Source organism: Vibrio ordalii ATCC 33509 (assembly GCA_000257205.1).
Classification (GTDB): Bacteria; Pseudomonadota; Gammaproteobacteria; order Enterobacterales; family Vibrionaceae; genus Vibrio; species Vibrio ordalii.
In genome coordinates, this window is record AEZC01000025.1 from 1 (window position 1) to 53,704 (window position 53,704).

49 protein-coding genes and 2 pseudogenes are annotated in these 53,704 nt (G+C 46.0%); 34 read left to right on the forward strand and 17 right to left on the reverse strand.

Features of this window, described 5'->3' with window-relative positions; genetic code table 11:
- The first annotated feature begins 90 nt into the window (after positions 1-90).
- From hslV to rraA, 4 genes are all read left to right on the forward strand, one after another.
- Positions 91-657, forward strand: coding sequence for an ATP-dependent protease subunit HslV (gene hslV / locus VOR_RS0101815; protein WP_010317615.1), 567 nt, complete (start codon positions 91-93; stop codon positions 655-657).
- Positions 658-692: 35 nt separating this feature from the next.
- Positions 693-2,024 carry an ATP-dependent protease ATPase subunit HslU gene (gene hslU / locus VOR_RS0101820; protein ID WP_010317616.1) on the forward strand — a complete coding sequence of 444 codons (1,332 nt, stop codon included), beginning with the start codon at positions 693-695 and terminating at the stop codon, positions 2,022-2,024.
- 122 nt (positions 2,025-2,146) lie between these two features.
- On the forward strand, positions 2,147-3,064 hold the full coding sequence (locus tag VOR_RS0101825) for a 1,4-dihydroxy-2-naphthoate polyprenyltransferase (RefSeq protein ID WP_010317617.1): 918 nt from the start codon (positions 2,147-2,149) through the stop codon (positions 3,062-3,064).
- Between the two features lie 76 nt (positions 3,065-3,140).
- On the forward strand, positions 3,141-3,662 hold the full coding sequence (rraA, locus tag VOR_RS0101830) for a ribonuclease E activity regulator RraA (RefSeq protein WP_010317620.1): 522 nt from the start codon (positions 3,141-3,143) through the stop codon (positions 3,660-3,662).
- Between the two features lie 121 nt (positions 3,663-3,783).
- On the opposite strand, the gene VOR_RS0101835 is transcribed toward rraA, so the two are convergent.
- Both VOR_RS0101835 and tpiA read right to left on the reverse strand, forming a co-directional pair.
- Complete coding sequence (locus tag VOR_RS0101835; RefSeq protein WP_010317622.1) at positions 3,784-5,121, reverse strand: MATE family efflux transporter; 1,338 nt, start codon at positions 5,119-5,121, stop codon at positions 3,784-3,786.
- A gap of 147 nt (positions 5,122-5,268) precedes the next feature.
- Positions 5,269-6,042 (reverse strand): triose-phosphate isomerase, encoded by a 774-nt coding sequence (gene tpiA / locus VOR_RS0101840; protein ID WP_010317624.1) that lies wholly within the window; start codon positions 6,040-6,042, stop codon positions 5,269-5,271.
- Positions 6,043-6,334: 292 nt separating this feature from the next.
- On the opposite strand from tpiA, the gene VOR_RS0101845 reads away from it, so the two are divergent.
- Complete coding sequence (locus VOR_RS0101845) at positions 6,335-6,682, forward strand: 5-carboxymethyl-2-hydroxymuconate Delta-isomerase (protein WP_010317625.1); 348 nt, start codon at positions 6,335-6,337, stop codon at positions 6,680-6,682.
- 17 nt (positions 6,683-6,699) lie between these two features.
- Positions 6,700-7,131, forward strand: coding sequence for a DUF805 domain-containing protein (locus VOR_RS0101850; RefSeq protein ID WP_010317627.1), 432 nt, complete (start codon positions 6,700-6,702; stop codon positions 7,129-7,131).
- Positions 7,132-7,204: 73 nt separating this feature from the next.
- On the opposite strand, the gene VOR_RS0101855 is transcribed toward VOR_RS0101850, so the two are convergent.
- Positions 7,205-7,543: a DUF3135 domain-containing protein gene (locus VOR_RS0101855; RefSeq protein WP_010317630.1), complete on the reverse strand. Its 339-nt coding sequence runs from the start codon at positions 7,541-7,543 to the stop codon at positions 7,205-7,207.
- 111 nt (positions 7,544-7,654) lie between these two features.
- A complete protein-coding gene (locus tag VOR_RS0101860; RefSeq protein WP_010317632.1) occupies positions 7,655-8,284 on the reverse strand; it encodes a helix-turn-helix transcriptional regulator in 630 nt (209 codons plus the stop codon).
- Positions 8,285-8,536: 252 nt separating this feature from the next.
- Here VOR_RS0101860 and VOR_RS0101865 point away from each other — a divergent pair, with 252 nt between their 5' ends.
- From VOR_RS0101865 to VOR_RS0101875, 3 genes are all read left to right on the forward strand, one after another.
- On the forward strand, positions 8,537-8,827 hold the full coding sequence (locus VOR_RS0101865; protein WP_010317634.1) for a co-chaperone GroES: 291 nt from the start codon (positions 8,537-8,539) through the stop codon (positions 8,825-8,827).
- Between the two features lie 69 nt (positions 8,828-8,896).
- Positions 8,897-10,531 carry a chaperonin GroEL gene (groL, locus tag VOR_RS0101870; protein ID WP_010317635.1) on the forward strand — a complete coding sequence of 545 codons (1,635 nt, stop codon included), beginning with the start codon at positions 8,897-8,899 and terminating at the stop codon, positions 10,529-10,531.
- Positions 10,532-10,721: 190 nt separating this feature from the next.
- A complete protein-coding gene (locus VOR_RS0101875; protein WP_010317636.1) occupies positions 10,722-11,279 on the forward strand; it encodes a VC2662 family protein in 558 nt (185 codons plus the stop codon).
- A 46-nt stretch (positions 11,280-11,325) separates the two neighbouring features.
- Here VOR_RS0101875 and VOR_RS0101880 read toward each other — a convergent pair whose 3' ends face one another.
- Both VOR_RS0101880 and epmB read right to left on the reverse strand, forming a co-directional pair.
- Positions 11,326-11,799: an MgtC/SapB family protein gene (locus VOR_RS0101880; protein WP_010317637.1), complete on the reverse strand. Its 474-nt coding sequence runs from the start codon at positions 11,797-11,799 to the stop codon at positions 11,326-11,328.
- Positions 11,800-11,872: 73 nt separating this feature from the next.
- Positions 11,873-12,895: an EF-P beta-lysylation protein EpmB gene (epmB, locus tag VOR_RS0101885; protein WP_010317638.1), complete on the reverse strand. Its 1,023-nt coding sequence runs from the start codon at positions 12,893-12,895 to the stop codon at positions 11,873-11,875.
- A gap of 33 nt (positions 12,896-12,928) precedes the next feature.
- On the opposite strand from epmB, the gene efp reads away from it, so the two are divergent.
- Complete coding sequence (gene efp, locus VOR_RS0101890; protein WP_010317639.1) at positions 12,929-13,495, forward strand: elongation factor P; 567 nt, start codon at positions 12,929-12,931, stop codon at positions 13,493-13,495.
- 139 nt (positions 13,496-13,634) lie between these two features.
- Here the strand turns inward: efp and frdD are convergent, their stop codons facing one another.
- The 4 genes from frdD to frdA are packed head-to-tail and all read right to left on the reverse strand — an operon-like array spanning position 13,635 to position 16,983.
- Complete coding sequence (gene frdD / locus VOR_RS0101895; protein WP_010317640.1) at positions 13,635-14,012, reverse strand: fumarate reductase subunit FrdD; 378 nt, start codon at positions 14,010-14,012, stop codon at positions 13,635-13,637.
- 12 nt (positions 14,013-14,024) lie between these two features.
- On the reverse strand, positions 14,025-14,408 hold the full coding sequence (gene frdC, locus VOR_RS0101900; protein ID WP_010317641.1) for a fumarate reductase subunit FrdC: 384 nt from the start codon (positions 14,406-14,408) through the stop codon (positions 14,025-14,027).
- Positions 14,409-14,410: 2 nt separating this feature from the next.
- The gene (locus tag VOR_RS0101905) at positions 14,411-15,169 is read right to left on the reverse strand and encodes a succinate dehydrogenase/fumarate reductase iron-sulfur subunit (protein WP_010317642.1); all 759 of its coding nucleotides are present in this window, start codon (positions 15,167-15,169) and stop codon (positions 14,411-14,413) included.
- Positions 15,169-16,983, reverse strand: coding sequence for a fumarate reductase (quinol) flavoprotein subunit (gene frdA, locus VOR_RS0101910; RefSeq protein ID WP_010317644.1), 1,815 nt, complete (start codon positions 16,981-16,983; stop codon positions 15,169-15,171). The genes VOR_RS0101905 and frdA overlap by 1 nt, the downstream gene beginning before the upstream one ends.
- A gap of 244 nt (positions 16,984-17,227) precedes the next feature.
- On the opposite strand from frdA, the gene epmA reads away from it, so the two are divergent.
- The 5 genes from epmA (at position 17,228) to cysE (ending at position 21,576) form a co-directional block, all read left to right on the forward strand.
- Positions 17,228-18,202 carry an elongation factor P--(R)-beta-lysine ligase gene (epmA, locus tag VOR_RS0101915; RefSeq protein WP_029626814.1) on the forward strand — a complete coding sequence of 325 codons (975 nt, stop codon included), beginning with the start codon at positions 17,228-17,230 and terminating at the stop codon, positions 18,200-18,202.
- A 156-nt stretch (positions 18,203-18,358) separates the two neighbouring features.
- Positions 18,359-18,793: a rhodanese-like domain-containing protein gene (locus VOR_RS0101920; RefSeq protein ID WP_010317649.1), complete on the forward strand. Its 435-nt coding sequence runs from the start codon at positions 18,359-18,361 to the stop codon at positions 18,791-18,793.
- Positions 18,794-18,960: 167 nt separating this feature from the next.
- Positions 18,961-19,428, forward strand: a complete 468-nt coding sequence (secB, locus tag VOR_RS0101925; protein WP_010317650.1) for a protein-export chaperone SecB — start codon at positions 18,961-18,963, stop codon at positions 19,426-19,428.
- A 181-nt stretch (positions 19,429-19,609) separates the two neighbouring features.
- Positions 19,610-20,668 carry an NAD(P)H-dependent glycerol-3-phosphate dehydrogenase gene (gene gpsA / locus VOR_RS0101930; protein WP_162097684.1) on the forward strand — a complete coding sequence of 353 codons (1,059 nt, stop codon included), beginning with the start codon at positions 19,610-19,612 and terminating at the stop codon, positions 20,666-20,668.
- A gap of 86 nt (positions 20,669-20,754) precedes the next feature.
- Positions 20,755-21,576, forward strand: coding sequence for a serine O-acetyltransferase (gene cysE / locus VOR_RS0101935; RefSeq protein WP_010317654.1), 822 nt, complete (start codon positions 20,755-20,757; stop codon positions 21,574-21,576).
- 64 nt (positions 21,577-21,640) lie between these two features.
- Here cysE and VOR_RS0101940 read toward each other — a convergent pair whose 3' ends face one another.
- The 3 genes from VOR_RS0101940 to argE form a co-directional block, all read right to left on the reverse strand.
- Positions 21,641-22,180, reverse strand: a complete 540-nt coding sequence (locus VOR_RS0101940; protein WP_010317655.1) for a PadR family transcriptional regulator — start codon at positions 22,178-22,180, stop codon at positions 21,641-21,643.
- Positions 22,181-22,546: 366 nt separating this feature from the next.
- Entirely contained in the window at positions 22,547-25,180 is a 2,634-nt protein-coding gene (gene ppc / locus VOR_RS0101945; RefSeq protein WP_010317657.1) for a phosphoenolpyruvate carboxylase, read from the reverse strand.
- Positions 25,181-25,412: 232 nt separating this feature from the next.
- The gene (argE, locus tag VOR_RS0101950; protein ID WP_010317659.1) at positions 25,413-26,549 is read right to left on the reverse strand and encodes an acetylornithine deacetylase; all 1,137 of its coding nucleotides are present in this window, start codon (positions 26,547-26,549) and stop codon (positions 25,413-25,415) included.
- Positions 26,550-26,704: 155 nt separating this feature from the next.
- On the opposite strand from argE, the gene argC reads away from it, so the two are divergent.
- The 4 genes from argC (at position 26,705) to argH (ending at position 31,842) form a co-directional block, all read left to right on the forward strand.
- A complete protein-coding gene (argC, locus tag VOR_RS0101955; RefSeq protein WP_010317661.1) occupies positions 26,705-27,706 on the forward strand; it encodes an N-acetyl-gamma-glutamyl-phosphate reductase in 1,002 nt (333 codons plus the stop codon).
- Positions 27,707-27,729: 23 nt separating this feature from the next.
- The gene (gene argB, locus VOR_RS0101960) at positions 27,730-28,521 is read left to right on the forward strand and encodes an acetylglutamate kinase (protein WP_010317663.1); all 792 of its coding nucleotides are present in this window, start codon (positions 27,730-27,732) and stop codon (positions 28,519-28,521) included.
- Between the two features lie 93 nt (positions 28,522-28,614).
- The gene (locus VOR_RS0101965) at positions 28,615-29,838 is read left to right on the forward strand and encodes an argininosuccinate synthase (RefSeq protein ID WP_010317665.1); all 1,224 of its coding nucleotides are present in this window, start codon (positions 28,615-28,617) and stop codon (positions 29,836-29,838) included.
- Between the two features lie 129 nt (positions 29,839-29,967).
- The gene (gene argH, locus VOR_RS0101970; RefSeq protein ID WP_010317667.1) at positions 29,968-31,842 is read left to right on the forward strand and encodes an argininosuccinate lyase; all 1,875 of its coding nucleotides are present in this window, start codon (positions 29,968-29,970) and stop codon (positions 31,840-31,842) included.
- Positions 31,843-32,036: 194 nt separating this feature from the next.
- Here the strand turns inward: argH and VOR_RS0101975 are convergent, their stop codons facing one another.
- From VOR_RS0101975 to VOR_RS0101985, 3 genes are all read right to left on the reverse strand, one after another.
- A complete protein-coding gene (locus tag VOR_RS0101975; RefSeq protein ID WP_010317669.1) occupies positions 32,037-32,291 on the reverse strand; it encodes a DUF3624 domain-containing protein in 255 nt (84 codons plus the stop codon).
- Positions 32,292-32,420: 129 nt separating this feature from the next.
- On the reverse strand, positions 32,421-33,890 hold the full coding sequence (locus tag VOR_RS0101980) for a dihydrolipoyl dehydrogenase (RefSeq protein ID WP_010317671.1): 1,470 nt from the start codon (positions 33,888-33,890) through the stop codon (positions 32,421-32,423).
- 113 nt (positions 33,891-34,003) lie between these two features.
- Positions 34,004-34,732 carry a redoxin family protein gene (locus VOR_RS0101985; RefSeq protein WP_010317674.1) on the reverse strand — a complete coding sequence of 243 codons (729 nt, stop codon included), beginning with the start codon at positions 34,730-34,732 and terminating at the stop codon, positions 34,004-34,006.
- 147 nt (positions 34,733-34,879) lie between these two features.
- Here VOR_RS0101985 and oxyR point away from each other — a divergent pair, with 147 nt between their 5' ends.
- Complete coding sequence (gene oxyR, locus VOR_RS0101990; protein WP_010317675.1) at positions 34,880-35,770, forward strand: DNA-binding transcriptional regulator OxyR; 891 nt, start codon at positions 34,880-34,882, stop codon at positions 35,768-35,770.
- 36 nt (positions 35,771-35,806) lie between these two features.
- Here the strand turns inward: oxyR and VOR_RS0101995 are convergent, their stop codons facing one another.
- The gene (locus VOR_RS0101995) at positions 35,807-38,305 is read right to left on the reverse strand and encodes a penicillin-binding protein 1A (RefSeq protein WP_010317677.1); all 2,499 of its coding nucleotides are present in this window, start codon (positions 38,303-38,305) and stop codon (positions 35,807-35,809) included.
- A gap of 149 nt (positions 38,306-38,454) precedes the next feature.
- Between VOR_RS0101995 and pilM the strand changes: the two genes are divergently transcribed.
- The 14 genes and pseudogenes from pilM to VOR_RS0102065 all read left to right on the forward strand — a co-directional run.
- On the forward strand, positions 38,455-39,465 hold the full coding sequence (gene pilM, locus VOR_RS0102000) for a type IV pilus assembly protein PilM (protein WP_010317679.1): 1,011 nt from the start codon (positions 38,455-38,457) through the stop codon (positions 39,463-39,465).
- Positions 39,455-40,057: pseudogene (locus tag VOR_RS17620) on the forward strand (PilN domain-containing protein). The gene pilM and the pseudogene VOR_RS17620 overlap by 11 nt, the downstream one beginning before the upstream one ends.
- A complete protein-coding gene (locus VOR_RS0102010) occupies positions 40,050-40,643 on the forward strand; it encodes a type IV pilus inner membrane component PilO (RefSeq protein WP_010317685.1) in 594 nt (197 codons plus the stop codon). The pseudogene VOR_RS17620 and the gene VOR_RS0102010 overlap by 8 nt, the downstream one beginning before the upstream one ends.
- On the forward strand, positions 40,630-41,151 hold the full coding sequence (locus VOR_RS0102015) for a pilus assembly protein PilP (RefSeq protein ID WP_010317687.1): 522 nt from the start codon (positions 40,630-40,632) through the stop codon (positions 41,149-41,151). Before VOR_RS0102010 ends, VOR_RS0102015 begins: the two co-directional genes overlap by 14 nt.
- 152 nt (positions 41,152-41,303) lie before the next feature.
- Positions 41,304-42,905 (forward strand): annotated as a pseudogene (locus tag VOR_RS0102020) (type IV pilus secretin PilQ); the annotation flags it as partial.
- Positions 42,906-43,091: 186 nt separating this feature from the next.
- Complete coding sequence (gene aroK, locus VOR_RS0102025; RefSeq protein ID WP_010317691.1) at positions 43,092-43,613, forward strand: shikimate kinase AroK; 522 nt, start codon at positions 43,092-43,094, stop codon at positions 43,611-43,613.
- Between the two features lie 24 nt (positions 43,614-43,637).
- The gene (gene aroB / locus VOR_RS0102030) at positions 43,638-44,726 is read left to right on the forward strand and encodes a 3-dehydroquinate synthase (RefSeq protein WP_010317693.1); all 1,089 of its coding nucleotides are present in this window, start codon (positions 43,638-43,640) and stop codon (positions 44,724-44,726) included.
- 48 nt (positions 44,727-44,774) lie between these two features.
- The gene (locus VOR_RS0102035; protein WP_010317695.1) at positions 44,775-46,271 is read left to right on the forward strand and encodes an AAA family ATPase; all 1,497 of its coding nucleotides are present in this window, start codon (positions 44,775-44,777) and stop codon (positions 46,269-46,271) included.
- Between the two features lie 69 nt (positions 46,272-46,340).
- Positions 46,341-47,171, forward strand: coding sequence for a Dam family site-specific DNA-(adenine-N6)-methyltransferase (locus VOR_RS0102040; RefSeq protein ID WP_010317696.1), 831 nt, complete (start codon positions 46,341-46,343; stop codon positions 47,169-47,171).
- Between the two features lie 112 nt (positions 47,172-47,283).
- Positions 47,284-47,958, forward strand: coding sequence for a ribulose-phosphate 3-epimerase (gene rpe, locus VOR_RS0102045; RefSeq protein WP_010317698.1), 675 nt, complete (start codon positions 47,284-47,286; stop codon positions 47,956-47,958).
- 99 nt (positions 47,959-48,057) lie between these two features.
- Positions 48,058-48,744 (forward strand): phosphoglycolate phosphatase, encoded by a 687-nt coding sequence (locus VOR_RS0102050; RefSeq protein ID WP_010317700.1) that lies wholly within the window; start codon positions 48,058-48,060, stop codon positions 48,742-48,744.
- A gap of 154 nt (positions 48,745-48,898) precedes the next feature.
- A complete protein-coding gene (gene trpS / locus VOR_RS0102055) occupies positions 48,899-49,915 on the forward strand; it encodes a tryptophan--tRNA ligase (protein ID WP_010317701.1) in 1,017 nt (338 codons plus the stop codon).
- 155 nt (positions 49,916-50,070) lie between these two features.
- Positions 50,071-50,835, forward strand: a complete 765-nt coding sequence (locus VOR_RS0102060; protein WP_193386218.1) for a substrate-binding periplasmic protein — start codon at positions 50,071-50,073, stop codon at positions 50,833-50,835.
- A gap of 306 nt (positions 50,836-51,141) precedes the next feature.
- The coding region (locus VOR_RS0102065) for an ExeM/NucH family extracellular endonuclease (protein WP_010317704.1) at positions 51,142-53,704 on the forward strand (2,563 nt) is incomplete at its 3' end.

Genomic DNA, 53,704 nt, shown 5'->3' on the forward strand with positions numbered 1-53,704 from the left:
GCGGTGAGTGTTTTTTGTGACTTGAAATCTTCCCCAACCATCCTCATATATTTGCTAACTCCATCGTGAAAACAAATAAGAGGTCCTGTCGTGACTACCATCGTCTCTGTACGTCGTAATAATAAAGTTGTCATCGCCGGTGACGGACAAGTATCGCTCGGTAATACCGTAATGAAAGGCAACGCGCGCAAGGTTCGCCGTCTGTACAATAATCAAGTCTTGGCAGGGTTTGCCGGTGGCACAGCCGATGCATTTACCTTGTTTGAGCGCTTTGAAAGTAAGCTGCAAATGCATCAAGGTCATCTTACTAAGGCCGCGGTTGAGCTGGCAAAAGATTGGCGTAGTGACCGAGCACTGCGTAAGCTAGAAGCGATTTTAGCGGTGGCTGATGAAACGGCATCGCTCATTATTACGGGAAATGGTGACGTCGTTCAACCAGAAAACGATCTGATTGCTATCGGTTCGGGCGGTAATTTTGCCCAAGCTGCAGCGACCGCATTATTAGAAAATACCGATTTAGATGCACGTGAAATCGCTGAAAAAGCACTGAAAATTGCCGGCGACATTTGCGTGTTTACCAACCATTTCCACACTATCGAAGAACTAGAAATACCGGCGGAATTGCTACTGCAACAAACAGTGACCACCGAAAAATAAAGACAGTGTTAGGGTAAAGAATTAAGGAAAATCTGATGTCTGAAATGACTCCACGTGAAATTGTTCACGAATTAAATCGCCATATTATTGGTCAAGATAAAGCCAAACGTTCGGTGGCGATTGCGCTGCGTAACCGCTGGCGTCGCATGCAGCTCGAAGAGAGCTTGCGCGCCGAAGTAACGCCGAAAAACATTTTGATGATTGGTCCAACAGGGGTGGGAAAAACGGAAATTGCTCGTCGTCTCGCCAAGCTTGCCAACGCACCATTCATTAAAGTGGAAGCGACCAAATTTACCGAAGTGGGTTATGTTGGTAAAGAAGTGGAAACCATCATTCGCGATTTAACCGATGTCGCGGTAAAAATGACTCACCAGCAAGCGATGGAAAAAGTGCAATTTCGCGCGCAAGAGCAAGCAGAAGAGCGCATTTTAGATGCTTTATTGCCGCCAGCTCGTGATGCTTGGGGAGAGAATGAAAAGGGCGAAGAGAGTTCTAACACTCGCCAAATCTTCCGTAAAAAGTTGCGTGAAGGAAAGCTCGACGACAAAGAGATTGAAATCAATGTCGCTGTCCCTCAAATGGGGGTTGAAATTATGGCGCCTCCGGGCATGGAAGAAATGACCAATCAGCTGCAAGGTTTGTTTCAGAACCTTGCGGGAGATACCAAGAAAAAACGCAAACTCAAAATCAAGGATGCATTTAAAGCCTTGAGCGAGGAAGAAGCAGCAAAATTGGTCAATCAGGAAGAGCTGAAAGATCAAGCTATTTTTAATGTTGAAAATAACGGCATTGTCTTTATCGATGAGATTGACAAAATCTGTAAACGCGGCGAAAGCTCAGGCCCTGATGTGTCACGTGAAGGGGTACAACGTGATTTGCTACCTTTGATTGAGGGCAGTACCGTCTCGACTAAGCACGGCATGGTTAAAACTGATCATATCCTCTTTATTACGTCGGGTGCATTTCAAGTGGCGAAGCCCTCTGATCTGATCCCCGAGTTGCAAGGTCGTTTGCCGATTCGCGTTGAGCTTGAAGCATTATCGAGCCATGACTTTAAACGTATTTTGACTGAGCCGAAAGCCTCTTTGACTGAGCAGTATATTGCGCTGATGAAGACGGAAGAGGTGAACATTGAATTCACTGAAGATGGCATCACTCAAATTGCGGAAGCCGCGTGGAAAGTGAATGAAACCACGGAAAATATCGGCGCACGTCGCCTGCATACCGTGATGGAGCGTTTGATGGATGAAATCTCATTTGATGCAACAGAAAAACCGGGCTCCTCAATGATTATCGATGCCGCCTACGTCAAGCAGCGCCTAGGTGAGTTAGTCGAGAATGAAGATTTGAGCCGCTTTATTCTTTAGCGGGTCGAATGGTCAGTACACTGTTTGTAGCCCGTCCAAAGTGACGGGCTTTTTATTGCCGTGTTATACTCGCCAACAGAACAGTATATACTGACCCCTTTTTTGAACGGCAGTGACCTTGCATGAAGAACTCGCTCCATATCTGGCTTGATGCCTCCAGGCCTAAAACGCTCCCTCTCGCGCTAGTTTCTATTTTAACGGGCAGCGCGTTAGCTTTCTCATCGGGCCATTTTTTGCTGCCAGTGGCGCTGCTTGCTCTGCTTACCGCCACTTTATTACAAATCTTATCTAACCTTGCAAATGATTATGGTGATGCGGTCAAGGGCACGGATAATGAGGCTCGCTTAGGGCCAATCAGAGCGATTCAATCCGGTGCGGTGACGCTCAATGATATGAAGCAAGCGATACTGATTAACGTCACATTGACGGTTATCTCGGGTTTGGTGTTGATCTTTTATGCACTGGATAGCGTGCAAAGTATTCTGGCTTTTGTCGGGCTGGGCGTGCTCGCTATCGTGGCCGCGATTGCTTACACGGTCGGTAACAAACCCTACGGCTATGTCGGCTTAGGTGATTTATCCGTATTCATTTTCTTTGGTTTACTTGGGGTGTCTGGAACCTATTTCTTGCATACCGGCCATGTGGAACCGAGCCTGTTCTTACCCGCGTTAGGCTGTGGCTTATTGGCGGTCGCTGTGCTCAATGTCAACAATATGCGTGATATTGAAAATGATGCAGTTTGCGGTAAAAAAACCGTTGCCGTACGTCTTGGGCAAACGCGTGCCAAGCAATATCACTTTATGCTATTGGCGGGTGCGGTGATCGCTTTTGCTTGGTATTTAGTGATGCAAAGCAGCCCAATGTGGATTAGTTTTCCTTTTTTATTGAGTATTGTGGTGGTGGTAAAGCATGGTAAAGCGGTGTGGGTGAGTGATCAACCTGCGCAGATAGCGCCTATGATGCCTGCCATCGTCAAATGCTCACTGATCACCAACTTGTTATTTGTTGGAATTGTTATAGCTCAAACTCTGACGAGTTAATCGTCGCTTGTCATTGCAATGACTTAATGAGCCTATATACTCGATGAAGATAATTTTCGGCAAGAGAAGAACCATTATGGAATACAACACCTCTGCGTTATGTGATATTTATCTCGACCAAGTTGATGTAGTGGAGCCAATGTTTAGTAACTTTGGTGGAATCGCATCCTTTGCTGGCCAGCTTACGACGATTAAATGTTTTGAAGATAATGGCTTAATCCGCGAAGTACTAGAGCAGGATGGGCTAGGACGGGTGCTGTTAATTGATGGTGGTGGTTCACTGCGCCGCGCGTTAATTGATGCAGAATTGGCCGCTCTTGCTGAAGAAAATGAGTGGGAAGGCGTGGTCGTTTACGGTTGTGTCCGCGAAGTGGATGAACTGGAAGAGATGAGCATTGGTATCCAAGCCTTAGCGTCTATTCCTGTTGGTGCTTCTACACAAGGTATCGGTGAGGTTGATGTTGCGGTGAATTTCGGTAGCGTTACATTCCTACCTGAAGATTATCTCTATGCTGACAACACTGGCATTATTTTGTCGCAAGAGCCTTTAAATGTGGTTATGGACTTAGATGATGACCTTGACGAGATTGAAGAGTAGTTTCTCGCGCTGAAAGGCGATGCTTCTAAGTTATGATTCTTCTAAGTAAAAAAGCCAGCATGAATGCTGGCTTTTTTATATTTAGTTCACCACAACGTACTCAACCAGATAAATGGTAGTACTAGAGAAACGGGTAAGTTCGTTTTAGACGCAGGGCGTAGTAATAACCCAGCACTCCACCTAAGGTATTGCCTGCGGCAATCCCGATAAACAGCCCTTCGACATCATAGAGATACGAACCTAACCATGCAGCCGGAAGGGTGAATATAAATAGTCGCATCACGCTCCACTGAAAAGCACGAATGGGTTGATGAAGTGCGTTCAGCCCAGAGATAAGCATCATCACAATGCCTTGAAAGCCATAGCTCAGTGGCACCACCAGCAAATAGTGCCACAATAGTTCGCGCACTGAGGGCTCTTGAGAAAATAGGGCTGATAAAGGGATGCTCAGCGGTACCATCATCGCAAAAATCATCAATTGAAATACGATAGAAAAACGCATGCTGAGGAACAGAGCGGCAAAGCTACGCTCAATGTTTTTGGCGCCGATGTTTTGTGCCATAAAGGGAGTCAGTGCTGAGGTTAGTGACATCAAGACTAAAATGAGTATCGACTCAATACGCTGTGCGGCGCCGTAAGCGGCCACGGCAGCGGTGCCATGGCTTGCCAACATCATCATCAATAGTGCGCCAGAGAGTGGGTTCATTGCATTGGAGAGTGCCGCAGGTGTACCTACTTTTAAGATTTGCTGCCAGTCATGCCATAAAGTAGGAAAATACGGCCATGCCAATAATTTTTCTCTTTTGATTAAGACATATAGCGATCCGCACAGTGCGCCTAACCAACTGAATGCACTGGCAATCGCTGCACCTTGCATCCCTAACCCGGGGAAAGGGCCATAACCAAAAATCAACAGTGGATCGAGCAGGCCGTTAATACAACCAGCAAGCATCATAATTTTAGCTGGTGTTTTGGTGTCACCTGTGGCTCGAATTGCGCTGTTACCCGCCATGGGAATAACGAGCAAAGGAATGGTCAAATACCAAACCTGCATGTATTGCTCAATCAACGGGATTAAATCGTCAGTGGCACCAAGCAGTAGTAAGAGTGGCTTAATGGTCAGCAAACCCAGAATTGAAGCGAGAGTCACCAGCACCACAGCCAGCAACACGCCGTGACTAGAAAAACGCGCCGCATTTTTAGCGTCACCTTGACCGAGTAAGTGGCCAATACTGGTTGAGAGCCCAATGCCAATGCCCATGGTGATGCAGTTGATTGCAAAGGTGACGGGAAAAGTAAAACTGATGGCGGCAAGCGCCTTGGTTCCTAACAGCGAGATAAAGAAAGTATCGACTAGGTTAAACATCAAGATCGCGATCAAACCAAAAATCATTGGGATCGTCATTTGTTGGAGCACATTGGGAATCGGGGCCGTTAATAGGCCGTGTTTATCGTGCATCACGGGTAACGTAGGCTAAGCAAAACGTTAGGATACTTGATTCTAGCGATCGCGACTATAGCCGTAGGATGTGAAGAGTCGCGTCAGTTAAGAAAACAAAAAGGCCAGCAAATGCTGACCTTGCTTAATGATAACTAGCGTGAATAATTACGCTTTTTTCGCTTCAGCTGCTGCTTTTGCGATAGCTGCAAAGCTTTTCGCATCAAGCGCCGCACCGCCCACTAGAGCACCATCGATGTCTGGTTGTGCAAAGTAAGCTGCTGCATTTTCAGGTTTTACAGAACCGCCGTATTGGATAACAACGTTCTTCGCGACGGCTTCTGATTTTGCAGCAATGTGCGCGCGAATGGCGGCATGAATGCGCTGTGCATCATCTGCTGTTGCTGCTTTACCTGTGCCGATCGCCCAGATTGGTTCGTAAGCGATGATCGCACCTTCTAGCGCTTCAACACCTTGAGTGTTGATCACAGCGTCAAGTTGACGTGCACACACGGCTACTGTTTCGCCAGCTTCGTTTTGCGCTTCAGATTCACCGATACAAAGTACTGGTGTTAGGCCATTTTCTTTAAGAAATGCAAATTTTTGCGCGACAAATTCATCGGATTCGTTGTGGTATTCACGACGCTCAGAGTGACCAATGATGATGTGAGTTGCACCGAATTCTTTCAGCATTGCTGGAGACATATCGCCAGTGAATGCGCCACTGTTGTGTACGTCGCTGTTTTGGGCACCCAGAATGATCGCGCTACCCGCATCTGTTAGTGTGCGTTCTGCTAGGTCAATAAAAAGTGCTGGTGGAGCAACGGCCACATCAACACCCTTTACGCCTTCAAGCTCTGTATTCAGACCATTTAGCAGCTCAACAACCATCTCTTTGCTGCCGTTTAGTTTCCAGTTACCCATAACTACAGGATGACGCATAGGAATATCTCCATTATCTATCAAAGTTAAAATGAATGAATGTCAAAAATAAACGTGATTGCGAAAGAATATAACAGATAAAATCGGTCAGATCATGATTCGAGTCATGACTTTATGGGATCTTCAGCAATGCTTGACACCCCTTATCAGTGATCAGATAGACAGAATAGCCGATAATGGCTCGGATTTTATGAGATTAATTGCTATTAGTGGCTGTTAAAAGAAAATCTAGTGATACCAATAAGGCTCACCAGTGTTGAAATTTGATCATGAATGAAGAAAAGGAATTCGTATGCCCAACCTTGTTATGGAATACTCGAACTCTGTGGATGAACGTGTGAATGTTCAAGGGTTATTGGAAGATCTTCACCAAGTCGCACTTCGCTGCGGATTATTTGACGCTGACTCAGTGAAATCACGGGCGCTACGCTGCCACCATTGGTGCATTGGTGAAGAGGGCGACAGTGTTGATTTTATTCATCTCAGCTTTGATTTACTGTCAGGGCGGACACCGGAACAAAAAAGAGAGTTGTCACGTCAATTAATGGCGGTATTGCAACAGCAAGCGAGTCAAGTCAAGAGTCTGACCGTGAATGTGCGTGATATGGATAAAGATTGCTTCCAAAAGGTTGTAAATTAACCATTTTAGGTAACAAAATGTTGATTAAAGAACGGCTATTTTCATTTCAAGGACGCATCGGGCGTAAAGTATTTTGGATGTGGAATCTCTGTTATTACGCATCTATTATGGGCTTCGCATTCGCTGCAAACCAAATGTTTCCCGCCTATGCGCACCTGATCTTGCCGCTGTTTTTGCTAGTGGTGTTATTGCCTGATTTGGCCATCACGGTAAAACGTTGGCATGACAGAGATAAATCTGCGTGGTGGTTATTGCTTAATGTCCCCTTGGTGATAGGCCGTATGAGTATACCTTTTGCCAGTGCCGAGATCGCCACTCAAGCCAGTATAGTAGAGTCATTAGTCTCATTGGTCGCACTAGTTTGTGGCTCATGGATTTTGATCGAATGTGGCTTTATGAAAGGAACGCAAGGCCGCAATCGCTACGGGCCTGAACTTGAGCAAACTTAATAGAAAAAAATTGATAAAAAAACAACAGGAGGCATTGGCCTCCTGTTGTTTTAAAAAGCTTTAAATAGCGAGGTTAACGCCAATCGTTGTGACGTGGCACAAATGGAATGATGGTTGCGCTTGGTTGAGTGCGCGCCGATTTGCCATCTAAGGCATTTCTAAATTTCATCATTTGCTCAGCGAGCTCACGCATTAATATCACATTGGTGTGAACGGGGTTTTTACATTTGCTTACTACTAGATCAATGTGACTTTGCTGAGCCCATAATCTGTCTTGCATATTGTTGGAAGAGGAGAGGATCATCTCTTCACAGATATCTTTTTTCAGTTGCGTAAAGGCATCTGGATTATGCTTGGCAAGTTCAACCAACTCATCAAAAGAAGGTAAGGCCTGTTTTTGAGGGGGCTCCATATCTCTCTCCTTTACACCATTTTTCTGTTGATTATTTTATCAACACAATAAGAGCATAACCGATCAATAGAGGTTGAAGAGGTTGAGTTGGAACGAAATCGCCATTTCTTATTATTGAGATAATATTAGCGGGGTGATTTGATAGCGACAACGGCGCTCACCTACAATGATGTGTTCGCTTCGTTCAACCACGTATTGTTCACCGATCAACGTTTGGAAAATATTAAGTTCAGATTGGCACAAGTTGGGGCAACGCGTTGCCGCCTTACAGATAGGGCAATGGTTCTCAATTAAAGTGTAGCCGTTCGCTGATGGAATGAGCTCTGCCATATAGCCTTCTTGCTCACGAAGCGTCACTAGCTTGGCTAGTTTTTCTTCTAAACTGTGGCAATCAATTAATGCGTGTTGATACTGTGCTAGTGTGTGAGCTTCACGCTCTGCCGCCACTTTGGCTAGCCCTTCTTTACCAAAAAGGTGCTCAACGGCATCAATCACTTGGATGATCAATTCGCCATGCCGATCAGCAAATTGGTCGTGGCCCTGCTGCGTCAAAGACCAATGCCGAGTAGGGCGTCCGACTTTAACTTTGACATCATGAAAGGCCACAATGCCATCATCTTCCAAACTTTGTAGGTGCTGGCGCGCTCCCATGGTGGTGATTCCTAGGCCGTCTGCCAGTTGTTTGGCGGTTACCGCTCCGTCACGTTTAATGGTTTGAAGTATTCGGTCAATGGTTTTCATCGCATTCCTCTGTTTGCCTTATCTATTATGAAGAAGCAGCTTAATAAAGCAAATTATTGACTATACAGGATAGAAGAAGAGCGACTTTAGCCAACGCCGAGCGAAGATTCGCTATCAATTCGTTAAATGGATCACAAAATTTTCGCTTTCCCCCCTTGGGATCCCCTGCTTGCTCCCCCACATATCACTCACAAGCTGAGTAATCAGCCTTTTCATAAACCTAACGGAAAATCTAATCAGGAGAGACGACCGATGAACATTCGTCCATTACACGACCGAGTTATCGTTGAACGCCAGGAAGTTGAATCTAAATCTGCTGGTGGCATTGTTCTAACAGGTTCCGCTGCAGAGAAATCAACTCGCGGCGTCATCTTAGCAGTAGGTAAAGGCCGAATCCTTGAAAATGGTTCGGTACAACCGCTGGATGTCAAAGTGGGTGATACGGTTATTTTTGCAGAAAGCTACGGTACTAAAACGGAAAAAATCGACGGTAAAGAAGTGCTCATTATGTCTGAAAACGACATCATGGCGATTGTCGAGTAAGCATTGAGTAATTTTTGCTCTGATTCAAAAACGATTGATTAAAACAGAATTTAGAAAAGGAAATTAAAGATGGCTGCTAAAGACGTTAAATTTGGTAACGATGCACGTATTAAAATGCTAGAAGGCGTTAATGTTCTAGCCGATGCAGTAAAAGTCACCCTTGGCCCTAAAGGCCGTAATGTTGTGATAGATAAATCGTTTGGTTCACCTATTATCACCAAAGATGGTGTCACTGTTGCGCGTGAAATTGAACTGGAAGACAAATTCCAGAACATGGGTGCACAAATGGTGAAAGAAGTTGCTTCTCAAGCTAACGATGCTGCGGGTGACGGAACGACAACCGCAACGGTATTAGCACAAGCGATCATTACTGAAGGCTTGAAAGCGGTAGCGGCAGGCATGAACCCAATGGATCTTAAGCGTGGCATCGACAAAGCTGTCGTGGCGGCGGTTGAAGCATTGAAAGAGCTTTCAGTACCTTGTTCAGACACTAAAGCGATTGCGCAAGTGGGTACTATTTCTGCGAACTCGGATTCAAGCGTAGGTAACATCATTGCTGAAGCGATGGAAAAAGTGGGCCGTGATGGCGTGATCACAGTGGAAGAGGGACAAGGACTTCAAGATGAACTTGATGTCGTGGAAGGTATGCAGTTTGACCGTGGTTACCTATCTCCTTACTTCATTAACAACCAAGAAGCGGGCAGTGTTGATCTAGATAGCCCATTCATCCTATTGGTTGATAAGAAAATTTCTAACATTCGCGAATTGCTTCCAGCTCTTGAATCAGTAGCAAAAGCTTCTCGTCCGCTATTGATCGTTGCAGAAGATGTTGAAGGTGAAGCGTTGGCGACACTGGTTGTAAACAACATGCGTGGCATTGTAAAAGTGGCTGCTGTGAAAGCTCCTGGTTTTGGTGATCGCCGTAAAGCGATGCTACAAGACATTGCTACCCTAACGGGCGGTACTGTGATTTCTGAAGAGATCGGCCTTGAGCTTGAAAAAGTGACACTAGAAGATTTTGGCCAAGCGAAACGTATCTCTATCACTAAAGAAAACACCACCATCATTGATGGTGCAGGTGAAGAGCAAGCCATTAAAGGCCGCGCTGCACAAATTCGTCAACAAATTGAAGATGCAACTTCAGATTACGACAAAGAAAAACTACAAGAGCGCGTGGCCAAACTGGCAGGTGGCGTTGCAGTGATCAAAGTCGGTGCAACCACTGAAGTAGAAATGAAAGAGAAGAAAGATCGCGTAGAAGATGCATTGCATGCAACTCGAGCTGCTGTTGAAGAAGGTGTTGTTGCGGGTGGTGGCGTTGCACTGATCCGTGCTGCTTCTAAAGTGGTTGGTCTTGAAGGTGATAACGAAGAGCAAAACGTAGGTATTCGAGTTGCACTGCGTGCGATGGAAGCACCAATTCGTCAAATCACCAAAAACGCAGGTGATGAAGAGTCAGTCGTTGCTAATAATGTACGTGCGGGCGAGGGTAACTATGGTTACAACGCGGCAACGGGCGAATATGGTGACATGATCGAAATGGGTATTTTGGATCCAACTAAAGTGACTCGTAGTGCGCTACAGTTCGCAGCTTCAGTTGCGGGCCTTATGATCACTACCGAAGCTATGGTGACTGATCTACCGAAGAAAGAAGCGGCAATGCCTGATATGGGCGGCATGGGCGGTATGGGCGGTATGATGTAGTTATCACCTCTGAATAAGAAACCGGAGCTTGTCTCCGGTTTTTTTTCGCATAATTAGCTCAATTCTGACGCTTGAGCTATCTGATTCTTCTATACTTTCTGCTTTCACAGAGCACAATTTAGTAATAATGTGAGTGAAATGGCGTAAACACACCAAATATTAACCGTTTCATTGGTCAATGGAGATCTTTATGAAAAAAGTACTTTCAGCACTAGCCGTAGCGGCTGCGCTATCTTCTTCTGTCGTGATGGCTGGTACTCCAGTTATGTTCTCTTCTATCGATAACTTCAATGCGCCGGATGAAAATGCGGTATCAGGTGTTCGTGTTGCGGCTCTTTACGGTAAAGTGAATGAAGTTAAAGGCTTAGATCTCGCCGTTGTTGGATTATCTGAAACGAACTCTACGACGGGTGTCAATTTAGGCCTTTTAGGTGCATCGAAAGTCAACCAAGAGATGACTGGTGCATCGTTGGGTCTTTTAAACTGGAACACAGGCAATACTTATGGCGCTAACTTGGGTATAGTGAATCTGACCAACAATGTACAAGGTGCTAACGTCAGTCTAGTGAACTACTCTGAAGGTAATACCATGGTTGATGTTGGTGCGGCCAACTTTTCTGATACATCAACAGTGCAAGTGGGTTTGTTCAACAAAACCACAAAAATTGAAGGTGTTCAAGTTGGTCTAATTAACTGTGCAGATAACGGTTTCTTTAAGTGTTTTCCTATCATTAACTTTGCTAAGTGATCGGTGACTGAAACTAAACCCCCCGCCTTGGGCGGGGGTGATTGAATTATGTACGACGCCTAAAGCGTTGATGAACACCACGACGCAAACTTTGAAAGCTATTTTCTACCTTATCCACGCCGTACAACACACACAATGCCAATACTGTAATAATCACGGACTGCTGTAAGTAGCCAAGTCCAATCATCAAGCCCAGTGACGCCAGTACCCAAATAACAGCGGCTGAGGTGACGCCATGGATTTTTCCATCTTGAGTCATCATCACGCCTGCGCCTAAAAAACCAACCCCAGTAATAATTTGTCCAAGCACGCGGGCTTGATCCAAGGTGTTTGGGGACAGTGATACGGCCATCGAGAGGAAGAAATAAGTTCCTGCTATGATTAATATTGATGTGCGAATGCCTACTGGTTTACCTCGAGTTTGGCGTTCAATGCCAATCAGTAACCCATTGATAGCACAGCACAATAGTGCAGCCCAACTAAAGGGGCCAAGATCAAGAAATTGTCCGAGAGATTGCATGATGTTTTCCGAAAAATTATTAAGGTTAGAGTGTGTTGATTGATAGTAAACCGCATCTTTTGATGCACTGTTATTACTCTAAATGCAGGTCGAGCGGTGTTTTACTGGCTCTGCCACCGATTTCTCGAGTGAGTTTAGCAACAAGATAGCCCGAGACTCGCTCAATGACACCTGCCATTATTTCTTTTGCTTTTTGATCACTAACAAAAAAGTGCGCTGCGCCTTGCACTTTATCCAGCACATGCAGGTAATAAGGCAAAATTCCTGCATCAAATAAGGTTTCGCTGAGCGCGACTTGCGCGTCAACGCTATCATTGACACCTTTTAACAATACACCTTGGTTGAGTAAGGTAACATTGATGGCGCGCAGACGACTCATCTGCTGTTTGAATTCTAGATTGATTTCATTGGCATGGTTAATGTGCGTCACCAAAATGACTTGTAAGCGAGTTTCACGCAGCAGCTCACACAATGTATCGGTGATTCGAGCCGGGATCACCACGGGTAAGCGCGAGTGAATACGCAACCGTTTAATATGAGGCACGCTGCTGATTGCATCGATGAGCCAACGCAGTTCTTCATCTTTCGCCATTAACGGATCACCACCCGATAAAATGACCTCATTGAGCTCGGGATGCGCGGCAATATAGTCGACACTTTGCTGCCACACCGGCTTTGAGCCTTTATTCTCTTGGTAGGGGAAATGACGACGAAAGCAGTAACGGCAGTTAATCGCACAACCACCTTTGACTATCATTAGCACTCGGTTGCGGTATTTATGCAGCAATCCCGGAATGGCATTGTTTTGCTCATCAAGCGGATCATTTGAGTACCCATCATGCCACTCAAACTCTTCATTGAGTGGCAAAACTTGACGCAACAGGGGATCGTAAGGGTTTCCTTTTTCCATGCGATCGACAAAACTTTGTGGCACCCGTTGTGCGAAGAGTTTGCGTGCGGCAAACCCGTTTTGCCAAAGGGCAGGATCAATCTCTAACTGCTGGAGAAGATCGGCAGGGTTTGAGATCGCATTCGTTAATTGTTGAAGCCAGTTTTGCTCAACAGAATCAAGTTTTCGGGTTATTATATGCGGCATTGAATTTAACTCGAAGAATGGTAAGAGGAAAAAATGGCTACTGTTAGCACGAATGAATTTAAAGGCGGTCTCAAAATTATGCTTGATAATGAGCCTTGTGTCATTCTCGAAAATGAATATGTGAAACCAGGTAAAGGCCAAGCCTTCAACCGTGTCAAAATCCGTAAACTTCTTTCTGGCAAAGTGTTGGAAAAAACATTTAAGTCAGGTGATTCAGTAGAAACGGCTGACGTAATGGATATCGACCTTGATTATCTTTATAACGATGGCGAATTCTACCACTTTATGAACAATGAAACATTCGAGCAAATTGCGGCGGATCGTAAAGCGGTGGGTGAAAGCGCTAAATGGCTAGTGGAAAACAATACCTGCATGTTGACGCTTTGGAACGCTAACCCAATTGCGGTAACGCCACCAAACTTTGTTGAACTTGAAGTGGCTGAAACTGATCCGGGCTTGAAAGGCGATACGCAAGGTACGGGTGGTAAACCCGCTACGTTGGTCACAGGTGCTGTGGTACGTGTGCCACTGTTCATCTCTATCGGTGAAGTGATCAAAGTGGATACCCGCTCTGGTGAATATGTAGGTCGAGTCAAATAATCACCTCAAGATAAGTAAGAAGGTCGCTCGGTTAGCGGCCTTTTTTATTTTCCTACTTTTTTGTACTAAAAAACGAGAGAGAGTGCTGCAATAAAAAGAGCTGCCGAGGCAGCTCTTTGATGTCATCACGTTTCTGTCTTTAAATCATAAAGATAAAAACGACAGCGAGTGCGGAAATCAGCCCTGCAAACGCATAACAGGCGATTTTACCCACTAAACCTGTGTGGAATTTTAGGTCATGCATACCATGGTGGACACGGTGCATGGCATGCCACATCGGTAAGGCTAATGTGCCAATGATGAACAGCGCGCCGATGATGCTAGTTGCAAAACTTGAAACGCGTTCATAGCTCATTGCCTCGGCATCGATAATGCCCAATGGCGCTAAAATACCCAATACGAGAATGGTGATCGGGGTAATCATCGCAAACCATGTTCCACCAGCACCAAACAGCCCCCACCAGATAGGTTCATCAGAACGTTTTGGCGTGCGATTTACCTTATAATTGTTGTTCATGACTATAAGCTCCTACACCACGATGAGAACAATCAGTGAGATAAATGCAACCGCTGCCCACTGAGTTAAGACGATGATTTTCTTGTCGATTAGCTTACCTTTCAAGCGGATTGGCATCACTTGAGGCATCATGCTGAAGAAGGTTTGTGCATGCAGCAAACTTCCCGCCAACGCGACAATATTGATGGCGACCACAATTGGGTTCGCCATAAAGCCTAACCAGCCTTCCCATGCTTCAGGGCCTTTAACCAAGCAGCCCAAGCCAAAGGTCAGGAACAAGGTAAAGAATATCAGTGGCAGTACCGTGGCTTCACGCAACATGTAGAAGCGGTAGAATGGGTGATCTTTCCACCAAGTACGTGTCATTTCACGAACGTAAGGTTTACGGTTACTCATCCTTATGCCTCCACTTTCTTTGGTGAACCGTCAGGTTTTAGCATGGCAATCACGAAGTCCATTGAAGACTCAACTTTACCTTGGTTGACGGCTGCCGCTGGATCAACGTGTTTTGGACACACTTCAGAGCAATAACCAACAAAGGTACAACCCCAAGCGCCGTTGTCACCATTGATAAGCTTCATACGCTCGGCTTTACCATGGTCACGGCTATCTAAGTTGTAGCGATGAGCAAGGGTTAATGCCGCAGGGCCAATAAACTCAGGGTTCAAACCAAACTGAGGGCAGGCCGCGTAGCAAAGACCGCAGTTAATACAACCAGCAAATTGTTTGTATTTGGCCATTTGCTCTGGCGTTTGTAAGTTGGTGCCATCTTCAGGTTTGCGATCGTTGCCAATGATGTAGGGTTTAATGGCTTCAAGACGCTCGATAAACGAAGTCATATCCACGATCAAATCTTTTTCAATTGGGAAGTTGGCTAAAGGTTCAATTTTCACGCCATTAGGGTAATCGCGCAGGAAGCTTTTACAAGCCAATTTAGGTACGCCATTGACCATTACACCACACGAACCGCAGATCGCCATACGGCAAGACCAGCGATAAGAGAGATCCTTATCGAGGTTATCTTTGATGTAGCCTATCGCATCGAGCACTGACATGGTGTCATCAAAGGGAACTTCAAACGCTTGCAGGCGTGGCTTAGCATCTTTTTCTGGGTCGTAGCGCAAAATGTCTACTTTTTGAATGCGATTTGCTGACATTATTTTTGCTCCTCTGCGCTTTTCTCTGCTGCGGCTTTTTCCGCGGCAGCAGCCTGCTCTGCCGCTTCACCATAGAGACGAGCTTTCGGCTGAGACTTCGTGATCTTAACCGCGCTGTAGTCGATACTTGGAGCGGCATCCGGTTGATAGAAAGCCAAAGAGTGTTTGAGGTAGTTCACATCATCACGCTCAGTACAACCTTCATCTAAACGCTGATGCGCACCGCGAGATTCTTTACGCAAGATAGCCGAGTGAGCCATAGCTTCAGCCACTTCAAGGCCATAACCGACTTCGATAGCGTACAGAAGGTCGGTGTTGAACACTTTGCCTTTATCTTTAATGCTAATGTTCTTGTAGCGTGCTTTTAGCTCGGTGATTTTATCAATCGTCGCTTGCATTAAATCTTCTTGGCGGTAGATACCACAACCCGCTTCCATGGTGTGACCCATTTCAGTGCGAATGGTGGCCCAGTTTTCATCACCTTCTTGGTTCATTAACGTTGCAATACGCTCTTCTACGGCTTTGACTTGTTTGGCGATAGATTCATCGTTCCAGCCTTTGAATTCCGATGCGCGTTTCACTGCATTTTCACCGGCAACGCGGCCAAAGACCACAAATTCAGCTAACGAGTTAGAACCCAAACGGTTTGCACCATGCAAGCCAACCGAGGCACATTCGCCGACCGCAAACAGACCTTTGATGCGCGTTTCACACTGTCCGTCCGTTTCGATACCACCCATGGTGTAGTGTACGGTTGGACGAATTGGGATCGGCTCTTTTGCTGGATCAACGTTGACGTAAGCTTTCGCCAATTCGCAGATAAACGGCAAACGCTCTTGTAAGTACTCTTCACCGAGGTGGCGAAGATCAAGCAGCACCACATCACCAAGCGGATGTTTGATGGTGTTGCCTTTCTGTTGTTCATGCCAGAAAGCTTGAGAAACTTTGTCGCGAGGACCGAGTTCCATGTATTTGTTTTTAGGCTGCCCTACCGGAGTTTCTGGGCCCATACCGTAATCTTGCAGATAACGATAGCCATTTTTATTGACGATAATACCACCTTCACCGCGGCAGCCTTCCGTCATCAAAATCCCCGTGCCAGGTAGGCCAGTTGGGTGGTATTGCACGAACTCCATATCGCGTAGAGGGACGCCATGACGATAAGCCATCGCCATACCATCGCCAGTTACAATGCCGCCGTTGGTGTTGCAGTGATACACACGGCCCGCGCCACCAGTGGCTAACACCACAGATTTTGCTTTGATGGTTACTAGTTCACCTTCGGACATATGAATCGCGATAAGCCCTTGCACTTCGCCATCTTCAACAAGCAGATCCACCACAAAATACTCATCAAATCGATTGATTTGTGGGTACTTCATTGAAGTTTGGAAGAGAGTGTGCAGCATGTGGAAGCCTGTTTTGTCGGCGGCAAACCAAGTGCGTTCGACCTTCATTCCACCAAAACGGCGCACGTTGACTTCGCCATTTTCTTTACGGCTCCATGGGCAACCCCACTGTTCCATTTGCACCATCTCGCGGGTCGAGTTGGCCACAAAATATTCAACAACATCCTGTTCACATAGCCAATCACCCCCACCAACGGTATCGTTGAAGTGGTTGTCGAGACTATCTTCTTCCTTGATAACTGCTGCTGAGCCTCCTTCCGCTGCAACCGTATGAGATCGCATAGGATAAACTTTAGAAATCAGAGCGACTTCTAAATCAGGATTTGCTTCAGCGGCTGCAATTGCAGTGCGAAGACCAGCGCCGCCTGCGCCGATGACTGCGATATCTGTGGTGATAATTTGCACAGTTATCCTCCAGTGTGTGATGCGGAAAATCCGCTTGTTATAGTTAAAGGTTCGTAAGCCTCAAGAGGTACACCCAGTGTAGAAGAGCTGGGTAAAGAAAAAATTGATTCTGTTAGGTTTTTGCTTCGGAAATGCAAGTGCAAGCATACTTATTTTTCTTTGTGTGATAATAATCACGTTAGAATTTGGAATTACGCTTTAAGTCAGTAAAATTCATATCATCCAAACTTATGTGTGCCAGAACATGAATAGAAAAAACTGGATGCCAACCGCATCAATATCACAACTCAAACAGCGTGCTCAGTTACTCAAGCAGATCCGTCATTTCTTTGAACTACGAGATGTATTGGAAGTCGACACACCAGCCATGAGTCATGCCACGGTAACCGACATTCATTTGCAAACCTTCCAAACCCAGTTTGTTGGCCCAGGCTATGCTGATGGCCGTCAACTCTATTTAATGACTAGCCCAGAGTTTCATATGAAACGACTTTTGGCGGCGGGGAGTGGTTCGATTTATCAGATCAATAAAGCGTTTCGCAACGAGGAAAATGGCCGCTATCACAACCCAGAATTTACGATGTTAGAGTGGTATCGGGTTGGTTTTACTCACCATGATTTAATGGATGAGATGGATCAATTGCTGCAACTTATTTTGCGGTGTGGAGCGGCGCAGAAGATGAGTTACCAACAAGCATTTTTGCAGGTACTTGGAGTTTGTCCGTTAGAAGGCTCAATGAACGAGTTAAAAGCGGCTGCGAGCCGATTAGGTCTAAGTGACATTGCTGAGCCAGAAGAGGATAGAGATACCTTACTGCAACTGCTATTTAGTGTCGGTGTTGAGGCGGAAATTGGTCAACAGGTACCCGTTTTTGTTTACGATTTTCCTGCATCACAAGCGGCACTAGCTAAGATTAACCGGCAAGATCATCGTGTTGCGGATCGCTTTGAGGTCTACTTCAAAGGGATTGAACTTGCGAATGGTTTTCATGAGCTGGACAACCCACAAGAGCAACTGGCTCGTTTTGAAGCGGATAACCAAAAGCGAAAAACGATGGGGCTGGTCGAACAGCCGATTGACTACCACTTGATAGCAGCATTAGAGGCTGGCTTGCCTGAATGTTCGGGAGTGGCGCTTGGTATTGATCGCTTGATTATGCTGGCGTTAGGCCAAGATCATATTGATAACGTGACGGCTTTTCCTTTTCCGATAGCTTAAGCTTTTAAGCTGATGTGGATTGCGCGCTTGCAGTGCGATGAGCGCGCTGAAAAACGGCAACAGTTTCTTATTATGCAATGTAAGCCCTCGCGTCTGGCTGACAACCTCGTTATACTCCTTGTCTGATTTTAAGCCCACATTGCAAGAGCACAGAATATGCAAGAGTACATCGAATTTTTCCAACACAATATGATTCTATCTTTGGCATGGGTAGGTATTCTCGTCGCCTTAATCATGAGCATCGTGAAATCAACCACGGCAGCCTATAAAGAGATCACCGCTTCACAAACGACGCTTTTAATGAATCGTGAAAACGGTGTGGTTGTCGATATCCGCACGAAAGATGAGTTTAAAAAAGGCCATATTACCGATGCGGTTCACATTTTGCCGTCGGATATTAAATCCGGTAACTTGGCTAGCCTTGAAAAGCATAAGTCTGACCCAATCATTGTGGTATGTAAAACGGGTCAAACCGCGCAAGAGAGTGCCAACCTGCTTGCTAAAGCTGGGTTTGAGAATGTGAATCTACTGAAAAATGGTCTTGTAGCTTGGAATGAAGCGAACTTGCCATTGGTTCGTGGCAATAAATAATTGACTGATCGCGGTTATCTTGAACTGAGTGTGCTGGCTGAAAAGCCAGCATTTGATGCTAAGAGTTGTGATGTTTTCCACGTAATCGTGAGCTCATCTAGTCATTCGAAATCAGCTCGGTTAGTCTAAAAGCAACACTGAATTTGTAAGTATTTAAGGATTTAATCATGGCTGAAGCCGCACAACAAACAGCACAACAAAATTTCGCAATTCAACGTATCTTTCTAAAAGATGTCTCTTTTGAAGCGCCAAACTCACCTGTTATGTTCCAAAAAGAGTGGAATACAGATGTGAAGTTGGATCTTGACACTCAAAGTCGTGATCTGGGTGAAGGTGTGTATGAAGTCGTATTACGCCTAACGGTGACAGTGAAAAACGCGGAAGAAATCGCGTTCTTATGCGAAGTGCAACAAGGTGGTATTTTTACTGCTGAAAAAATGGAAGCGGGCCAACTTGCTCATTGTTTAGGTGCATTCTGCCCGAACATTCTGTTCCCATATGCACGTGAAACGATTTCTAGCTTAGTTGTTAAAGGGACATTCCCACAACTTAACCTTGCACCAGTGAACTTTGATGCATTGTTTATGAACTACCTACAACAACAAGCGACTCAAGGCGAGCAAGCAGAAGCTTAATCGTTAATGACGTGAGATCATTAACGTTGGCGTTCCACGTCAGACTTTGATGATAAAAAATGCACAAAGCATCCCAGATAATGATGGTGCGTTGTGCATTTTTTGTTTATTTCGAATGCCAATACCTCCGTTCCTTGTTACTCCGTATTGAAAGCTGTATCGGAAGGAATTTAGGTATAACATGACAACACGAATAGCAATGGACGAAACAATGACAGATCCTAACAGTATTTACGGTAAAGCGATCACCATGACAGTAGTTGGTGCGGGTTCTTACGGCACATCTCTGGCGATTTCTTTAGCACGTAACGGTGCTAATGTTGTCCTTTGGGGACACGATGCTAAGCATATGGCTCGTCTTGATGCTGATCGTGCTAACCAAGAATTTTTACCCGGTATTGATTTTCCCGATTCGCTGATTGTGGAAACCGATTTGAAAAAAGCGGTACAAGCGAGCCGCGATTTGTTGGTTGTCGTTCCGAGCCACGTATTTGGCCTTGTTATGAACAGTTTAAAGCCTCACTTGCGTGATGATTCCCGTATTTGTTGGGCAACCAAAGGGCTTGAACCTGAAACGGGGCGGTTACTGATGGATGTGGCCTATGACACCATTGGCGAGCGCTATTCATTGGCGGTGTTATCTGGGCCGACTTTTGCTAAAGAGCTGGCGATGGGAATGCCTACCGCAATTTCTGTTGCCTCGCCTGACGAGCAGTTTGTCGAAGATCTGCAAGGCAAAATTCACTGCAGCAAAACTTTCCGCGTTTACGCCAATAGTGATTTTATTGGCATGCAGCTAGGTGGTGCGGTGAAAAACGTGATTGCAATTGGCGCTGGCATGTCCGATGGGATTGGCTTTGGTGCGAATGCGCGTACTGCATTGATTACGCGCGGTCTGGCCGAAATGTGCCGTTTAGGTGCGGCGTTAGGTGCTCAGCCAGAAACTTTTATGGGGATGGCTGGATTGGGTGACTTAGTGCTCACTTGTACCGATAACCAATCACGTAACCGTCGCTTTGGTTTGGCGTTGGGGCAAGGAAAAGATGTGGATACGGCGCAGCAAGAAATTGGCCAAGTGGTTGAAGGTTATCGCAACACCAAAGAGGTGTGGTTATTAGCGGCGCGCATGGAGGTTGAAATGCCAATAGTTGATCAAATCTATCAAGTGCTGTATCAAGGAAAAGATGCGCGTGTTGCAGCACAAGATTTGCTGGCTCGTGATAAAAAAGCAGAACGCTAATTCATTGCTCATGATTAGGCACAAAGCCTATTAGCAATCTACATTGACGCTCTAGAGATTGGATGAGGAAGGGTGATCAACCAACGATGAAACATTGCGAAAAACTCAAAGTGTGGCAAGCCATAGTCAAAGAGGCGCGCGAGCAGTCAGAACAAGAACCGATGCTGGCCAGTTTTTATCATGCCACTATTATTAAGCATGATAGTTTAAGCTCGGCCTTGAGCTACATTCTTGCCAATAAGCTGAATACGGCCTCAATGCCTGCGATGGCGGTGCGTGAAGTGGTCGAAGAGGCATTTGCCGCAGACCCCAGCATTATGGAAGCGGCGGCGTGTGACATCTGCGCGACTGTCAATCGCGACCCCGCGGTATCTATGTTTTCAATGCCTCTACTTTATCTCAAGGGCTACCATGCCTTACAAGGCTATCGCGTCGCGAACTGGTTATGGAAGCAAGGTCGAGTGGCGTTGGCTACCTATTTTCAAAACCAAATTTCGGTAGCTTGCCAAGTGGACATTCATCCTGCTGCACGTATTGGCCGCGGCATCATGCTTGATCATGCCACAGGCATTGTGATCGGTGAAACCGCGGTGGTGGAGAATGATGTCTCGATTTTGCAAGATGTAACGCTAGGCGGAACGGGTAAAGAGTGCGGTGATCGCCACCCGAAAATTCGTGAAGGCGTGATGATTGGCGCGGGTGCCAAAATTCTCGGTAATATTGAAGTGGGCGAAGGGGCGAAAATTGGTTCCTGTTCTGTGGTATTGCAAGCGGTGCCTCCGCACACTACCGTCGCCGGAGTGCCAGCCAAAATTGTCGGTCGCCCTCAAACCGATAAACCTTCGTTAGATATGGACCAACAATTTAATGGCCGCTCTCAAAGTTTCATTGCCGGTGATGGTATTTAATTTGGTCGTGGAAAAACAAAAGGGGTGATGCTCATTGAGCATCACCCCTTTTTTATGGTTGGCATTAAGCCATTGCATCGAGTTCAGCAAGCACTTCTTCAGCCCAATCAACCCACGCTTGGCGAACCAGTAGGTTGCGGCGTAGTGTTAGACGCTCAAGGCGCTGTAGCTTATCGAGGGTAGCTGGTGTTGCATAGTACGCAGACTCAATCTCTTTGTAGTGAGCAACCAGTTTTTTCGATTCTTCAACCAATTCACCCAGTTGAATTCGGTAAGGTGTTGCTGGTTGTACCGCGCAAGCGATCAATTTAGCGCTAAATTCATCACGTACGGTTGGGTGAGCGGTAGGTTGGTCAAACCATTCACCTAAAGCGCTGCGACCTGCATCGGTGATGGAGTAAACTTTACGATCTGGCTTGCCATCTTGCGGTTCTAATACACAAGTGACTAGGCCTTGTTGACCCATTTTATTCAGTTCGCGGTAAACTTGTTGGTGGCTGGCTTTCCAAAAATAGCCAATGCTCGAAGAGAACTCTTTTGTGATGTCGTACCCTGTGGCATCGCGAGTGCTCAAAACAGTGAGGATAACGTGTGGTAATGACATGTCTTTAATCCAAATGGTTAATAAACTCAAAAACAACTTGCTCAAACTCGTGTTGTGCTTCTGATGGCATCAATCATGAATGAGTGTAAGCAACACCCACCGTTCTATTGACGGAGTGGGTTGTGTCACCTTAAAAAGCCGTTTATCACCTAGGATTATATGCGTGACGCATATCGACCTGCGATTTGTTATGTTTGTATGCTACCGCAGAGGAGCAGTAGTATATCTAAATAATAAGCATAAAGTAGAATACTTTGTTAGTTTAGCTTAAAAAACTGATAATATGCTCAATAGTTTTTGTGATTAAAAATAAAAAGCCGCACAGTGACGGCCTTTTAGCTAGTTTGTGAAATAAAATGCTGTTACTTAGCCTGTGTTACGCATTCCTGCTGCAATGCCGGCGATAGTCACCATTAAGGCTTCTTCTAACTCTGCTGGTGCGGTTTCGGTTTGGCGAGTGCGATACAACAGCTCTGCTTGCAGCATATTTAATGGCTCAACATAGATATTGCGCAGACGGATTGACTCTTGACCCCAAGGATCGCTTTGCATCAAGTTCTCATTGTTTTCTACATTTAACACCGCTTTGATGTCTTTCTGTAATTGAGAACGCAAACGCTCACCGAGCGGGCGTAACGATTCATCGACTAAGCGTTCATCGTAATAGCGTGAGATTTCAATGTTGCACTTGGAGTAAACCATCTCTAGCATGCCCAAACGCGTTGAGAAAAATGGCCATTCACGGCACATCTCTTCCAGCAGTGCTTGGTGTCCTTTATTGATAGAAAACTGAATTGCTTCTCCCGCACCTAGCCAGGCTGGTAGCACGAGGCGGTTTTGGCTCCAAGAGAAGATCCACGGGATTGCGCGTAAGCTTTCGACCCCACCATTAGGGTTGCGTTTAGCCGGACGTGAACCGAGCGGTAATTTACCCAGCTCTAGCTCTGGCGTTGCTTGGCGGAAGTACGGGACAAAGTCCGGCTCGCCGCGAACAATATGGCGATACGCTTCGCAAGAGACTTCAGACAATACCTCCATTAAGTCGCGCCAATCTTGTTTTGGCTCTGGCGGTGGCAGCAGGTTCGCTTCTAAAATGGCGCTGGCGTACATCGTAAAACTATTGACCGCTACTTCTGGTAGACCAAGTTTAAAGCGGATCATTTCGCCTTGCTCCGTCACACGCAAGCCACCTTTTAAGCTTTTGGGTGGTTGTGAAAGCAGTGCCGCATGTGCTGGAGCACCCCCGCGACCAATGGTGCCGCCACGTCCATGGAATAGCGTCAGTTCAATTCCGGCCTCTTCACTGACATTAACCAAAGCTTCCATTGCGCTGTATTGCGCCCAACCGGCGGACATTACACCTGCATCTTTAGCCGAATCAGAGTAACCAATCATCACCATCTGGTGGTTTTGAATAAAGCCACGATAGAGATCAATGCCCATTAGCTGGCGGATCACCGTTTCTGCGTTGTTTAAATCATCCAAAGTTTCGAACAGTGGACAAACGTCCATGCGATAAGGGCAGCCACACTCTTGCAACAATAGATGTACAGCAAGTACATCTGATGCGGTACGAGCCATCGAAATCACATAAGCACCAAAGGCTTCGCGAGGCTGAGAAGCAACGATTTTACAGGTGTCGATCACCTCTTTCACCGCTTCTGAAGGCTGCCAGTCACGAGGTAACAAAGGACGTTTTGAACTCAACTCATTGGTGAGAAACGCAATTTTGTCTTGCTCGCTCCACTGGTCATAATCACCAATGCCTAAATAACGGGTGAGCTCGGAGATCACATCAGAGTGACGAGTGCTCTCTTGGCGAATGTCCAAACGTACAAGATGCACACCAAACGCTTTAATCCGGCGCAGAGTATCAAGCAGCGAGCCATCGGCAATGACGCCCATGCCGCATTGATGTAAAGATTGGTAGCAGGCATAAAGCGGTTCCCACAACTGTGCGATATTTTGCAGTGGTGCTTTGCGTGCCAGTTGTTGGCCATTGATCTTGGCATCCAACACTTCCAGTGTTTCGCTGAGTAGTTCACGCAGGCGTTTGAGAATAGCGCGATAAGGTTCGTGTTCATCTATGCCAGCCAGATCGCGTAGCGCGTCACTGCATTTGGTCATCGACAGTTCGCTGACCAGCTCATTGATATCACCTAGGTAGAGATCGGCCGCTTTCCAGCGAGAAAGCAGCATTACTTCACGGGTGATTTTATGAGTCACAAAGGGGTTACCATCACGGTCGCCGCCCATCCACGAAGAAAAATGCACAGGGCGTGCATCAATTGGTAGCCCTTCACCTAAGTAGTTGGTGAGGTGCTCATCAAATTCACGAAGAAAATCAGGCACGGCTTGCCATAGAGAATTTTCTACCACCGCAAAGCCCCATTTTGCTTCATCCAGTGGCGTAGGGCGCTGCTTACGAATCACATCTGAATGCCAGCTTTGCGCGATCAACTGTTCTAAACGGCGTTCGGTTTTTTGGCGCTCTTTAAATGAAAGGTCACTGAGTTCAAGCTTGGAGAGACACTCGTTAATTTTCACCAGCTTGTTGATCATCGTGCGGCGTGTAATTTCGGTTGGGTGAGCCGTTAGCACTAACTCGATATTGAGATCGCGTACCGCTTGAGCAGCATCCAATTTACTGATTTTATTTTGATTTAGTTTAGTAAACAGTAAGTTAATCGCATCAGGCTCACACACATGTTCTTCACAGTGACGTGAAATGGTGTGGTACTGCTCGGCCATGTTGGTTAAGTTAAGAAATTGGTTGAATGCCCGCGCTACTGGGGTGAGCTGTTCGTTGGGAAGGTTTTTGATCTCTTCAACCAAGCTGTCTCGGTCGGCTTGATTGCCATTACGGGCTGATTTTGAAAGTTTTCGGATGGTTTCCACTTTCTCTAAGATAACGTCACCATGGGCGTCCTGAATGGTGTTGCCCAGCAAACGGCCAAGCATGCTCACGTTACTTTTGAGCGCAGCGTATTTTTCGTTCATTGTCATCCTGCCTTGTAAAAAAATTACATCCATTGTTCCTTGCTAAGTACACAATCTAGCGAAAAGATCCCTGTAGAGTCAAATAAAGCCGACTATTTTTACGATTATTGCTGAATGTTATTGAACGTGATCATTTGGTGAATAATTGGCGTAAATTACTGAAATTTTATTACAAAAATGCCCGACCGTAGAAACGCTGTCAGGCATTTATCGCTTGAGTAAGCTTGGTAGGCTAGAAGCAGTATTTATACATTGCTTTGGACAAAATCGAGATGGTTGGATCAATAAATTCAAACGCTAGGAATTCATCCGGTTGATGCGCTTGATCGATCGAACCCGGGCCGAGTACCAGTGTTGGACATAATTGTTGTAAGAACGGTGCTTCAGTACAGTAGTTCACGGTTTGTGAAGCGGTATTGCAAATCTCTTCAATGTTGCCAATAAAGGGGTGATCATGCTGACATTCATAACCCGGAATCGCATCATGCAGCGCGGTAATCTCAATGCGGCCGGGCCATTTTGCACTGACTTCATTCAGTGCATTGCGCAGCAAGTTATCGAGCCCATCTAGACTCATGCCGGGCAGCGGGCGCACATCGTAATGCAATTCGCAGCAGCCACAAATGCGGTTTGGACTATCGCCACCGTGGATATGGCCGAGGTTCAATGTGGGGTGAGGAATGGCAAAGCCTGGGTGATGGTACTCTTTGATCAATTTGTCGCGCAGTTGCATTAACGCGAACAGCACTTCATGCATGATTTCGATGGCATTTACGCCCAGAGCTGGATCAGACGAGTGGCCCGATTTTCCTGTCACTCGAATAGCGTTGGCTACGTGGCCTTTATGGCCGCGGATGGGCACAAGGCTAGTCGGCTCACCAATAATGCAGTAATCCGGTTGAAATGGCGCATGTTCAGTGAAATGACGCGCGCCGAGCATGGTGGTTTCTTCATCACAGGTAGCCAACACATACAGCGGTTTACTCTGTTTACTCCAATCGACTTTTTTCACCGCTTCGTAGATAAACGCAAAAAAGCCTTTCATGTCTGCCGTGCCTAAGCCATAGAAACGATCATTGGCTTGCGTTAACGCGTGTGGTTCAAAATTCCAACGTCCTTCGTCAAATGGAACGGTATCACTGTGCCCCGCGAGCAGTAGGCCACCTTCGCCGCACCCTTTCTTCGCCACTAAATTGTATTTTCCCGGCGCGACTTCAATGGTGTCGACTACAAACCCTAAGCTGGAAAACCAGCTTGCCAATTTATCAATCACATTCTGGTTACCTTCGTCCCAACGAGCATCTGTGGAGCTGATGGAAGAGGTCGAAATCAGACCTTGGTAAACCTCAAGAAAACTGGGTAATTGCATATTATCTTTGCTCCTAGTATTGACAGAGTAATTGCGAGAAGGTAAAACACATATTAAATCACTTTGTGTGAATAAAAAACCGAGTTAAGTGTCTTTTTTGAAATTTATAGTCATTTTTAGATTGTCTTTTTTACCTTGAAATTGGATGTCACGAGATGTTGAAAACCACAATTATCGGAGCTAGCGGTTATACCGGCGCTGAGTTGGCGTATATGGTGCAAAAACACCCACAACTCACGCTATCAGGTTTATACGTTTCCGCCAATAGCCTAGATGCTGGAAAACCAATGGCTGAGCTGCATGGCAAACTCTCTGGTATTGTCGACATGCAGGTACAACCATTAATGGATCCGGTGAGCGTTGCAAGCCAATGTGATGTGGTGTTTTTAGCTACGGCTCATGAGGTGAGCCATGATCTCGCGCCTATTTTTCTTGCGCAAAATTGTCAAGTTTTCGACCTTTCTGGTGCTTTTCGCGTCAAAGGTGATGATTTTTACCAAAATTACTATGGTTTTAAACATCAACACCCTAAATGGTTAGAAAACGCGGTTTATGGACTGGCGGAATGGAATTGTGAGGCAATTAAGCAGAGCCAATTGATCGCCGTTGCAGGTTGCTATCCAACCGCATCGCAACTGGCGATAAAGCCTTTGGTTGAAGCGGGTTTGTTAGATACAACTCAATGGCCGGTGATTAATGCCACCAGCGGTGTCACCGGCGCGGGCAGAAAAGCGACATTAACCAACAGTTTTTGTGAAGTGAGCTTACAGCCATACGGCGTGTTTACTCATCGCCACCAACCTGAAATCGTCGCCCATTTAGGATGTGATGTGATTTTTACGCCTCACTTAGGGAATTTCAAACGCGGTATTTTGGCCACCGTGACGATGAAGCTTGCATCGGGTGTTTCAGAGCAACAAGTCAGCCATGCTTTTGAGAAGGCGTACGCTAACAAACCCGCTGTTCGGCTCAAATCAACCTTGCCGAGCATCAAAGATGTTGAATTTACGCCATTTTGCGACCTCGGTTGGCGAGTGCAAGGTGAGCATATTATCGTCGTGTCCGCGATCGATAATTTATTAAAGGGGGCATCGAGCCAAGCGATGCAGTGTTTAAATATTCATTACGGTTTTTCTGAGCTAACGGCTTTGGTGTAACGCACCAAGCGTAAGGGTTAAATATGACAGATACAAAGCAAAATCCATTAGTGATTAAGTTAGGCGGCGCGGCGCTGTCTTGTTCTGAAACGCTAAGCAAACTGTTTGGCGCAATCGCACTGTATCAAGCCCAAGCTCAGCGACGAATTGTCATCGTGCACGGGGGCGGTTATCTCGTCGATGACCTGATGGCGAAATTACAACTAAAAACCGTGAAGAAAGAAGGTTTGCGTGTCACGCCTTATGACCAAATTCCGCTGATTGCAGGCGCGCTGGCTGGGACAGCCAACAAAATGCTGCAAGGGCAAGCGATTAAAGATGGCTTAAATGCGGTTGGTTTATCGCTCGCTGATGGCGGGTTATGCAAAGTCGAAGAGTTGGATCCAGAACTCGGCGCAGTGGGCAAGGCTTCTCCTGGTGATTCACAAATCGTGCAAGCGATTTTAGCCGCTGGTGGTTTGCCTATTATCAGCTCGATTGGCCTGACTGCTGATGGCCAAATGATGAATGTCAACGCCGATCAAGCAGCCGTTGCAGTGGCTGGCGCATTGGATGCAGAACTCGTTCTTCTTTCCGATGTGAGCGGTGTGCTGGATGGCAAAGGCCATTTGTTGTCGAGCCTCAATGAGCAGCAGGCCAATGCGCTGATTAAAGGCAAAGTGATCACGGATGGCATGATTGTCAAAGTGAAAGCGGCGCTGGAAGCGGCAAATGATTTAGGTCGCCCGATTGAAGTGGCGACATGGCGTTACCCAGATAAGCTCAGCAAATTGTTTGCGGGCGAAAGTATCGGGACCCAATTTTTACCTCAATAAACGCATTTAATCAGTTGTTGATAACAGCTGTAAGTAATTAATCACCCAGAGCACTGACCGCCAAGCGCAGCGCCGGGAAATGGAGAAAGTAAGATGAGCAAGGTTCAAGTCAATAAAGTCGTTGTCGCATACTCTGGCGGTCTAGATACCTCGGTAATCATTCCGTGGTTAAAAGAAAACTACGATTGTGAAGTGGTTGCCTTTGTTGCCGATGTCGGCCAAGGTGAAGAAGAATTGGTCGGCATTGAAGAGAAAGCGAAAGCGTCTGGCGCGTCAGAGTGTTATGTGGTCGATCTTAAAGAAGAGATGGTCGCTGAATACATCTACCCCACACTAAAAACAGGTGCTTATTACGAAGGTAAATACCTGCTTGGGACGTCAATGGCTCGCCCAATCATTGCCAAAGCGCAAGTCGAAGTAGCGCGTAAAGTGGGTGCTGATGCGCTGTGTCACGGCTGTACGGGGAAAGGTAATGACCAAGTGCGTTTTGAAGGTGCGTTTGCAGCCCTAGCGCCTGATTTACATGTGATTGCCCCTTGGCGTGAGTGGGACATCGTGAGTCGTGAAGAGTGTCTTGATTTCCTTGCTGAGCGTAACATTCCTTGCGCCGATTCATTGACGAAAATTTACTCGCGTGATGCGAACGCGTGGCACATTTCGACCGAAGGTGGCGTGCTTGAGAGTACTTGGAACGCCCCCAATGAGGATTGCTGGGTATGGACAGTAGATCCAGAGCAAGCGCCAAATGAGCCAGAATTTGTCACACTGCAGGTCGCGAAAGGCGAAGTCGTTGGCGTCGATGGTGAACTGATGACGCCTTACAACGCACTCGTTTACCTTAATGAGAAAGGCTCTAAACACGGCGTTGGTCGTATCGACATCGTCGAAAACCGTTTGGTTGGTATGAAGTCTCGTGGTTGTTATGAAACCCCGGGAGGCACCATCATGATGGAAGCGTTGCGTGCTGTTGAGCAGTTAGTGCTCGATAAAGCCTCATTCGAATTTCGTGAAGAACTGGGTGTCAAAGCGTCGCATCTTGTATACGATGGCCGTTGGTTCACTCCGCTGCGTAAATCCATCATGGCCGCAGCCGATGAGCTGGCACAGGATGTTAATGGTGAAGTGGTTGTGAAGCTTTACAAAGGGCAAGCGACGGTGACGCAAAAACGTTCAGAAAACAGCTTGTACTCGGAAGAGTTTGCAACCTTTGGTGAAGATGTTGTGTATGACCAAAGCCACGCGGGCGGCTTCATTCGTCTCTATTCGTTGGCAAGTCGGATCAGAGCGTTGAACGAAGCGAAGAAGAATAAAGCCTAGGTTAACCCCCAAGGTAGAGACACAAAAATAACAATAAAAGATCGCTCTAGTAGCGATCTTTATTATAAAAATGATTGAGCAATTTGATGTGGTCACGCTCAGTCGCGACCTAAGAGCAGGAGATACGCAATGGCATTATGGGGCGGTAGATTTACCCAAGCAGCAGACACGAGGTTCAAAGAGTTCAATGATTCACTTCGCTTTGATTACCGATTGGCTGAACAAGACATTGTGGGCTCTATAGCATGGTCAAAGGCGTTGGTGTCAGTGAATGTTTTGGGTGAAGAGGAGCAGCAAAAACTAGAACTTGCGCTCAACGAACTCAAACTGGAAGTGATGGAAGATCCTGAGCAGATCTTACGCTCTGATGCAGAAGATATTCACTCTTGGGTTGAGCAGCAGTTGATCAGCAAAGTGGGTGATTTAGGCAAAAAGCTGCACACTGGGCGCTCTCGTAATGACCAAGTCGCGACCGATTTAAAATTGTGGTGCCGCCAGCAAGGTCAACAATTACTGTTGGGGTTAGATCGCCTGCAAACGAAATTAGTGTCGGTTGCTCAGCAGCACCAAGCGACGGTTTTGCCCGGTTATACCCACCTGCAACGTGCGCAACCAGTGACCTTTGCGCATTGGTGTTTGGCCTATGTTGAAATGTTTGAGCGTGATTACTCTCGTTTAAATGATGCGATTAAGCGCCTTGATACTTGTCCGCTTGGCTCCGGCGCGCTGGCAGGTACGGCCTATCCGATTGATCGTGAACAGCTTGCTCATCATTTAGGGTTTCGCCGTGCCACGCGCAACTCGCTCGATTCAGTATCTGACCGAGATCACGTGATGGAATTGATGTCGGTGGCGTCGATCTCGATGCTGCATTTATCGCGCTTGGCGGAAGATATGATCTTCTACAACTCGGGTGAGTCTGGTTTTATCGAACTGGCTGACACCGTGACTTCGGGTTCATCCTTGATGCCGCAAAAGAAAAATCCTGATGCATTAGAGCTGATCCGTGGCAAAACGGGCCGTGTTTATGGCTCGCTTGCGGGCATGATGATGACGGTCAAAGCCTTACCACTGGCTTATAACAAAGATATGCAAGAAGACAAAGAAGGGCTGTTTGACGCGCTGGATACTTGGAACGACTGCATGGAAATGGCTGCGCTTTGCTTTGATGGCATCAAAATTAAAACCGAACGGACTTTAGAAGCGGCCAAACAAGGCTATGCCAATGCTACCGAATTAGCTGATTATTTAGTCGCCAAAGGGATCCCTTTCCGTGAAGCGCACCATATTGTGGGCGTAGCGGTGGTTGGCGCGATTGCGAAAGGGTGTGCGCTTGAAGAGCTGACCCTTGCCGAGCTTAAAGAGTTTTCGTCGGTCATTGAAGATGATGTTTATGCGATCCTCACCATTGAATCTTGCTTAGAAAAACGCAGCGCTTTAGGTGGCGTTTCGCCAAAACAAGTGGCCTATGCGGTTGATCAAGCCAAAGCGCGTTTAGAAAAACGTGACACCACGGCGGTGAAAGTTCGCCCAGCCCGTTTGACGGATATTGAAACGCTGGAAAGTATGGTCACTTATTGGGCGAATATGGGAGAAAATCTGCCTCGTTCACGCAATGAGTTGGTGCGCGATATTGGTTCATTTGCCGTGGCGGAACACCATGGTGAAGTGACGGGATGCGCCTCGTTATATGTCTATGATTCTGGTTTAGCTGAAATTCGCTCACTTGGCGTAGAGGCAGGTTGGCAAGGTCAAGGACAAGGAAAAGCGATCGTCTCGTATTTAGTCAATAAAGCGCGGCAAATGGCGATTAAGAAAGTGTTTGTTCTGACTCGAACGCCAGAGTTTTTCATGAAGCATGACTTTATTCCAACCTCAAAAAGCCTACTGCCAGAGAAAGTACTCAAAGATTGTGAACAATGTCCACGGCAGCACGCTTGTGATGAAGTGGCGCTTGAGATCAATTTGGTTGAGCAGATCATCAAGCGAGTCAAGGTCGCTTAATACATTGATTACCAAAGCGGTTATTCGCGTTAATTATGCTGTGTAAAAAGATCTCAAAAAGATCGAATGGTCACGGAACAATTTAAGAAAGGCGCGGTCTATATCTGTACCACTGCTTTTTCTTAGAAGAATCTAAGAAGGCCCCAAACCTAATATTGGTTCTGGGGCTTTTTTCTTTTGCGCTCTTTGGCTTTTTATTTGTCGCGCCTTTGCCGCTTACGCCAAGGGAGTACCACAAACTTCATCCACAAATGTAAAAACAGCAAACCGTTAAAGGCAAAGCCAGCCATCAGTAAACTGATTGATTCAATGGTTTTTGGGTTATCTCTACATAGCCACCACCACACAAGCCAGCATCCAACCGACAGTACAGTGAGCTGATCCATACAAGATTGGCAGCGGCCGATTTTTTTCCAAAACCACGAAGATTGACAGTTATCGCAAGGCATAAAGGCGCTCATTCAAGAGAAAATAACGGCAGTATAACGTGCGCGAAGGTGTGAGTCTAAGGAGCGGCTGAAACTAAAGCGTATAAAAAATGGCCGCGCAAGGGCGGCCGTATGAATGGATATTTAAGGTTAACAGCCCGGACCGCAGTCCATGCAATGCTTGATCATCTCAGGGCCCAAATGAAGTTTCGCGTTTAGGTCACGCAGCGCGGTGCGCACGCCTTCTTCAATTACGGGGTGATAAAAAGGCATATCCAACATCTGTGAAATCGTCATCTGATTTTGATGTGCCCACGCCAGTAAATGAGCCAAGTGCTCCGCATTCGGTCCCATCATTTCAGCGCCTAAAAATCGCCCTGTTCCTTGCTCGCCATACACATGCAATAACCCTTTATTGCGCAGCATGACGCGTGAACGGCCTTGATTTTCAAACGACACAGTACCGATAGCAAAACAGCCACAATTTCCCAAACGAGTGGTTAGCTGTTTGTAGGATTCACCGACCATCGTAATTTGCGGGTCTGAAAAAACCGCTGAGATAGAGGAACGACGAAGCCCGGCGCGAATATCTGGGTAGCGGCCAGCGTTATCCCCTGCAATACGACCTTGATCGGCGGCTTCATGAAGCAGTGGCAGTTGATTACTGGCATCACCAGCAATGAAAATACTGTCTACAGAGGTTTGCAGCGTATAGTGATCGGCCGTTGGTACGCCGCGCGCATCAAGGGCTACATCGGTATTTTCAATCGCCAATTTATCGATGTTCGGGCGTCGACCGGTTGCCACCAACACATAGTCAACGATAAATATCTCAAGCTGACCTTCACGGTTGATGAATTGGATTTCAACTTTGTCGTTTTGGCCTGTTGGAGAAGCAATGCGTTTCATGCTTTCCACTTTAACGTCAGCGTCTAAATAGAATTCTTCTTTAAACGTTTTATCGGCGTAAGCCATCACATCAGGGTCGGTTAATGGGCCAACTTGTCCACCAATGCCGAACAGCTTCACTTTTACTCCTAAGCGATGTAAGGCTTGACCTAGTTCTAAGCCAATCACTCCCGGGCCAAATACGGCAACAGATTCCGGTAAGTCGTCCCACTCAAATAGGTCATCATTAATGATTAAGCGATCGCCAAGTTCATTCCATATGGCTGGGTAGGCTGGGCGAGAACCGGTAGCAATCACAATCCGCTTGGCGTTGATTTGGGTATGGTTGTCAACTTGCAGGGTGTGATTGTCGATAAATTGGGCGTAGCCTGAAATTTTATCTTCAGCGGGTATCTCCTCAACGCCTTCAAGCACAAATCCGACAAAGCGGTCACGTTCACGTTTTACCCGCGCCATTACTTCACGCCCATTAATGACAATGTCACCCTGAGGATGAACACCAAAAGCGGGAGCTTTGTGGATGTGATGGACACTCTCTGCTGCGGCAATCAGTAATTTGGATGGCATGCATCCGACGCGAGCACATGTGGTTCCGTACGGGCCACCTTCGATCATGACGACGCTGGTCGTATGTGCTTTTGCGGCACGATAAGCGCCGAGTCCTGCGGTTCCACCACCAATAATGGCTACATCAACGTTTAACTGTTTCATCATCGCTTTCTCTAAATTTGGAATGTAGGTAACCAATGGCAACCTTCAATAACGCTGCCATTGAGTCTAAATGAGGAGGATGCCCTAGGAAGATTTCCCTAGGGCAGGCGTGATTAGCCTAGGTAAGCTTCCAGTTCTTCGCTGCCACCAATGTGTTTACCGCCGATGAATACTTGCGGAACAGTGGTGCGACCTGTGATTGCACGCAGGCTGACGGTAGTTGCATCTTTACCTAGTACCACTTCTTCATATTGAAGGCCGTGATCAATCAAGTGCTGTTTGGCTTTAGTGCAGAATGGGCAACCTGGTTTAGTAAATACGGTCACCGATTCTTGTGTTTTATAAGTCGGAGCAATGTATTTCAACATGGTATCAGCATCTGATACTTTGAACGGGTCACCTGGTTCATCGGCTTCGATAAACATTTTTTCGATGATGCCGTCTTTGACTAGCATGCTGTAACGCCATGAACGCTTACCAAAACCGATTTGGCTTTTATCAACTAGCATACCCATACCGTCAGTAAATTCGCCATTACCATCAGGAATGAAAGTAATATTTTCTGCTTCTTGGTCTGCTTTCCAAGAATTCATTACAAAGGTATCGTTCACTGAAACACATAGGATGTCATCAACGCCATGCTCTTTAAAGACAGGGAACAGTTCGTTGTAACGTGGCAAGTGGCTTGATGAGCAGGTTGGGGTGAAAGCACCTGGCAAGCTAAATACGATGACAGTTTTACCTTTGAATAATTGATCTGTTGTGATGTTAACCCATGCATCACCTTGGCGAGTAGGGAAAGTGACTTGTGGTACCGCTTGGCCTTCTTTAGATACTAACATTCTATTTTCCTTGTGATTTTTCTAAGTTTCATTATTCGTTAAAGAGCCGTTGCTCTCATTTGTTGGAGCCATTATGGAAGAAAACCTTTGATAGCTCCAATCGTTTGATGCTATGGTTTTGATAGGTAAGCTCTATTGAGGTTAAAGATGAACATTCGTGATTTTGAGTACTTAGTATCATTAGCTGAACATAAACATTTTCGTAAAGCAGCAGAAGCTTGTTTTGTGAGCCAGCCAACGCTCAGTGGCCAGATCCGCAAACTTGAGGATGAACTGGGAACGGTATTATTAGAACGCAGTAGCCGCCGAGTGTTGTTCACCGATTCTGGCTTGCAATTGGTCGATCAGGCCAAACGTATTTTAAGTGAAGTCAAAACCTTCAAAGATATGGCCAGCGGTCAGGGCGGCTCGATGAGTGGTCCTATCCATATTGGATTCATTCCAACCTTAGGCCCCTACCTTTTGCCACGTATTGTGCCCTTTTTAAAAGAGCAATTTCCTGAGCTGGAGCTCTATTTACATGAAGCTCAAACCCAGCAATTGGTGCGTCAGCTTGAGGATGGGAAACTTGACTGCTTGGTTCTAGCCTCTGTTGTTGAAACGGCTCATTTCAAAGAGATTGATCTGTATGACGAAGCTTTGAGTATTGCAGTGCCAAGCGCACATGAGTGGGCCAATAGAAATGAAGTAGAGATGCTTGAGCTAAGAGGACGTACTGTACTGGCATTAGGCGATGGCCATTGTTTGCGCGATCAAGCCCTGGGCTTCTGTTTTGCGGCAGGCGCAAAAGATGACGAGCGTTTTAAAGCGACCAGTTTAGAGACGCTGCGTAATATGGTTGCGGCGGGTGGGGGAATTACCCTGTTACCTGAGCTCTCTTTACCAGATGTTAAAGAGAAAGATGGCGTTTGTTACCTTAAAGCGGTCAACCCACAACCTTCACGCCGCTTAGTATTAGCTTATCGGCCGGGATCGCCGCTGAGACAGCGTTTTGAGCAGTTGGCTCAGTCAATCAAAACTAAGCTAAATGATAAATAAAAAAAGAGGCTAAATTTAGCCTCTTTTTATTGAGCTTTAGAACAGCTCTTCACCTGTAGGTGAAGAGTAGATGTTGTCAGAGACACTCTCTGCGACGTACTCGGTTGGCTCTGTACCTTGAATGAAGTATTCAAACATCGAACTTGAGTCAAACTTAGTGGTTAATAAGCCAGTATCGATATCGATTCTAACCCGCACAATATTCGCTGGAATGGGTTTGTCTTGCGCTGGCACATCGACCAGTACTTGACGCATAAAATCAATCCAAGCGGGTTGCGCCGTTTTCGCGCCAGCTTCCGCACCGGATACACCGTCGTCATCTACGTTGCTGTTTTCAGTGGTCTTACCTAAGTTACGGTTATGATCATCAAACCCGACCCAAGCAATAGCGACCATGCCCGGTGCATAACCGTTGTACCACGCATCTTTGGAATCATTGGTCGTTCCTGTTTTACCACCAATATCACGACGCCCCAGCTTTTGTGCACGCCAGCCTGTACCATTCCAACCCGTTCCTTCACGCCAATTTCCGCCACCCCAAATATTGCTGTACATCATCTCTCGGACAAGAAATGCGTTTTGTTCCGAAATTACTTGTGGAGCATAGTGCGATGCAACATCTTGCTCATCGAACTCATTTGTGTCTGGGGTGCATTGCTGTTGGCAAACGACTTTTGGTGTGGCTTGATACTCAAGTTTGCCAAAGGGATCTTCAACTTTGCTGATGTAATAGGGTTCAACATAATAGCCGCCGTTGGCAAACACAGAATAACCTTGCGCCATCTTAACCGGCGTTAAGCTTCCTGCACCTAAGGCAATGGTTTCTGAACGTGGCACTTGGTCAATATTAAAACCAAATCGAGTGAGATACTCACGTGTTTCATCCAGACCAACAGCGCGTAGCACTCTCACCGCCATCACGTTTTTAGACTGAGCCAAGCCAATGCGCAGACGCGTAGGGCCAATATAAGTCGGTGGTGAGTTTTTAGGACGCCATGCAGTGCCTTGGCTTTGGTCCCATTGGTTAATCGGCGCATCATTAATCAGCGTCGCTAAGGTCATGCCTTGATCGATGGCGGCTGAGTAGATAAAGGGCTTAATACTTGAGCCCACTTGTCGCACCGATTGTGTTGCACGGTTAAACTTGTTGTGTACAAAGTTAAAGCCGCCAACCAGCGCCAATACTGCACCGTTGTCTGGGTTCATGGTGACAAAGGCAGTGTTGGCATTGGGGACTTGGCTTAAGAACCACAGTGGTACTTCGTCAGTGGTATTGCCATCGTTATGCTCAGCGCGCTTACGAACCCAAATTTGTTCACCAGCCGCTAATATCTCAGTCGCTTTATTCGGTACTGGGCCTTGTCGAGAATCGGTTAAGAAACGGCGAGCCCAGCTCATACCCTGCCAATCAATAGTTTGGGTCCCTTTATTTTTCACCCAAACCGTCGCCGATTGGTTGTTTACGTTAGTAACGACGGCTGGCAATAAATCTCCATAAGTCGGCTCATTATTTAAGTGCTCGGCCAGTTGCTGTTCATTGAATGGTGTTTGACCTTCTTTCCAAACCACTTTTTCTGCGCCGCGATAGCCATGACGCTCATCATAGGCGAGTAGGTTATTGATTGCAGCTTTACTTGCGGCTTGCTGCTGTTTGGAATCTACCGTTGTGGTGACAATCATTCCAGAGGTATAAGCGGCTTCTTCACCATAGCGTTCCACCATCCATGCACGGGCGATTTCTGCTACATAAGGCGCACTGAGTTCAATTTCAGCGCCGTGATATTTAGACATCAGCGGTTCAGAGCGAGCTTGCGTATATTGCGCTGGGGTAATGTATTTCTCATCGAGCATTCTCTGTAGTACCACGTTACGGCGGCTAGTGGCGCGCTCTAGAGAATAGATAGGGTTCATGGTCGAAGGCGCTTTTGGTAGGCCAGCTATCAGTGCGATCTCGCTCAGCGTTAAGTCCTGTACTTCTTTACCAAAGTAGACTTGAGCTGCGGCTCCAATCCCATAAGAGCGATAACCGAGATAAATTTTATTGAGGTAAAGCTCTAGGATTTCTTTTTTCGTCAGCAATTGTTCGATATGGATAGCGATAAAAATCTCTTTGATTTTTCGCATGATTTTCTTCTCATTAGAGAGATAGAAGTTACGAGCAAGCTGCTGAGTAATGGTACTTGCACCTTGTTTAGCGCTACCAGAGGCGATAACCGCAACCGCCGCTCGCGTGATACCAATCGGGTCAAAGCCATAATGCTCGTAAAAGCGGCTATCTTCGGTGGCGATAATTGCTTCGATAAGTTCAGACGGGATCTCTTCAATGCGCAGCGGAACTCGGCGCTTTTCTCCAAATTGGGCGATGAGCTTGCCATCTTGACTGTAGACCTGCATCGGTGTCTGCAATTGTACATCACGTAAAGTCGCTACATCGGGGAGGTCTGGCTTCACGTAAAAATAGAAGCCAAATACCGTCGTGACTCCAAGAATAATGCAAATCAATGAAAGTAATAACAATCGCTTTATGAACTTCACCGGATAATCCCTGTTTAGTTAAGGCTGCCCTTATGCAAACCCTTGTAATCTAGGCTAAAAATTTAGCTCTAAAAATAAATTGTGGCTTATTTAACCTCAAAATAAGCAAATCGAGCTAAGCCTAAGCAGCGTTACTGGAGCTAAGCCGTATGGGTAAATCATTGGTTACGGGTATAGATATTGGCCACTATAGTATTAAAGCGGTGGTATTAAAGCCAGCAGGTGATTCATATACACTGATTGGCTGTAAAGAACTACTTATTACAGAGGATATATTCTCTGATAACCACACGCTGGATTATCAGAAAATTGTAAAGAAACTCAAAGAACTAAGAAAGGGTTTACCACTATTTAGTCACAAAGTCGCCATATCGGTACCGGACAATGCGGTAATAAGTAAGGTATTACAGATAGATAGTGACCTGCAGGCGCGTGAAAAAGAGTTTGCTATTTATCAGGCATTTTCTCATCAGTCACCGTTCCCGATGGAAGAGCTGAGTCTCGATTTCGTCAAAGTGATGGAAAAAAGCGTAAGTCGCAGTAGCACCGTAAGTTATCAAGTTTACGCCACTCGCAAAGATGTCGTGGAAAGCCGTGCGTTAGCGGCTCAAAAAGCGGGCTTTTTACCGATCGCAGTTGATGTGCAAATACACAGTTTGTTAAACATTTGGCAGTTGGCGAGCAGGGCACAGCATCGCAGCGATTGGATGCTCATGGATGTGGGCCATACCCAAACGGCGCTCTGTATTGATTTTACTGATAAAGCCCCTTTTCATAAAGAAATCCCTCTCGGTTGTCAGTGGTTGTCCCAAGACAGCGCGATGTCGGGCACCAATGCCGAATTAGCCGATAAAAACGAGCGCTTTGTGCATGAGTTGATCGAGCGACTTCAACGTCAGTTGCAGCTTTTTACCTCCGTAAATGGCGCGGGCAGTTTAGCAGGCATTTGGCTCTCAGGTGGTGGCGCAGATACTCCGATGTTGGCGCAAGAGATCTCGCGGCGTCTCAAGCTTGAGTGCGAGATTATCGATCCTTTCCTTCTGTTTAACAATAAGTTAGCGAAACGCCAGCAGGGTGAGCTGTCTGGGCAGAGTTTTAGCACCGCAGCGGGTCTTGCACTGCGTGGTATCGAGTGGTTGGAGTCTTCTCATGTTGCATAGCATTAACTTACTGCCTTGGCGAGAGGAACAAAGAGCGGCGCATAAGCGTCGTTTTATGGGCTTGGTCGTCTTAGGTGTGATGAGCGCTGTTGGTATTCAATGGGGTATCGGTTTGTATTTCTCTGGGCAAGCACAGCAGTAAGAGTCTCGTCTGGCTTATTTGAATCAATACATTCAGCGGCTTGATAAACAGATCAATGCATTAAAAATAACGGAACAAGAACACAAGGCACTATTAACTCGCTTGTCGGTCGTCGAGTCATTGCAAAGCCAACGCAATAAAACCACCGAGTTGATGAACCTGATGCCACAGCTTATGCCTGAAGGAGTCTACGTCGATAAGATCAAAATGAATGGTGAAGAAATTGAAATCACCGGCATCAGTGACAGCACTGCGCGTCTTGCGACCATGCTCGATAATTTTGAAAAATCAGCCTTACTTTCCGATGTCAACATGCACTCTATCGTGCATGGTAATAAGCGATTTGGTAAGGATTTTCAGACGTTTAAAGTGTCATTTATGTTTCATTCCCCGACACCACAGGGCGCTGCGCTAACCAAGATTCGGCCTACAGGAGCTGTTCATGACTAGTTTTCAAGATCTTGATATGGATGAAATGGCTGAATGGCCGTTGCTGCCTCAACTGTTGGTTATTGTGTTGTTGATGCTGATTATTCAAGGTGTTGGCGCGTGGTTCTACCTGATGCCTCAAAATGAGCAATTGCAGAACTTAAAACAGCAAGAAGAGGTGCTGAAATCGACCTTACGGATTAAAGCCAGCAAAGCCGCCACCTTACCCCAGTTGCAAGCTCAACTGGATGAATTAACCGAACGTTATGACTTTTTATTACGCCAATTACCCGTGCAAAAAGAGCTCGCAAGCATGCTCGCATCGGTCAATGAACTAGGGCTAGATAACGCGTTAACCTTTACACGTATTGATTGGGGAGAGAAACAGAATAAAGAGTTTCTGTATCGTTTGCCGCTCAATATCGAATTGACCGGTAATTACCACGACATTGGTGATTTTTCAGAGGCGATCGCGAAATTGCCCCGCATCATTAATTTCGATGATGTTGACTGGCAACGGGTTAGCCAGGAAAGCAGTACGTTACATTTTAGGGTGCGCGCTTATACCTATCAATTCAAGCAAGAGGTGGACGATGAAGCACAATAATCTGCTGCTGATGGTGCTGTGTATTACCAGCGTATTGGTTGGTTGTAAGGCGAATCAAGATCCATTGAAAGTTTATGTAGAGCGGGTCGAGGGGCAAGCACGCAAAGACGTCGCCAAATTAAAACCCATTATTCAGTTTCAAGTTACTCATTATGCGCAACATGAATCCCGCGAACCTTTTGTGTTGCCTAAAGAAGCGATTGTACAAAATCAGCCTGTAGTGAAGGCCGACTGCTGGCAGCCTCCGGCTCGCAGTAAAAATGGCCAGCTAGAGCGCTATCCGCTTAATCAACTGCGATTAAAAGGCGTGATGAGTAGCGGGGGCGGGGTATCGGCATTAGTACAAACGCCTCAAGGCAAGGTCGTTAACGTGAAAGCGGGACAATATTTAGGTTTGAATCACGGCAAAGTTACTCGAGTTGATTCCAATTACCTGCTGATCAATGAAACCTTGCCAGACGGCTTAGGTTGTTGGAATCAACGAAACGTCAAATTGGCTCTGAAATAGAATTTGAATTTAGAGAAATCACTATGACTAAAGGACGACAGACACAAATGACTATGGTATTTCGGAGCCTCTTATTTGGCTTATTATTGAGTGTTGCAGGGCTAAGTGTTGCAGGGTTAAGTGTGGCGACAGAAACCGCGCAGACCAACGAGCTTAAAGGCATCGACTTTCGAGTCAATAAAAACAAAGATGCGGTATTGATTGTTGAACTCGCATCACCCTCGACGGTAGTTAATGTGCAGAAAGTGGCTGACGGTTTACAAATTGAACTGCTTAAGACGGATGTCTCCAATGAGAAACTGTATGTCTTGGATGTCAAAGATTTTGCAACCGTTGTTGAGAGTATCGAGGTATTGCGCAAAGAGCCAAGTACACAGTTACTGGCGACCATTCATGGCGAGTTTAAGTATGATTACAGCTTGAAAGGGAAATACCTTGAGGTGGTGATTGGCAAACTGAAAGAACAAGAAAAACCTAAGCCGAAGAGCATTCTTGAGAAAGAGGGCAAGCTCATCTCGATTAATTTTCAAGATATTCCTGTGCGAAATGTTTTGCAGCTTATCGCAGATTATAACGCGTTTAACCTAGTCGTCTCAGATTCGGTCACTGGTAACTTGACGCTACGGCTTGATGGCGTGCCTTGGCAGCAAGTGCTCGATATCATTTTGCAAGTCAAGGGATTGGATAAGCGTGTTGACGGCAATGTGATTTTAGTGGCACCTAAAGAAGAGATGGATTTACGTGAAAAGCAGCAACTTGAAAAGGCACGTTTGGCTGAAGAGTTGGGCGATCTTCGTTCTGAAATCATCAAAATTAATTTTGCTAAGGCGTCTGATATTGCGCAGATGATTGGTGGTGAAGGGGCCGTTAGTATGTTGTCTGAGCGAGGTTCCATCAGTATCGACGAGCGAACCAACTCACTACTGATCCGCGAATTGGCGGAGAATATTGTGGTGATACGCCAAATTGTTGAATCACTCGATATTCCGGTTAAACAGGTGCAAATTGAAGCGCGTATTGTTACGGTTAATGAAGGGAATTTGGATGAGCTTGGCGTACGCTGGGGCTTTACCTCGACCAATGGCAACAACACCGTAGGCGGAAGTATTGAAAGTAATTTATTCCAAGTGGATAAGTCGGGAGAAAGTACATTGCCCGTTGATGATTTCCTTAACGTAAACTTAGCAGCGACCTCCGCTAATGCCTCAAGTATTGCCTTCCAAGTGGCTAAGTTGGGGTCGGATATGTTGTTGGATTTAGAGCTTTCAGCGCTGCAACGTGAGTCGAAAGCGGAGATCATTTCCAGCCCTCGTTTGATCACGACCAACAAGAAACCCGCTTACATCGAGCAGGGTACGGAGATCCCTTATCTGGAGTCTTCTTCTAGCGGGGCAACGACAGTCGCCTTCAAAAAAGCGGTGCTGAGTTTAAAAGTGACGCCGCAGATAACGCCGGATAATCGCTTAGTGTTAGATCTCAGTGTCACTCAAGACCGGCCTGGGGATATTGTAAAAACAGGGACGGGAGAAGCGGTTGCAATTAATACTCAGCGTATTGGCACTCAAGTATTGGTCAATAATGGAAAAACCGTGGTCCTTGGTGGAATATTCCAACATAGCGTCAACAATACGGTGGATAAGGTGCCATTACTTGGTGATTTGCCATTACTTGGTGCATTGTTCCGCCGTTCCTATGAACAAGTAGGCAAAAGTGAGCTGCTGATTTTCGTGACACCGAAAGTCGTCATTCAATAACTTACGGCTGATATTGCGATTGGTTAAAAAATAAAGTTGCATTAGTGGCACCATATCTAGATAATTTCGGGTCTTATCACGAATCATCTGTGAGGAATAGGTGCCACGAGCGTCTTAACGGTCAGTATTATACTGGCTAATCTTGTGGCGATGTCATTGAATTAACGTTGTAAATTACTGCTAAACATGGCTGAGAAACGCAATATTTTCCTTGTTGGCCCAATGGGCGCCGGCAAAAGTACAATTGGTAGACATCTTGCTCAACAACTGCATATGGAGTTTTTAGACTCAGATACAGTCATTGAAGAGCGTACAGGCGCAGATATCGCATGGGTATTTGACGTCGAAGGTGAAGAGGGCTTCCGTAAACGTGAGGAAGCTGTAATTAATGACCTAACCGAGAAACAAGGTATTGTACTCGCAACAGGCGGTGGTTCTGTTAAGAGTAAAGAAAACCGTAATCGTTTATCTGCTCGTGGTATTGTGGTCTACCTTGAAACGACGATTGAAAAACAACTTGCACGCACGAACCGTGACAAAAAACGACCATTGCTTCAAACAGACAATCCACGTGAAGTCTTAGAATGTTTAGCCGATGAACGTAACGATCTTTACGCTGAGATCGCTGATTTTACGGTTCGTACTGACGATCAAGGTGCAAAAGTGGTAGCCAACGAGATCGTAAAAATGCTAGAAGAACATTCCTAAGTTCTTTATTTTGGAGTGCAAACCATGGAACGGATTACGGTCAGTTTAGATGAGCGTAGCTACCCAATCTCAATTGGCGCCGGATTATTTAATGATCCGGCCCTCCTTTCTTTCTTATCGGCCAAACAAAAAGTCGTCGTCATCAGTAATGTGACAGTCGCGCCTTTGTACGCGGATAAAATCTTCGCCCTTCTTGCACCGCATGCTTGTAACGTCTCCTTGCTTGAACTGCCAGATGGCGAACAATATAAAACTTTAGATACATTTAATATGGTGATGAGTTACCTGCTGGAAGGTAATTCCAGCCGTGATGTGGTGATCATCGCTTTAGGTGGTGGTGTGATTGGTGATTTAGTTGGATTCGCCGCAGCCTGTTATCAGCGCGGAGTCGATTTTATCCAAATACCGACCACGCTGCTTTCGCAAGTGGACTCCTCCGTTGGCGGTAAAACCGCGGTCAATCATGCTTTAGGTAAAAACATGATTGGTGCATTTTATCAGCCGAAAGCCGTCATTATTGATACTGAATGTTTGGCGACTTTACCAGCGCGAGAATTTGCCGCTGGTATGGCGGAAGTGATCAAATATGGCATCATTTACGATCATGATTTCTTTGTCTGGCTGGAAGAGAATCTCGATAAACTCTATGCCTTAGATGAGCAAGCGCTAAGTTATGCCATCGCTCGCTGCTGTCAAATTAAAGCCGATGTGGTCGCTCAAGATGAAAAAGAGTCGGGAATTCGCGCGTTGTTGAACCTAGGTCATACATTTGGTCATGCGATTGAAGCGCAGCTCGGGTATGGTAATTGGCTACACGGTGAAGCGGTTTCTGCCGGAACTGTGATGGCCGCTAAAACGGCGCAGTTACAAGGTTTAATTAACGATCAGCAAGTTGAGCGGATTGTTTCTATACTCAAAAGAGCAAATTTACCGATTCATACGCCCGAAAGCATGTCGTTTTCTGACTTTATGCAACACATGATGCGTGATAAAAAAGTGCTTTCAGGCGAACTACGTTTGGTGCTACCAACCAGTATTGGTACATCACAAGTAGTGAAAGGTGTACCCGAAGCGGTCATTGAACAAGCGATTGACTTCTGCCGCACCCTGTAAATCTTCATTGATACTAATTTGACAGTTGTCTGTCAGTAGGACGGCCTAATGAGTTTGGCGAATGAATTACGTATATTGGAATTAGATTCGCAAGTCGAGCTACTTGAGCGTTTGCAATTATTGACCAATTTTGGCTCAAATGTCATTACTGTTGGTGGTGGATTAGGTTTTGGTAAATCTTGGTTAGCACAGCGTTATTTAGAAGCGTGGGCCGAAGATAAAAACCAATCGCTGTTGCTGTGTCATCCCAATCAAGATGACCAGCAGCGTCGAGCGACCATTCTTACCCAAATCGTTTCAGGCCCGTTATTTAATCCTCACGATACACTTTCTGACAGCTTAGCTCGTCTACTTGATGGTGGCGGTTGTGATGTGGTGATAGTTGTCGATGACGCTCATTTACTCTCCGAAACCTTAGTGTCCGAGCTATGGATGCTGGTATTAGAAGCACAAGCCAATCCATTGTGGACCATCAATGTCGTATTATTTGCACAAGCCAATAGCCTTGATGCTTTGCTGACCCGTTTAAGCTATGGACAAGAGCATAAACCTGTAGAGCTAGAGATTGAAGCGCTGAGCAATGAAGAAGCGGATCGCTTTTTTGAAAATCTGGTCATGCGTTATGTACCCGATGAGATGGAGCGCCGCGTACGCAACGCTTACAAAAAGGTGAAACGCGTGCCTGGGGAAATCATGGCATTAGGAGAGCAGAAAATGGAAAAAAGGATCATCATCCGTTCGATTATCGGTTCTCCTGTGCAGATCGCTGCCTTGGTTTTACTGCTTCTGCTCATCATTGGTGGTGGTTACTGGTGGCTATTTACCCAACCCTCACCCGATGAGCAAGCGTCGCAAATTACAGGTACACTCGAGCAGACGGTAATCCCGACGCTAGGGGATGCCTCTGCACCAACAGTCAATACACTTGATGATTCAGCAACTGACACCACCAATAGTGGGAAGGTGCTTGCGAAAAGTGACCCGAGTTATTTAGGTGCTGAAGATGATTCCAGTTCGTTACCACCCGATGTGATGGAAAGTTCAGAGAGCGTGGGCATAATTGACAGCGATCAGCAACGAGTGGTGATTGAGTCTGATGTTGTGGATGCGCTTTTGGAAGGCAATTCGACCAAAGCCGATACGTCACTGAGTAATAATGCACTAGTTGATGCACAAAACCGCACCGCGCAAACTGTGCCAGTAAGTGAGGCTGCCACTGCTGCTGCGCCAACGAAAATCACCTTCTCCTTTGCAAGAGAAGAACTCAAAGCCTTCTCGCCACGCAGCTATACTTTGCAATTAGCGGCGGTCAGTACCCTTAGTGAAGCGCAAAATTTTCTTAATACCTACGCGCTACAAGAGAAGGTGCGTATTTATCCGACAGCACGCAATGATGTGGAGTGGTACATCATCACCTATGGTAATTATCCAACCATCCAGTTAGCACGTGATGCCGTTGAAACCTTACCGAAAGCGTTGCAATTGCAAGGCCCTTGGGCCAAATCACTCAGCCAAGTACAGCGAGAGATTGATCGTGCGAAATAACGCTGAGCTTGACGCAAAAATATGTTACATTCCGCAGCCTTATTTCGTGGTTGAAAGATAGAGCAGTAAATGAAGAAGCAGCGTGCCTTTCTTAAATGGGCTGGTGGTAAGTATGGCCTAGTCGAAGATATTCAACGTCACCTGCCGCCAGCGCGTAAACTGGTTGAACCCTTTGTTGGTGCTGGCTCTGTGTTCCTCAATACTGATTTTGAACAGTATTTGTTGGCCGATATCAATCCTGATCTCATCAACTTGTACAACCTGATTAAAGATCAACCTGAACTGTACATCACCGAATCTAAGCGTTGGTTCACGGCCGATAACAACCGTAAAGAAGCGTATCTCGATATTCGTAAAGAGTTCAATAAAAACGATGATGTACTGTATCGATCATTGGCGTTTTTATACATGAACCGTTTTGGTTTTAATGGTTTATGTCGCTACAACAAAAAAGGCGGTTTCAATGTGCCTTTTGGTTCCTACAAAAAGCCTTATTTCCCGCAAGCAGAATTGGAGTTTTTTGCCGAGAAAGCCAAGAAAGCGACCTTTATTTGCGAAGGATACGAAGAGACGTTTCGTCGTGCTCGCAAGGGCTGTGTTGTCTATTGCGATCCGCCATACGCGCCACTCTCTACTACCGCCAATTTTACTTCTTATTCTGGTAATGGCTTTTCATTGGATGATCAAGCCTCATTGGCCGATGTCGCTGAAAAAGCCGCCAATGATCGTGGCATACCAGTGCTGATTTCCAATCATGACACTAAGTTAACGCGCCGTTTGTATCATGGTGCAGAACTTAACGTGGTCAAGGTTAAGCGCACCATTAGCCGTAATGGGGCAGGGCGCAACAAAGTAGATGAGTTGTTGGCGCTGTTCAATACAGCGGAATGCGAAGATTAACATTTCTCCGTTAAATCGGGTGTCGCGCTAGGATATCTTGGTCAGCTTAGGTAGAATTGTGGGCGAATTTTGTTCATCACGCATTTGCGGCCACTAGCCTAAGAGGTCAGGTATGAAAGATTTCCTAATTGCCCCATCTATACTCTCAGCAGATTTTGCTCGTCTTGGCGAAGATGTTGAGAAAGTGCTTGCCGCTGGGGCTGACGTTGTCCATTTTGATGTAATGGATAACCACTACGTTCCCAACTTGACCTTTGGTGCTCCGATTTGTAAGGCGCTGCGTGACTATGGTGTTACGGCGCCAATTGATGTCCACTTAATGGTTAAACCAGTTGATCGCATCATTCCTGATTTTGCCAAGGCAGGGGCTTCGATGATCACTTTTCATGTGGAAGCTTCTGATCACGTTGATCGCACATTGCAATTGATCAAAGAGCACGGATGCCAAGCGGGTGTAGTGCTCAACCCAGCTACGCCACTTGCGCATCTCGAATTTATCATGGATAAAGTGGACCTCATTTTGCTGATGTCGGTTAACCCTGGTTTTGGTGGACAATCTTTTATTCCGCATACGTTGGATAAACTGCGCGCGGTGCGTCAATTGATTGAGCAATCGGGTCGTCATATCCGCCTTGAAATTGATGGTGGAGTCAAAGTCGATAACATTCGTGAAATTGCGCAAGCAGGCGCAGATATGTTTGTCGCAGGCTCGGCTATTTTTGGCCAACCGAATTACCAAACTGTGATTGATGAGATGCGCGCAGAATTAGCCAAAGTGACGCGCTAAGCAAAAATACTCACTACAACAACGTCAATCATTACTAAGTTACATACTCATGACGCAACAAGGGGTTTTGTGCTCCTTGTCTATTATTCGGAAGTTAAGATGTCTTTAAGCTCAATTAAATTAATCGCCTTTGATCTCGATGGTACCTTGCTCGACAGCGTGCCAGATTTAGCCGTAGCCGCTGATCAAACGGTGCAATCGTTAGGCTATTCATCGGTATCAGAAATGCAAGTGCGTGATTACGTCGGCAATGGTGCAGATGTGCTGATCGCTCGCTCACTTAGCCAAAGTTTAACCATCAACCCTGATCTTAGCGATGAGATCAAAGCCACCGCTCGTGAGCGTTTTGATGAATTTTATGACCAAACTGGCCATAAACTGAGCCATTTATATCCCCAAGTGAAAGAAACCTTAGCGCAGCTACACAGCGCTGGGTTCAGATTAGCTTTGGTGACCAATAAACCGTCTAAGTTTGTACCTGACGTATTGGTACAACATGGTATTGAGCACTTATTTACTGATGTGATTGGTGGTGATACTTTCCCGATCAAAAAACCTGATCCAATAGCGCTTAACTGGCTATTGGATAAACATCAACTAACGGCTAAGGAAATGTTGATGGTTGGGGATTCGAAAAACGATATTTTAGCGGCTAAAAATGCGGGTTGTTATTCGTTTGGTTTGACTTATGGCTACAATCACGGTGAGCCCATTTCAGCTTCCAACCCTGATTACGTGGCGGACTGTATCGACCAATTGCTTGATGTGTTGCGAGTTTCAGCATAAAAGTTCACACAATGCGCTAGTAAAATACTCGTCAATGAGTACACTGCATAAACCGCGTTATCGCTAAATTAAGTATCACTTAGCGAATGAGCGCGGTTTTTTTCACAGACATTTTCAGTCTTATCTCATTTTAAGTAGCAAGGAAATCATCCCTATGAGCAAACCCATTGTATTGAGTGGTGTTCAACCGTCAGGTGAACTAAGTATCGGTAACTATTTGGGTGCTCTACGTCAATGGCAACAGATGCAAGATGACTATGATTGTCAATACTGCGTGGTTGACCTGCATGCGATCACGGTTCGTCAAGATCCGAAAGCACTGCATGAAGCCACGTTAGATGCATTGTCAATCTGTCTTGCAGTTGGTGTTGACCCTAAAAAGAGCACGCTATTTGTTCAGTCACACGTACCAGAGCATGCTCAATTGGGTTGGCTTCTCAACTGCTACACGCAGATGGGTGAATTGAGCCGCATGACTCAGTTCAAAGACAAATCAGCACGTTATGCGAACGATGTGAATGCGGGCTTATTCGGTTATCCGGTGTTGATGGCGGCCGATATTCTACTTTATGGCGCGCACCAAGTACCCGTGGGCAGTGACCAAAAGCAGCACTTAGAGCTTGCGCGCGATATCGCGACTCGTTTTAACAATATCTATAGTCCTGAAAAGCCGATCTTCACCATTCCAGAGCCTTACATTCCGCAAGTGAACGCGCGAGTAATGAGCCTGCAAGATGCGACGAAGAAGATGTCTAAGTCAGATGATAACCGTAAGAACGTCATCACTTTGCTGGAAGATCCAAAGTCGATTATCAAGAAGGTTAATAAGGCTCAGACAGATACTGAAACGCCACCACGCATCGCTTTTGATACCGAAAATAAAGCGGGTATCTCCAACTTGATGAGTTTGTACTCTGCAGCGACAGGCAAAAGCTTTGCTGAGATCGAAGCGCAATATCAAGGTGTTGAGATGTACGGTCCTTTCAAGAAAGATGTTGGCGAAGCGCTGGTTGCCATGCTGGAGCCGGTACAAGCTGAATACGCGCGCATCCGACAAGATCGCGCGTATCTTGATTCAGTAATGAAAGCGGGTGCAGAAAAAGCCTCGGCTCGCGCTGCGATCACCTTGAAAAAAGCATTTAAAGCGGTAGGGTTTGTCGAGCGTCCTTAGTTTTTTCTGCGACAATCTAACTCTTTTCTCATTAAATAAAGCTAGGTTTTCCTAGCTTTATTTTTTACTTCTGCTTAATAAAATTTGATCTTTCTCTTTGTATTGTAGGCTTAGGTCTACACTTTAAATCATAACCATGATGATGAGTTTTGAACATGAGACGACTGCTGTTATTAGGATTGATGTTCATCTGTAGTGCCGCCGCCGCAGAGCCAGTTCGTATTTGTGTTGGTGATGTGAATGTTTGGCCCCCGTTCACCTATTGGCAGGGGATCTCGTATCAAGAAAAAGCCGATTCCTTGACTGGCTCAGCCACAACGCTGGTGTTGGACGCATTAAAATCTCACAACATCGATTACCAGTTTTATTTTATGCCTTGGGCGCGAGTCCAGCATGAACTGACGCAAGAGCGCGGTCGCTGCGATCTGACATGGGATGCAAGTTATCGTGCAGAAAGGGCTGAGTACAGCTATTTTTCGGTCCCGCTTTATACGATTCAACTCGGTTATTTTACGCTGCCAGACAACCATGAAGATTTAAAAGATCCATCCGTTGATGGCGTATTATGCGGAGTTAATGGCTTTAATTATGAGAATTTTGCGCTGTCTAGAGAACCCTCTCTCTATTTAAATTCCGTACAGCAAGCGCTGAATATGCTGCAAAAAGAGCGGTGTGATTGGTTTGTGAGTGAAATTAAACCCATTTATGGTGGAATTCAGTTGGGTCTATATAAAATTGATCGGCCAATCGTTCATCATTTTCTCGCTAGAAACAAGCCATACCACGTGCAAGTTCGCCGTAGCTTAGAAAATTCGATGCCGCTGCTAAATCAGCTCAATGACTACTTTCTCGATGCGCAAAAAACCGGTCGCGCCCAGGCGGTCTTTGATCGCTACCTCTCTTTTAGCCAATCACAATAATCAAACTAAGGTGTTTGCCGTGTACGGAGCACCTTGTTTGCCTTTCTTTTTAGAAAAATAAGACTGTTCACCTCACGGCAATATCACTGTCGAAAACCCCCTTTACCTTCTTTGTTGAAAGTTTGCGCTTAGTTCAAGTATTTGCTCTAGCTATGCGATGTTGATCTCGATATGAATGGTGAATGTTTTTATCTTTCATTTAAAAACACAACACTGTACGCGCAAATGGAACCAATCCCCTTTATAAACGTGATTTACAACACCTTGCTTACCACTTCGGTTACAGAGCAGGGAAAGAGGTGAACAATGGAATCGACACGAATTAAACCCTTTGGCCGAACATTACTCGCTGCGGCGATAAGCTCCACATTGGCTGTATCAGCTCAAGCTGAGATTATTATTTCTCAGTATGTAGAAGGCAGCAGCTTCAATAAGGCGATCGAAATTGCTAACACTAGTAATGTATCCGTCAGTTTAGACAATTTCATTTTAGCGAAATCAAGCAACGGCGGTGGTAACTGGGATACACAGTTGCCCCTGACTGGGCGAGTGATTGCCGCGAATGATGTGTTAGTGATTTCTCATGCCAACGCCAATAGTGCTATCCAAGCAGTGAGCGATGAAAATAATGGCTCAGTAATTAATTTTAACGGTGATGATCCGGTGGCACTGCTAAACAGTGATGGTAGCGTGCATGATGTGTTGGGAGTGATGGGCGGCATTAACTGGGGCAAGGACACCACTTTAGTGCGTAATAGCGATAGCCTTATGCCCTCAGCGGCTTATCAAGCTGCTCAGTGGAGCGCGTTAGGCAAGGATAACATTGATGGGTTAGGCGCACTCGATGCCGTAGAGCCACCGGCTGAGTTTACCTGTACTCAAGAGGGATCTGAGCCCACCTTTACTTCTATTCAAGCCATTCAAGGCGAAGGGCAAAGCTCTCCTTTTATTAGTGGTTACCCTTACATCACCGACCAAGAATATTTTGTCAAAGGTGTCGTGAGTGCCGTTACCACAGGGTTAACTAAGGGTTTTTATCTGCAAGCGTTGGAAGATGATTACAACCTAAATACCTCTGAAGGTTTGTTTGTTTTTACCGATCAATCAAGCTCAAGTTTAAAACCGGGGGATGTGGTTTGTGTGAAAGGTAAAGTACAGGAGTATTACAACCTCACACAGCTTAAAGTCGAAAACAAGCAATGGCTAAAACAAGGTGAGCAAGAGGCTCCACAAGCGACCGCGATAGAGATTTTGCCTACCGATGAGAACTTTGAGCACACATTAGAGCGTTATGAAGGCATGTTGGTAAAAACCACCCCAGAGCTGGATATGCGTGTGACGCGAACCTTTGGTTATGACTATGCTGCTCGTCGCAATAACATGGTGTTAGCGCAAGGTCGTATTAACATGCAGCCGAACCAGCTATTCGCTGCGGGCTCTGAGCAAGCCAAACAGCAGAGCGTGGAAAACGCGCAGCGCCGCTTGTTTATTGAATCCGATGCGAAAGCCGCCGATGGCCAAATTCCGTACTACCCAGAGTTTGGTCGCAGTGATATTGATCAAAATGGTTCGACTGAAGATTACATCCGCATTGATGACAGCATCATAGGTTTAGAAGGTGTGCTCTCATACGGTTACAACGAATATCGTCTGATTGTGACCAATTCGCTCAGCCAAGAGAATTTCGTACGCAATGATCCCCGCAGCGAGAAACCGGATATCGATGAAGGCGATCTGCGCATTGCCACATTCAACGTGCTTAACTATTTTAACTCGCCGTTTGGCGGTGATGCAAATCAGCATGGCGGTAATCGTGGTGCCAATAACCTTGCAGAATTTGAACTGCAGCAAGCGAAGATCGTCAATGCGATTGTACGTTTGGATGCCGATATTGTCGGTTTGATGGAAATTGAGAATAACGGTTTCGGTGCAGGGTCGGCAATTGCGCAGTTGGTCAATCAGATCAACAGCCAGATCTCGGATAAGAAAAAACATTACCGTTTTGTCGCGATTGACTCAAATAATGATGGTGTGACCGATGAACTTGATTCTATTGGCACGGATGTGATCACCACAGGAGTGATTTATCGTGAAAAAGTGGTGAAGTTGACAGAAAATCGTGTAATTCCAATGCCAAGCCAACAAGCACCTGAAGTGTTGGATGACAAAGGCAAAGTGATTGAAGATGGTAAAAATTACCAGCGTGACACGCTTGCACCGACCTTCAAAGTTAAAGGTGGCAATGAGAAAATTACCGTCGCGGTTAACCATCTAAAATCCAAAGGCTCGGCATGTTGGGAAGATGCCGCACCAGTTGAACAAGGTGGGCAAGGTGGCAAAGATATTGATTTTCAAGGTGCATGTGAACACTTTCGTGTCGCAGCTGCGGTCGCTTTAGGTGAAGCGTTACAAAAAATCAAAGGGCATAAAGTCATTTTGGGTGATATGAACTCTTACGGTATGGAAGACCCGATGCTCGTATTGACGGACTACAGCCCAGAGAAGTATGGCAAAACCATCCGTGCGGCACGCAATACTTACCTTGCAGGTACTCCTCAATTTGGTGATGATGGCGCGTTGATTACTCACAATTATGGGTACTTTAACGCTGTGGCGATGAAACACCCAGAGAGCTGGAGTTACTCATTTAATGATGAAGTTGGCGCATTGGATCATTTGCTGGTCAGCAAAAGTTTGAAAGGCAAAGTGGTGGATGCGACTGATTGGCACATCAACGGCGGTGAATCGACACTGTTTGATTACAACGGTGAGTTCAAAGGTGATTTACCGAAATATCAAGATCATTTTCGCGCATCTGATCATGATCCTGCCGTGTTAGAACTGAATATTTACGGCGGGTCATTCGGCC

Excerpts from the sequence above, each read along its gene's own strand:
- hslU (WP_010317616.1), top strand. The coding sequence starts at position 693 with ATGTCTGAAATGACTCCACGTGAAATTGTTCACGAATTAAATCGCCAT.
- VOR_RS0101825 (WP_010317617.1), top strand. The coding sequence starts at position 2,147 with ATGAAGAACTCGCTCCATATCTGGCTTGATGCCTCCAGGCCTAAAACG.
- rraA (WP_010317620.1), top strand. The coding sequence starts at position 3,141 with ATGGAATACAACACCTCTGCGTTATGTGATATTTATCTCGACCAAGTT.
- VOR_RS0101835 (WP_010317622.1), bottom strand. The coding sequence starts at position 5,121 with ATGCACGATAAACACGGCCTATTAACGGCCCCGATTCCCAATGTGCTC.
- tpiA (WP_010317624.1), bottom strand. The coding sequence starts at position 6,042 with ATGCGTCATCCTGTAGTTATGGGTAACTGGAAACTAAACGGCAGCAAA.
- VOR_RS0101845 (WP_010317625.1), top strand. The coding sequence starts at position 6,335 with ATGCCCAACCTTGTTATGGAATACTCGAACTCTGTGGATGAACGTGTG.
- VOR_RS0101850 (WP_010317627.1), top strand. The coding sequence starts at position 6,700 with ATGTTGATTAAAGAACGGCTATTTTCATTTCAAGGACGCATCGGGCGT.
- VOR_RS0101855 (WP_010317630.1), bottom strand. The coding sequence starts at position 7,543 with ATGGAGCCCCCTCAAAAACAGGCCTTACCTTCTTTTGATGAGTTGGTT.
- VOR_RS0101860 (WP_010317632.1), bottom strand. The coding sequence starts at position 8,284 with ATGAAAACCATTGACCGAATACTTCAAACCATTAAACGTGACGGAGCG.
- VOR_RS0101865 (WP_010317634.1), top strand. The coding sequence starts at position 8,537 with ATGAACATTCGTCCATTACACGACCGAGTTATCGTTGAACGCCAGGAA.
- groL (WP_010317635.1), top strand. The coding sequence starts at position 8,897 with ATGGCTGCTAAAGACGTTAAATTTGGTAACGATGCACGTATTAAAATG.
- VOR_RS0101875 (WP_010317636.1), top strand. The coding sequence starts at position 10,722 with ATGAAAAAAGTACTTTCAGCACTAGCCGTAGCGGCTGCGCTATCTTCT.
- VOR_RS0101880 (WP_010317637.1), bottom strand. The coding sequence starts at position 11,799 with ATGCAATCTCTCGGACAATTTCTTGATCTTGGCCCCTTTAGTTGGGCT.
- epmB (WP_010317638.1), bottom strand. The coding sequence starts at position 12,895 with ATGCCGCATATAATAACCCGAAAACTTGATTCTGTTGAGCAAAACTGG.
- efp (WP_010317639.1), top strand. The coding sequence starts at position 12,929 with ATGGCTACTGTTAGCACGAATGAATTTAAAGGCGGTCTCAAAATTATG.
- frdD (WP_010317640.1), bottom strand. The coding sequence starts at position 14,012 with ATGAACAACAATTATAAGGTAAATCGCACGCCAAAACGTTCTGATGAA.
- frdC (WP_010317641.1), bottom strand. The coding sequence starts at position 14,408 with ATGAGTAACCGTAAACCTTACGTTCGTGAAATGACACGTACTTGGTGG.
- VOR_RS0101905 (WP_010317642.1), bottom strand. The coding sequence starts at position 15,169 with ATGTCAGCAAATCGCATTCAAAAAGTAGACATTTTGCGCTACGACCCA.
- epmA (WP_029626814.1), top strand. The coding sequence starts at position 17,228 with ATGAATAGAAAAAACTGGATGCCAACCGCATCAATATCACAACTCAAA.
- VOR_RS0101920 (WP_010317649.1), top strand. The coding sequence starts at position 18,359 with ATGCAAGAGTACATCGAATTTTTCCAACACAATATGATTCTATCTTTG.
- secB (WP_010317650.1), top strand. The coding sequence starts at position 18,961 with ATGGCTGAAGCCGCACAACAAACAGCACAACAAAATTTCGCAATTCAA.
- gpsA (WP_162097684.1), top strand. The coding sequence starts at position 19,610 with ATGACAACACGAATAGCAATGGACGAAACAATGACAGATCCTAACAGT.
- cysE (WP_010317654.1), top strand. The coding sequence starts at position 20,755 with ATGAAACATTGCGAAAAACTCAAAGTGTGGCAAGCCATAGTCAAAGAG.
- VOR_RS0101940 (WP_010317655.1), bottom strand. The coding sequence starts at position 22,180 with ATGTCATTACCACACGTTATCCTCACTGTTTTGAGCACTCGCGATGCC.
- ppc (WP_010317657.1), bottom strand. The coding sequence starts at position 25,180 with ATGAACGAAAAATACGCTGCGCTCAAAAGTAACGTGAGCATGCTTGGC.
- argE (WP_010317659.1), bottom strand. The coding sequence starts at position 26,549 with ATGCAATTACCCAGTTTTCTTGAGGTTTACCAAGGTCTGATTTCGACC.
- argC (WP_010317661.1), top strand. The coding sequence starts at position 26,705 with ATGTTGAAAACCACAATTATCGGAGCTAGCGGTTATACCGGCGCTGAG.
- argB (WP_010317663.1), top strand. The coding sequence starts at position 27,730 with ATGACAGATACAAAGCAAAATCCATTAGTGATTAAGTTAGGCGGCGCG.
- VOR_RS0101965 (WP_010317665.1), top strand. The coding sequence starts at position 28,615 with ATGAGCAAGGTTCAAGTCAATAAAGTCGTTGTCGCATACTCTGGCGGT.
- argH (WP_010317667.1), top strand. The coding sequence starts at position 29,968 with ATGGCATTATGGGGCGGTAGATTTACCCAAGCAGCAGACACGAGGTTC.
- VOR_RS0101975 (WP_010317669.1), bottom strand. The coding sequence starts at position 32,291 with ATGCCTTGCGATAACTGTCAATCTTCGTGGTTTTGGAAAAAAATCGGC.
- VOR_RS0101980 (WP_010317671.1), bottom strand. The coding sequence starts at position 33,890 with ATGAAACAGTTAAACGTTGATGTAGCCATTATTGGTGGTGGAACCGCA.
- VOR_RS0101985 (WP_010317674.1), bottom strand. The coding sequence starts at position 34,732 with ATGTTAGTATCTAAAGAAGGCCAAGCGGTACCACAAGTCACTTTCCCT.
- oxyR (WP_010317675.1), top strand. The coding sequence starts at position 34,880 with ATGAACATTCGTGATTTTGAGTACTTAGTATCATTAGCTGAACATAAA.
- pilM (WP_010317679.1), top strand. The coding sequence starts at position 38,455 with ATGGGTAAATCATTGGTTACGGGTATAGATATTGGCCACTATAGTATT.
- VOR_RS0102010 (WP_010317685.1), top strand. The coding sequence starts at position 40,050 with ATGACTAGTTTTCAAGATCTTGATATGGATGAAATGGCTGAATGGCCG.
- VOR_RS0102015 (WP_010317687.1), top strand. The coding sequence starts at position 40,630 with ATGAAGCACAATAATCTGCTGCTGATGGTGCTGTGTATTACCAGCGTA.
- aroK (WP_010317691.1), top strand. The coding sequence starts at position 43,092 with ATGGCTGAGAAACGCAATATTTTCCTTGTTGGCCCAATGGGCGCCGGC.
- aroB (WP_010317693.1), top strand. The coding sequence starts at position 43,638 with ATGGAACGGATTACGGTCAGTTTAGATGAGCGTAGCTACCCAATCTCA.
- VOR_RS0102035 (WP_010317695.1), top strand. The coding sequence starts at position 44,775 with ATGAGTTTGGCGAATGAATTACGTATATTGGAATTAGATTCGCAAGTC.
- VOR_RS0102040 (WP_010317696.1), top strand. The coding sequence starts at position 46,341 with ATGAAGAAGCAGCGTGCCTTTCTTAAATGGGCTGGTGGTAAGTATGGC.
- rpe (WP_010317698.1), top strand. The coding sequence starts at position 47,284 with ATGAAAGATTTCCTAATTGCCCCATCTATACTCTCAGCAGATTTTGCT.
- VOR_RS0102050 (WP_010317700.1), top strand. The coding sequence starts at position 48,058 with ATGTCTTTAAGCTCAATTAAATTAATCGCCTTTGATCTCGATGGTACC.
- trpS (WP_010317701.1), top strand. The coding sequence starts at position 48,899 with ATGAGCAAACCCATTGTATTGAGTGGTGTTCAACCGTCAGGTGAACTA.
- VOR_RS0102060 (WP_193386218.1), top strand. The coding sequence starts at position 50,071 with ATGAGACGACTGCTGTTATTAGGATTGATGTTCATCTGTAGTGCCGCC.